Origin of the sequence: Wolbachia endosymbiont (group A) of Scambus nigricans (genome assembly GCF_947251485.1) — a bacterium.
GTDB classification, from domain to species: Bacteria; Pseudomonadota; Alphaproteobacteria; order Rickettsiales; family Anaplasmataceae; genus Wolbachia; species Wolbachia pipientis.
Genome location: NZ_OX366356.1, coordinates 229143 through 285358 on the forward strand (window position 1 = coordinate 229143; position 56216 = coordinate 285358).

At 34.9% G+C, this 56216-nt stretch carries 65 protein-coding genes, 1 tRNA gene and 4 pseudogenes (2 of these 70 cut by a window edge); 45 read left to right on the plus strand and 25 right to left on the minus strand.

What is annotated here, in order from left to right:
- On the plus strand, positions 1–336 hold the final stretch of the coding sequence (locus tag OPR46_RS01300) for a quinone-dependent dihydroorotate dehydrogenase (RefSeq protein WP_265043570.1). 732 nt of this gene lie to the left of the window's left edge; only the last 336 of its 1068 coding nucleotides appear in the window; the start codon falls outside the window, past its left edge; the stop codon is at positions 334–336.
- A 90-nt stretch (positions 337–426) separates the two neighbouring features.
- On the plus strand, positions 427–1125 hold the full coding sequence (gene rnc, locus OPR46_RS01305; RefSeq protein ID WP_006279914.1) for a ribonuclease III: 699 nt from the start codon (positions 427–429) through the stop codon (positions 1123–1125).
- 56 nt (positions 1126–1181) lie between these two features.
- On the opposite strand, the gene OPR46_RS01310 is transcribed toward rnc, so the two are convergent.
- A complete protein-coding gene (locus OPR46_RS01310) occupies positions 1182–1316 on the minus strand; it encodes a hypothetical protein (RefSeq protein WP_265043572.1) in 135 nt (44 codons plus the stop codon).
- On the opposite strand from OPR46_RS01310, the pseudogene OPR46_RS01315 reads away from it, so the two are divergent.
- Positions 1293–1445: pseudogene (locus OPR46_RS01315) on the plus strand (IS66 family transposase); the annotation flags it as partial. The gene OPR46_RS01310 and the pseudogene OPR46_RS01315 sit on opposite strands and share 24 nt — an antisense overlap.
- A gap of 122 nt (positions 1446–1567) precedes the next feature.
- Here the strand turns inward: OPR46_RS01315 and OPR46_RS01320 are convergent.
- The 4 genes from OPR46_RS01320 to OPR46_RS01335 all read right to left on the minus strand — a co-directional run bounded on the left by OPR46_RS01320 (position 1568) and on the right by OPR46_RS01335 (position 3839).
- Positions 1568–2110: a hypothetical protein gene (locus tag OPR46_RS01320; protein WP_265043574.1), complete on the minus strand. Its 543-nt coding sequence runs from the start codon at positions 2108–2110 to the stop codon at positions 1568–1570.
- A 109-nt stretch (positions 2111–2219) separates the two neighbouring features.
- Positions 2220–2687, minus strand: a complete 468-nt coding sequence (locus tag OPR46_RS01325; protein WP_406833329.1) for a phospholipase D family nuclease — start codon at positions 2685–2687, stop codon at positions 2220–2222.
- Positions 2599–2862 (minus strand): hypothetical protein, encoded by a 264-nt coding sequence (locus OPR46_RS01330; protein ID WP_265043576.1) that lies wholly within the window; start codon positions 2860–2862, stop codon positions 2599–2601. The genes OPR46_RS01325 and OPR46_RS01330 overlap by 89 nt, the downstream gene beginning before the upstream one ends.
- Positions 2863–3014: 152 nt before the next feature.
- On the minus strand, positions 3015–3839 hold the full coding sequence (locus tag OPR46_RS01335; protein ID WP_265043577.1) for a hypothetical protein: 825 nt from the start codon (positions 3837–3839) through the stop codon (positions 3015–3017).
- A gap of 159 nt (positions 3840–3998) precedes the next feature.
- On the opposite strand from OPR46_RS01335, the gene OPR46_RS01340 reads away from it, so the two are divergent.
- The 3 genes and pseudogenes from OPR46_RS01340 to OPR46_RS06620 all read left to right on the plus strand — a co-directional run bounded on the left by OPR46_RS01340 (position 3999) and on the right by OPR46_RS06620 (position 4979).
- A complete protein-coding gene (locus tag OPR46_RS01340) occupies positions 3999–4637 on the plus strand; it encodes an HAD family hydrolase (RefSeq protein WP_264339684.1) in 639 nt (212 codons plus the stop codon).
- Positions 4637–4789: pseudogene (locus tag OPR46_RS06530) on the plus strand (RDD family protein); the annotation flags it as partial. The gene OPR46_RS01340 and the pseudogene OPR46_RS06530, both read left to right, overlap by 1 nt.
- Positions 4790–4829: 40 nt before the next feature.
- Positions 4830–4979, plus strand: coding sequence for a hypothetical protein (locus tag OPR46_RS06620; RefSeq protein ID WP_265043578.1), 150 nt, complete (start codon positions 4830–4832; stop codon positions 4977–4979).
- A 155-nt stretch (positions 4980–5134) separates the two neighbouring features.
- Here OPR46_RS06620 and OPR46_RS01350 read toward each other — a convergent pair whose 3' ends face one another.
- The gene (locus OPR46_RS01350) at positions 5135–5362 is read right to left on the minus strand and encodes a hypothetical protein (protein WP_265043579.1); all 228 of its coding nucleotides are present in this window, start codon (positions 5360–5362) and stop codon (positions 5135–5137) included.
- A 36-nt stretch (positions 5363–5398) separates the two neighbouring features.
- Here OPR46_RS01350 and bfr point away from each other — a divergent pair, with 36 nt between their 5' ends.
- Positions 5399–5875, plus strand: coding sequence for a bacterioferritin (gene bfr / locus OPR46_RS01355; RefSeq protein ID WP_077188433.1), 477 nt, complete (start codon positions 5399–5401; stop codon positions 5873–5875).
- A 1-nt stretch (position 5876) separates the two neighbouring features.
- Positions 5877–6494, plus strand: a complete 618-nt coding sequence (locus OPR46_RS01360) for an SURF1 family protein (protein WP_213863315.1) — start codon at positions 5877–5879, stop codon at positions 6492–6494.
- Between the two features lie 30 nt (positions 6495–6524).
- Here OPR46_RS01360 and OPR46_RS01365 read toward each other — a convergent pair whose 3' ends face one another.
- Together OPR46_RS01365 and OPR46_RS01370 are read right to left on the minus strand one after the other, a co-directional pair.
- Positions 6525–8243: a monovalent cation:proton antiporter-2 (CPA2) family protein gene (locus OPR46_RS01365; RefSeq protein WP_265043580.1), complete on the minus strand. Its 1719-nt coding sequence runs from the start codon at positions 8241–8243 to the stop codon at positions 6525–6527.
- 5 nt (positions 8244–8248) lie between these two features.
- Positions 8249–8821, minus strand: a complete 573-nt coding sequence (locus tag OPR46_RS01370) for a thioredoxin family protein (protein WP_265043582.1) — start codon at positions 8819–8821, stop codon at positions 8249–8251.
- A gap of 108 nt (positions 8822–8929) precedes the next feature.
- Here OPR46_RS01370 and tmk point away from each other — a divergent pair, with 108 nt between their 5' ends.
- On the plus strand, positions 8930–9520 hold the full coding sequence (gene tmk / locus OPR46_RS01375; protein ID WP_265043584.1) for a dTMP kinase: 591 nt from the start codon (positions 8930–8932) through the stop codon (positions 9518–9520).
- A gap of 105 nt (positions 9521–9625) precedes the next feature.
- Here tmk and OPR46_RS01380 read toward each other — a convergent pair whose 3' ends face one another.
- A complete protein-coding gene (locus tag OPR46_RS01380; protein WP_265043585.1) occupies positions 9626–9871 on the minus strand; it encodes a hypothetical protein in 246 nt (81 codons plus the stop codon).
- Positions 9872–9886: 15 nt separating this feature from the next.
- Between OPR46_RS01380 and OPR46_RS01385 the strand changes: the two genes are divergently transcribed.
- A complete protein-coding gene (locus tag OPR46_RS01385) occupies positions 9887–10039 on the plus strand; it encodes a hypothetical protein (protein WP_265043586.1) in 153 nt (50 codons plus the stop codon).
- Here the strand turns inward: OPR46_RS01385 and OPR46_RS01390 are convergent.
- The 4 genes from OPR46_RS01390 to OPR46_RS01405 form a co-directional block, all read right to left on the minus strand.
- Positions 9991–10239 carry a hypothetical protein gene (locus OPR46_RS01390; protein ID WP_265043587.1) on the minus strand — a complete coding sequence of 83 codons (249 nt, stop codon included), beginning with the start codon at positions 10237–10239 and terminating at the stop codon, positions 9991–9993. The two genes, OPR46_RS01385 and OPR46_RS01390, sit on opposite strands and share 49 nt — an antisense overlap.
- Before the next feature lie 154 nt (positions 10240–10393).
- Positions 10394–12232: an ATP-dependent zinc metalloprotease FtsH gene (ftsH, locus tag OPR46_RS01395; protein WP_265043588.1), complete on the minus strand. Its 1839-nt coding sequence runs from the start codon at positions 12230–12232 to the stop codon at positions 10394–10396.
- Positions 12233–12244: 12 nt separating this feature from the next.
- On the minus strand, positions 12245–13540 hold the full coding sequence (tilS, locus tag OPR46_RS01400) for a tRNA lysidine(34) synthetase TilS (RefSeq protein WP_265043590.1): 1296 nt from the start codon (positions 13538–13540) through the stop codon (positions 12245–12247).
- 184 nt (positions 13541–13724) lie between these two features.
- The gene (locus tag OPR46_RS01405; protein WP_265043592.1) at positions 13725–14204 is read right to left on the minus strand and encodes an OmpA family protein; all 480 of its coding nucleotides are present in this window, start codon (positions 14202–14204) and stop codon (positions 13725–13727) included.
- Between the two features lie 275 nt (positions 14205–14479).
- Here OPR46_RS01405 and OPR46_RS01410 point away from each other — a divergent pair, with 275 nt between their 5' ends.
- From OPR46_RS01410 to OPR46_RS01465, 12 genes are all read left to right on the plus strand, one after another.
- Positions 14480–15898 carry a gluzincin family metallopeptidase gene (locus OPR46_RS01410; RefSeq protein WP_265043594.1) on the plus strand — a complete coding sequence of 473 codons (1419 nt, stop codon included), beginning with the start codon at positions 14480–14482 and terminating at the stop codon, positions 15896–15898.
- 23 nt (positions 15899–15921) lie between these two features.
- Positions 15922–16998: a rod shape-determining protein gene (locus OPR46_RS01415; RefSeq protein ID WP_265043596.1), complete on the plus strand. Its 1077-nt coding sequence runs from the start codon at positions 15922–15924 to the stop codon at positions 16996–16998.
- 316 nt (positions 16999–17314) lie between these two features.
- Positions 17315–18427, plus strand: coding sequence for a tRNA 2-thiouridine(34) synthase MnmA (mnmA, locus tag OPR46_RS01420; protein ID WP_265043597.1), 1113 nt, complete (start codon positions 17315–17317; stop codon positions 18425–18427).
- 522 nt (positions 18428–18949) lie between these two features.
- Positions 18950–19117, plus strand: a complete 168-nt coding sequence (locus tag OPR46_RS01425) for a hypothetical protein (protein ID WP_265043598.1) — start codon at positions 18950–18952, stop codon at positions 19115–19117.
- Between the two features lie 520 nt (positions 19118–19637).
- Entirely contained in the window at positions 19638–20204 is a 567-nt protein-coding gene (locus OPR46_RS01430) for a hypothetical protein (RefSeq protein WP_265043599.1), read from the plus strand.
- A gap of 65 nt (positions 20205–20269) precedes the next feature.
- Positions 20270–20677, plus strand: coding sequence for a hypothetical protein (locus OPR46_RS01435; protein WP_265043600.1), 408 nt, complete (start codon positions 20270–20272; stop codon positions 20675–20677).
- Between the two features lie 59 nt (positions 20678–20736).
- The gene (gene ppa, locus OPR46_RS01440) at positions 20737–21243 is read left to right on the plus strand and encodes an inorganic diphosphatase (protein ID WP_265043601.1); all 507 of its coding nucleotides are present in this window, start codon (positions 20737–20739) and stop codon (positions 21241–21243) included.
- 44 nt (positions 21244–21287) lie between these two features.
- Positions 21288–21449 (plus strand): hypothetical protein, encoded by a 162-nt coding sequence (locus OPR46_RS01445; protein ID WP_265043602.1) that lies wholly within the window; start codon positions 21288–21290, stop codon positions 21447–21449.
- A gap of 196 nt (positions 21450–21645) precedes the next feature.
- Positions 21646–21736 (plus strand) — tRNA-Ser (locus OPR46_RS01450).
- A 184-nt stretch (positions 21737–21920) separates the two neighbouring features.
- Entirely contained in the window at positions 21921–23066 is a 1146-nt protein-coding gene (locus OPR46_RS01455) for a SurA N-terminal domain-containing protein (protein WP_265043603.1), read from the plus strand.
- 103 nt (positions 23067–23169) lie between these two features.
- On the plus strand, positions 23170–23790 hold the full coding sequence (locus OPR46_RS01460) for a ferredoxin reductase domain-containing protein (RefSeq protein WP_155968434.1): 621 nt from the start codon (positions 23170–23172) through the stop codon (positions 23788–23790).
- Positions 23774–24325, plus strand: a complete 552-nt coding sequence (locus tag OPR46_RS01465) for a 5-formyltetrahydrofolate cyclo-ligase (protein WP_265043604.1) — start codon at positions 23774–23776, stop codon at positions 24323–24325. The genes OPR46_RS01460 and OPR46_RS01465 overlap by 17 nt, the downstream gene beginning before the upstream one ends.
- A gap of 107 nt (positions 24326–24432) precedes the next feature.
- On the opposite strand, the gene OPR46_RS01470 is transcribed toward OPR46_RS01465, so the two are convergent.
- Together OPR46_RS01470 and OPR46_RS01475 are read right to left on the minus strand one after the other, a co-directional pair.
- Positions 24433–24627, minus strand: a complete 195-nt coding sequence (locus OPR46_RS01470; protein ID WP_265043605.1) for a hypothetical protein — start codon at positions 24625–24627, stop codon at positions 24433–24435.
- Positions 24628–24673: 46 nt separating this feature from the next.
- On the minus strand, positions 24674–25618 hold the full coding sequence (locus tag OPR46_RS01475; protein WP_265043606.1) for a hypothetical protein: 945 nt from the start codon (positions 25616–25618) through the stop codon (positions 24674–24676).
- A 136-nt stretch (positions 25619–25754) separates the two neighbouring features.
- Between OPR46_RS01475 and elbB the strand changes: the two genes are divergently transcribed.
- Both elbB and OPR46_RS01485 read left to right on the plus strand, forming a co-directional pair.
- The gene (elbB, locus tag OPR46_RS01480; protein WP_265043607.1) at positions 25755–26462 is read left to right on the plus strand and encodes an isoprenoid biosynthesis glyoxalase ElbB; all 708 of its coding nucleotides are present in this window, start codon (positions 25755–25757) and stop codon (positions 26460–26462) included.
- Positions 26463–26712: 250 nt separating this feature from the next.
- Entirely contained in the window at positions 26713–27021 is a 309-nt protein-coding gene (locus tag OPR46_RS01485) for a hypothetical protein (protein ID WP_265043608.1), read from the plus strand.
- 2 nt (positions 27022–27023) lie between these two features.
- On the opposite strand, the gene OPR46_RS01490 is transcribed toward OPR46_RS01485, so the two are convergent.
- On the minus strand, positions 27024–28571 hold the full coding sequence (locus OPR46_RS01490) for a peptidoglycan D,D-transpeptidase FtsI family protein (RefSeq protein WP_265043609.1): 1548 nt from the start codon (positions 28569–28571) through the stop codon (positions 27024–27026).
- 20 nt (positions 28572–28591) lie between these two features.
- Here OPR46_RS01490 and ispH point away from each other — a divergent pair, with 20 nt between their 5' ends.
- The 3 genes from ispH (at position 28592) to OPR46_RS06855 (ending at position 30519) form a co-directional block, all read left to right on the plus strand.
- Positions 28592–29521 (plus strand): 4-hydroxy-3-methylbut-2-enyl diphosphate reductase, encoded by a 930-nt coding sequence (ispH, locus tag OPR46_RS01495; protein ID WP_265044047.1) that lies wholly within the window; start codon positions 28592–28594, stop codon positions 29519–29521.
- 620 nt (positions 29522–30141) lie between these two features.
- On the plus strand, positions 30142–30267 hold the full coding sequence (locus tag OPR46_RS01500; protein WP_265043610.1) for a hypothetical protein: 126 nt from the start codon (positions 30142–30144) through the stop codon (positions 30265–30267).
- Positions 30268–30336: 69 nt separating this feature from the next.
- Entirely contained in the window at positions 30337–30519 is a 183-nt protein-coding gene (locus OPR46_RS06855) for a hypothetical protein (protein ID WP_265043611.1), read from the plus strand.
- Here the strand turns inward: OPR46_RS06855 and OPR46_RS01510 are convergent.
- Positions 30516–30647 carry a hypothetical protein gene (locus tag OPR46_RS01510; RefSeq protein ID WP_265043612.1) on the minus strand — a complete coding sequence of 44 codons (132 nt, stop codon included), beginning with the start codon at positions 30645–30647 and terminating at the stop codon, positions 30516–30518. The two genes, OPR46_RS06855 and OPR46_RS01510, sit on opposite strands and share 4 nt — an antisense overlap.
- A gap of 574 nt (positions 30648–31221) precedes the next feature.
- On the opposite strand from OPR46_RS01510, the gene htpG reads away from it, so the two are divergent.
- From htpG to hemA, 7 genes are all read left to right on the plus strand, one after another.
- Entirely contained in the window at positions 31222–33117 is a 1896-nt protein-coding gene (gene htpG / locus OPR46_RS01515; protein ID WP_265044049.1) for a molecular chaperone HtpG, read from the plus strand.
- A gap of 108 nt (positions 33118–33225) precedes the next feature.
- Positions 33226–35115: an ankyrin repeat domain-containing protein gene (locus OPR46_RS01520; protein ID WP_265043613.1), complete on the plus strand. Its 1890-nt coding sequence runs from the start codon at positions 33226–33228 to the stop codon at positions 35113–35115.
- Positions 35116–35204: 89 nt separating this feature from the next.
- Positions 35205–36152 (plus strand): hypothetical protein, encoded by a 948-nt coding sequence (locus OPR46_RS01525; protein WP_265043614.1) that lies wholly within the window; start codon positions 35205–35207, stop codon positions 36150–36152.
- A gap of 17 nt (positions 36153–36169) precedes the next feature.
- Positions 36170–36394 (plus strand): hypothetical protein, encoded by a 225-nt coding sequence (locus OPR46_RS01530; RefSeq protein WP_265043615.1) that lies wholly within the window; start codon positions 36170–36172, stop codon positions 36392–36394.
- A gap of 41 nt (positions 36395–36435) precedes the next feature.
- Positions 36436–36720 (plus strand): hypothetical protein, encoded by a 285-nt coding sequence (locus tag OPR46_RS01535; protein WP_265043616.1) that lies wholly within the window; start codon positions 36436–36438, stop codon positions 36718–36720.
- A 32-nt stretch (positions 36721–36752) separates the two neighbouring features.
- Positions 36753–37616 carry a TomO hydrophobic C-terminal domain-containing protein gene (locus OPR46_RS01540; RefSeq protein ID WP_265043617.1) on the plus strand — a complete coding sequence of 288 codons (864 nt, stop codon included), beginning with the start codon at positions 36753–36755 and terminating at the stop codon, positions 37614–37616.
- A 27-nt stretch (positions 37617–37643) separates the two neighbouring features.
- Entirely contained in the window at positions 37644–38852 is a 1209-nt protein-coding gene (hemA, locus tag OPR46_RS01545; RefSeq protein WP_155969391.1) for a 5-aminolevulinate synthase, read from the plus strand.
- Positions 38853–38970: 118 nt separating this feature from the next.
- On the opposite strand, the gene OPR46_RS01550 is transcribed toward hemA, so the two are convergent.
- The 4 genes from OPR46_RS01550 to OPR46_RS01565 form a co-directional block, all read right to left on the minus strand.
- A complete protein-coding gene (locus OPR46_RS01550; RefSeq protein ID WP_265043618.1) occupies positions 38971–39666 on the minus strand; it encodes an inositol monophosphatase family protein in 696 nt (231 codons plus the stop codon).
- A gap of 8 nt (positions 39667–39674) precedes the next feature.
- Entirely contained in the window at positions 39675–40241 is a 567-nt protein-coding gene (efp, locus tag OPR46_RS01555; protein ID WP_265043619.1) for an elongation factor P, read from the minus strand.
- 62 nt (positions 40242–40303) lie between these two features.
- Entirely contained in the window at positions 40304–40810 is a 507-nt protein-coding gene (rimM, locus tag OPR46_RS01560; protein ID WP_038250708.1) for a ribosome maturation factor RimM, read from the minus strand.
- A gap of 14 nt (positions 40811–40824) precedes the next feature.
- On the minus strand, positions 40825–42000 hold the full coding sequence (locus tag OPR46_RS01565; protein ID WP_174515904.1) for an aspartate aminotransferase family protein: 1176 nt from the start codon (positions 41998–42000) through the stop codon (positions 40825–40827).
- A gap of 66 nt (positions 42001–42066) precedes the next feature.
- Between OPR46_RS01565 and OPR46_RS01570 the strand changes: the two genes are divergently transcribed.
- The 3 genes from OPR46_RS01570 (at position 42067) to recF (ending at position 45247) form a co-directional block, all read left to right on the plus strand.
- Complete coding sequence (locus OPR46_RS01570) at positions 42067–43494, plus strand: sensor histidine kinase (protein ID WP_265044050.1); 1428 nt, start codon at positions 42067–42069, stop codon at positions 43492–43494.
- Positions 43495–43683: 189 nt separating this feature from the next.
- Complete coding sequence (gene bcp / locus OPR46_RS01575) at positions 43684–44151, plus strand: thioredoxin-dependent thiol peroxidase (RefSeq protein ID WP_265043621.1); 468 nt, start codon at positions 43684–43686, stop codon at positions 44149–44151.
- 16 nt (positions 44152–44167) lie between these two features.
- Positions 44168–45247, plus strand: a complete 1080-nt coding sequence (gene recF / locus OPR46_RS01580) for a DNA replication/repair protein RecF (RefSeq protein WP_182319834.1) — start codon at positions 44168–44170, stop codon at positions 45245–45247.
- Positions 45248–45651: 404 nt separating this feature from the next.
- Here the strand turns inward: recF and OPR46_RS06860 are convergent, their stop codons facing one another.
- Both OPR46_RS06860 and OPR46_RS01590 read right to left on the minus strand, forming a co-directional pair.
- On the minus strand, positions 45652–45834 hold the full coding sequence (locus OPR46_RS06860; RefSeq protein WP_265043623.1) for a hypothetical protein: 183 nt from the start codon (positions 45832–45834) through the stop codon (positions 45652–45654).
- A 343-nt stretch (positions 45835–46177) separates the two neighbouring features.
- Positions 46178–46501, minus strand: coding sequence for a TrbC/VirB2 family protein (locus OPR46_RS01590; protein WP_265043625.1), 324 nt, complete (start codon positions 46499–46501; stop codon positions 46178–46180).
- A 135-nt stretch (positions 46502–46636) separates the two neighbouring features.
- On the opposite strand from OPR46_RS01590, the pseudogene OPR46_RS01595 reads away from it, so the two are divergent.
- The 8 genes and pseudogenes from OPR46_RS01595 (at position 46637) to OPR46_RS01635 (ending at position 53786) form a co-directional block, all read left to right on the plus strand.
- Positions 46637–47445, plus strand: a pseudogene (locus OPR46_RS01595) (YihY/virulence factor BrkB family protein).
- Complete coding sequence (locus OPR46_RS01600) at positions 47432–48187, plus strand: SDR family oxidoreductase (RefSeq protein ID WP_265043626.1); 756 nt, start codon at positions 47432–47434, stop codon at positions 48185–48187. The pseudogene OPR46_RS01595 and the gene OPR46_RS01600 overlap by 14 nt, the downstream one beginning before the upstream one ends.
- A gap of 47 nt (positions 48188–48234) precedes the next feature.
- A complete protein-coding gene (locus tag OPR46_RS01605; RefSeq protein ID WP_265043627.1) occupies positions 48235–48540 on the plus strand; it encodes a hypothetical protein in 306 nt (101 codons plus the stop codon).
- Between the two features lie 308 nt (positions 48541–48848).
- Positions 48849–49106 (plus strand): hypothetical protein, encoded by a 258-nt coding sequence (locus OPR46_RS01610; protein ID WP_265043629.1) that lies wholly within the window; start codon positions 48849–48851, stop codon positions 49104–49106.
- Positions 49107–49259: 153 nt separating this feature from the next.
- Entirely contained in the window at positions 49260–52487 is a 3228-nt protein-coding gene (gene carB / locus OPR46_RS01615; protein WP_265043632.1) for a carbamoyl-phosphate synthase large subunit, read from the plus strand.
- A gap of 164 nt (positions 52488–52651) precedes the next feature.
- Positions 52652–52867 (plus strand): hypothetical protein, encoded by a 216-nt coding sequence (locus OPR46_RS01620; RefSeq protein WP_006279709.1) that lies wholly within the window; start codon positions 52652–52654, stop codon positions 52865–52867.
- Positions 52864–53490 (plus strand): annotated as a pseudogene (locus tag OPR46_RS06950) (IS110 family transposase); the annotation flags it as partial. The gene OPR46_RS01620 and the pseudogene OPR46_RS06950, both read left to right, overlap by 4 nt.
- Before the next feature lie 128 nt (positions 53491–53618).
- The gene (locus OPR46_RS01635; RefSeq protein ID WP_265043634.1) at positions 53619–53786 is read left to right on the plus strand and encodes a hypothetical protein; all 168 of its coding nucleotides are present in this window, start codon (positions 53619–53621) and stop codon (positions 53784–53786) included.
- A gap of 88 nt (positions 53787–53874) precedes the next feature.
- Here OPR46_RS01635 and OPR46_RS01640 read toward each other — a convergent pair whose 3' ends face one another.
- Complete coding sequence (locus OPR46_RS01640; protein WP_265043635.1) at positions 53875–54855, minus strand: SGNH/GDSL hydrolase family protein; 981 nt, start codon at positions 54853–54855, stop codon at positions 53875–53877.
- Positions 54856–54995: 140 nt separating this feature from the next.
- Positions 54996–56216 carry the 3' portion of an RNA polymerase sigma factor RpoD gene (gene rpoD / locus OPR46_RS01645; protein ID WP_265043636.1) on the minus strand. It continues 729 nt past the right edge of the window, so only the last 1221 of its 1950 coding nucleotides appear in the window; the start codon falls outside the window, past its right edge — the gene reads right to left on this strand; the stop codon is at positions 54996–54998.

The window sequence follows — 56216 nt, forward strand, 5'->3', positions numbered from 1 at the left end:
GTAAGCAACACTACGGTAAGTAGAGATAATCTGCATTCTCACCATAATGAGAGTGGTGGGTTGAGTGGCAAACCGCTGTTTAAACTTTCAACCGAGTTATTGGGCGATATGTACAAATTTACTAAGGGCAAAATATTATTGATAGGGTGCGGAGGAATCTCAAGTGGTGCTGATGCATATAAAAAAATAAAGGCAGGAGCTTCTTTGGTGCAGTTGTACACTGCTCTCATATACCACGGACCTCAAGTTGTAAACAAAATTAATCTAGAACTTGCAGAACTAATAAGGAGAGATGGATTTAGTAACATTAGTGAGGTGGTGGGTTGTATACATTAATTTTGGAAGTTGGTGGTATTATTTTAATAAAATAAAACTAATTCTCTGGTATAAAGGTGGTAGAAAGTGCTTTTCTTTTAAATAATTGGTATGAAGAGTTTGAATGATGCAATATCTAAGATCATTGATTATAAATTTACAAATTATGCAATATTAGAAGAGGCACTAACTCACCCAAGCGTAAATAAAAGGAATAGCAAAAATCAGATTGTAAGCTACGAAAGACTAGAGTTTTTGGGCGATAGTGTTTTGAATATGGTTGTATCTGCCACACTGTTTAAACTATTTCCTGAAGAAAAAGAAGGAGCATTGGCAAAAAGAAAGACGGATTTAGTTTGTGGCAACACCATTGCTAATGTTGCTAAAGAAATAAAATTAGGCAGCTTTATCATCATGAATAATAGTGAACGCTGCAATGGAGGGAGATGTAACTTAAAAAATTTAGAAAACTCGCTTGAAGCACTAATAGGTGCAATTTATATTGATGGCGGGCTTGAAAATGTTGAAAAATTTATTATCCAATATTGGGAAAAGCTAGCTAAAGGCATGCTTGACCCCCCTCAAGATCCTAAAACCTCACTGCAAGAGTGGACTCAGAAAAACAAATTGCCTTTACCAGAGTATGAGCTTGTAAAACAAACTGGACCAGCGCACAATCCTGAATTTACTATATCAGTTTGCATAGAAGATTATGGTAAAGTTTCTGCATGCGCTTCTAGTAAAAAGATTGCTGAACAAAAAGCTGCTGAGTTGATGCTAGAAAAAATTGGAAAAGACGCTTCAGTTTAGGCAAAATAGGCATTAATGTAAATTTTAAGGAAGCTAATAGCGTTTAGGGTAAATGGTCAATTTAAGGAGAAGCATAGTATGGCCTTTCTTATAATAGTCCGAATGCGATAAGATATGTGTTTATGGCTATAGCAGGCCAGTAGCATATTACGGTCTGTTCGGATTATTGTAAAAAGAGCTATATTATTCATAAAAAAGTTGATCTACCAAAAATCAAGCCTTATGTAGTGGAATATCAATGGCTGTTGTCGGAGATGCGGAAAAAAAGAAGTAGCAAGTTACCAAAAGGTGTTATGCCAGATACATTTGGTCCAAGAGTTGTTTTGTGAAGTTGACAGAGTCAAGGAGAATGAAAGTTTTAAAAAATAGCATATTTTTTAATTATAAAAATTTGATATTAACTGTTGTTGGTTGATTGAGTAAAAACCAGTGAATGGTCACGTTAAAACATATTTTTAAATTTCTGCCAAAATCCTGGTTTATTATCATTAACCTTTGTAAATGTTATATTTAAACTGTATTTCGGATCATTTGGCGCGTCGTATTTTATGCTAAATGTTGAAACTTTATCGTTATTGTAAATATGTACATCATCATATGATAGCTTTGTTGTGTAACACTTTACATACTTTTGCTTATCATGCACTAAATCACCTGACTCCCTTTCTAGTTCCACAAATTTCGTTTTTTTCTGACATTCCTTCATTTTTATTAAATCCTTATCTAGTGATATTGAAACTGGCAACGTATTTCCAGCATATTCTTTAGCTAAAAGTTCACTTTGAGGATACATTTTTATTTCCCTGCCAAAATGTGAGTCTATGAAATTATTACTCCAAAATTTATCGCCAGAATGCACGTACTCATCAGTAGCATACGGCACCCCACCATAATTGCATTGAACTTTGTAATCTCCAACACCGTTGTTTTGAAAAAAATCATGAATAGCAGTGTAGCTACCGGCAGCATCATTTATATAATCCATTACTTTATTCCTTAAATTTTTAGTTCATTATATCATAATCATTATGCCAATCAATCAAAAAAGCTCTCCCTTGCTGTTTTTAAAACTGATTTTGAGCAAGCGCTCTCGATTAGTTGGGAGCGTATTTGTAAGATTGTGACATTCGTGCCTCCCAGTTTTTCACATACTGCTGAATCAATTCAGGATAATCTGTAATAATTAATAAATTTTCAGCATTTCCTTTTTTAGCTGTCTTAATAAGGTTAAACGACCCTGTGATAACTTTTTGATTATCAACAATCATTATCTTGTTATGAGCAATTTTTGGCTTATCATCGATCCAAACTGGTACTCCACCTGAAAATAATTCATTTATAACACTATATTTTGAGTAGAGTTGCGATTTATCTAAGATGACTTTAACATCAACGCCACGTTCTTTAGCATTGATCAAAGATTTTGCAATTGTTCCAAGAGTAAATGTATATTCTTGAACTAAGATAGATTTTTTAGACTGATCTATTACGCTGATTATCGGCATAGCACAATCTTCTCCAGGTGAAAAGCAAACCGTAGCTTTTGGGCAGGGCGAAAATATAAAACCCGCATAGTATAGCCTTTCTTATAATAGTCCGAATGCGATAAGATATGTGTTTATGGCTATAGCAGGCCAGTAGCATATTACGGTCTGTTCGGATTATTGTAAAAAGAGCTATAACTCCAATTGTGTTTTGGCATAAAACGCGACGCGTATTAGACTTATTTGCAAGCAAAGCTTGCTAGATCCAAGTAGTCAGGGCACTGGGATGACATCATAGGGACACTGGGATGACACCCTGACAATCGTCATCCCGCTACTTGTTAGCGGATGAGATACCGAGGCGGTATGACGGTTCGTGGCGGTATAATGAAGCTTGAAAGCGGATCACCTTTCACGACCCGTGTTTACTTCATTCACTTTAGGAGTATTAACAGGCGTTATTGCCGGGTTCTCAAGCTTTGTTGCCTGCTTCAAACCCTCGCTTACACTTTTGTCCTTTAAAATTTCATCAAGCTGCTTACTCTTTTGTTGCTCTTCGTTATTTGACGTATCTCTTTGAGCATCTTCTTTCATGCCACGAGCATTCTCTACATCCTTTTCACCTTCACCTAAAAATTTTTCTAATATTTTCTTAACAAAGCGCTTCAGAAGACTCAAAAACCCTTCTTCTTTTTGATTTTCTTGTGGTTGAGGCGTGTTATCTTTTTTGTCCGGCTCAGTGTTGAGCTTCTCTTTTACAGAACTCTTGCTCACTGAGGGATTAACGGTTTGTGAATCGTGCTCTGATGCTGTTTGCACAGAAGCTTCAGTAGTCTTTTTTTGTGTATTATGTTCAAGGTCTTTAACTGCTGTTGTAGTTTTTCTCTGAGTGTCTTGGAGTTTTTTGTCACTTTTTGGCTCTGCAACTTTTTCACTTGTGAAGATGCCCTTCCCTTTATATTGTTGGTCAAGCTCAGCAATTCTTTCAAAATCTTGACGTACTTTTTCATCTGCACGTCCTTTTTGACTTTCAAATTTCTGACTCAATTCTGCAACGTTTTTCATTTTGTTCTCAAGTTCCTTACTTTTCACAGCTTTTAGAGCCTCTGTTCCTTTTGCGATATAATTAACCTTCTTTTCTAATGAGGTACCTTCTGGAAAAGCACCTGGAGAACGTTCAAAAACATCTTTAAACTTTTTTTCAACACTTTCTTTAGATGTCTGGGCCATACCTGTTACCTATTAAAACATATCATATAACCAGTATGTTAGCTAATTATATAAAAAACAGTTAACATAACTTGTGGTAAAGAGTAAGAGCGTCCTATTTATATTTTTTTTATTAAAATGTTATTTACTTATTAATTTAAAATATATAACAATATAGAAATGAAAAACAGCCCATTAGCAGTAGTATTCGATTGGGATAATACCTTAGTTGACACTCAAGATAACATTTTTAATGCTATTAAGCATACCATAAACTCAATGGGGTATAGTAATAAAGCTGCTGATAGAAATTCCCACGAGTCAAGAAAGAGCTATATGGTCAATTTATTTGGCGATCAGTGGAAAAAAGCGAACCAGATATATCAACAATACTTAGATAATGCGCTATTACAAAACATTGCTCTGAATCAAGGAGTAGAGAAAATGTTGCAGACACTGAAAAGCCACAATATTTACCTAGCAATAGTAAGTAATAAGAAAAATACTAATTTACGTAAAGAAGTTGCCTATTTTAAACTAGATTCCTACTTTGAAAGAGTGGTTGGGTCATGCGATACTGCAGAAGATAAACCATCTGTAACCCCACTGCTATTTGCATTAGAAGAGAGTACGTTGCCTATAAATAGAGAAAATGTGTTTTTCGTTGGTGATAGCATCACAGATGTTCTGTGTGCACAAAATGCCAATTGTTTACCTATTATATACGGTCAATCAATAAGCGGTTATGAAGATTTGTTATGTTTTCAACATTTTGATAAACTTACAGATTTTGTAATAAAGTATTTAGAAGATAGGTAATGACCGCTGTTACAGAGATTGCCAGTATAACAAGACGCTTTTGCGCGTATTTAATAGATGTAGCAATTTTATTAATTCCAACTTTATTAATTATACTGCTATTAGAGGATTCTCCGTTGATCTTACATCTATCATACATGTGTGTAAATTGTAGTTATAGCTCTTTTTACAATAATCCGAACAGACCGTAATATGCTACTGGCCTGCTATAGCCATAAACACATATCTTATCGCATTCGGACTATTATAAGAAAGGCTATACTTCACATATTTTATATCTTCAAAGGCCCAAGCAACTCCCGGTCAACAGTTAATGAATATGTATACTATCAGTTTAGATAATTCTAAAATAGACTTGAATTTAGCGTTTGACAGAAGCTCTTCCCAGTTTTTTCTTCCTTTGTTAAACAGTGTAGTAGTTGTCCTTACTGAATTTTTGCGAGATCAGGAAGTATTAGTGAATGTCTTGAGTGCATTGAAAGTAATTATAGTGCTACTCACTCTCTGCTGGTATCTATAGCCTTTCTTATAATAGTCCGAATGCGATAAGATATGTGTTTATGGCTATAGCAGGCCAGTAGCATATTACGGTCTGTTCGGATTATTGTAAAAAGAGCTATAGTTGCTTGCTTCTCTAAGAAAAAACAGACATACCACGACATGCTATTTAATACGGTTGTTATCAAAGGAACTATTAAATGAGTTGCTATAACTATCGTTATCATATAAATTATGCTGATGAATTGAACTAAGGGAAGATTATGAATGAAGAGATAGTAAAACATTTGAACAAATTATTGACCAATGAGCTGACTTCTGTACGCCAGTATCTTTTGCATTTTGCGATTCTCAAAAACAATGGAATTAATAGACTTGCAGAAAAGGTAAAAAATGAGCTTAACGAAGAACTTGAACATGCAAACAAGTTGGCAGAAAGAATTTTGTTATTTAAAGGAGTCCCAAATTTTCAGGATACAAACGAAATATCAAAGTATGATGGAAAGTTTACAAAAGACACAATACGGAAAATCTTAGAAGCTAATTTGAAATTAGAGGGAAAAGGTATTAAGGATATAAAAGAAACGATTTCTATCGCTGAGAAAGAAAAGGATTTTGTTAGTGTAATGTTATTAGAAGAGATGTTAAAAAATGAAGAAGAGCACTTTCATTGGATTGAGAAACAGATCGATCTTATTGAACTAATGGGTGTTGAAAACTATTTAAGAACACAAATATAGAGTGTTAAAAAAGATAGTATTTATTTTAATTATACCTTGCTCACTTCTTTTTTTATTAGGGTTATGGCAAATATTCAGATTGAACTGGAAGAATAATATTATTAAAAGTATGAGTCTTCCAGTGGTTCATCTATTGCCCAATAACGACCTTGAAAAATTTAACTATAGGCATGTCAAGATTGATGGGATTCTAAGTGACATAGAACTATATGTTTTTGCAGGGCAACACGGCTATCACGTGCTGTCTCCTATGTTGCTCACCACTGGACGTTACATGTTGGTGAATAAAGGAATAGTCGGAGAAAAAAAGGAGAAAAAAGTAAAAATTGAAAAAGTAGTTGCAGATGGAATTTTATATTGCGATAGCAATAAAAGTAAAAATTGGTTTATCAAGAACGATACTGCTTCGAATACATGGTTTACCCTGAGTACAGAAGAAATTTCCAATGAGTTAGGTATTAAGCTAGAGAAGTGTGTATTGTGGCCGAACAATTTTGGCAGCAAAGTAGCTATACAGCCAATGAAGCATTTGGAATATGCAATCACTTGGTTTGCACTTTCCTTAATTTGGTTGATTATGTGCGTAATTTACTATAGGCAAAACCTCAATAAAGCTTGAAGCTTTCTGTACATAAAATTAGAGAAGTAGTTATTCACCTTTATCACTACCAAGGTCTTTTAACATACTGTAATTGCCTTTTCTGAATCTACTTTTTAAAGACGTAACTCCACTTTCGCTAATACCACTAAGGCTCAGTGCAGCTCCACCTAGCTGCAATCCTATCTCAGATGTTTCAGGAATAATTTTACTAGCTCCTAGATCTCTATAAACCTCCACATTACTCAGATCTGGTAAGCGTATTACAATATTTACATGCGGAAAATTTGCTGCAACTAAAGAAACAACTTTTTTTATAGTAACTTCATTCTTTATTGAAATAACGAGAGCTTGAGCTCTTTCTATTCCTACCGATTTTAAAATTTCACATCTTGTAACATCTCCAAGATATATAGGAAAACTATCACTTTTTCCTTCTTTGACTATTTTCGATTGAATATCTACAACAACATAACTTAAATGCTCTGCCGTAAGCATTTTTGTTACCATATATCCCACTCTACCAAATCCAGCAACTATCACATGGTTATAAAGATCTTGTGTATCTGTTTCAACAGCTTCATCATCTAATATTGTTTTCTCAGTGCTAAATGAGTTTGCTATCCAATCTCCAAGCCCTGATAAAAGAGGAGTGAAAGCCATGGTTACTGTAGTTACCATCATAAGTACTTGAGCGATTTCACTTGGTAGCACATTTAGCTCATCTGCTAAGCGAAACAAAATAAACGCAAATTCACCGCCTTGTGAAAGCAGTAACCCAGCTTGTATAGCAGGTGCACTCTTAAACCCAAAAAATCTACACAATATATATATAATAGATGTTTTTAAAACGATAAGGATAATCGATAATAAAGTAATTAGTGGTAACTTATTGAGTAAAAGTTCGGTATTGATGGACATACCAACAGTCATGAAAAATAAGCCAAGAAACAAATCTTTAAATGGCAATACTGCGTGTTCTACTGAGTGTCTATATTCTGTTTCTGCAACTAACAATCCAGCAACAAATGCACCTAATGCTAACGATAAATGGAATTGCTCAGTAATAAATGCTGCTCCTAATACTATTAAAAGCGTTGTTGATATAAAGATCTCATTACTTTCCATTTTAGCAATAACCGAAAATAAAGGTCTAAGCAATAATCTACCAGTTATAAATATCAGCACTAATGCAATAGCTGCTTGCACCAATGAACCTGCCAATGAGCTTATCAGGCTGTGCTCAGAATTGCCAGTAAGTAAAGGTACCAATACTATTAATGGTACCACTGCAAAATCTTGCATTAATAGCACTGCTATCGACAATCTACCAACCTGACTTGCTTGAGAACCTTTTTCTTGCAGAACCTGCAACACTATTGCTGTTGAGGATAGCGCAAGCCCACCACCAATAACTGTTGCTATATTCGTATTCACTCCGAAAGCAAGAGCGATGCACCATATTGCTACCATGGTAACTATAACTTGAAGAGAACCGAACCCAAATACATGAATACGCATAGCGATCAGGCGTTCAAATGTCAATTCAAGGCCTATAATGAATAATAGAAAAACTACACCAAATTCTGCAAGATTATCCATTGCTTCAGCTGAGTGTATCAGATTAAATCCGTGAGAACCAATAACTGCACCTGCAACGAAGTAACCAAGCACTGGACTAATATTCATTTTCCAAAATGCTATGACTATAAACACAGCAGCAGAAAGCAAAATTATAATATCAAACAAATGCTGAGAGCCACTGTGCATGATATTCAACCTGTAGAATTAGACCATTTAATTGAGCAGCCAATACTTGATTTTTGGTCAATTGGAGAATTACCAGTTTCTGCAATAAATTTCATAGCTTGAAATAAGTGACTACTTCCTACTTCATAGCTTTGAACCTTTTCTTTTTTTGCGTCGTTAAAACGTCCACGATAGCAAAGGTTTAAATTGGAATTAAAGCCGAAAAAGTCAGGAGTGCAAACAGCCCCGTATTCTTTAGCTATTTTCTGTGTACTATCAATTAAATATGGAAATGTAAACTTATTTTCCTTGGCAAAATTAATCATATTTTCAAAGGAATCCTCTGGATATTCATTTACATCATTTGGCATTATTGCAATGGTGTCTACCTGATAATCTTTTTTCAATTGATCAACATCGCTTACCAGATTGCTAATAATTGACTGAACGTAAGGACAGTGATTGCATATAAACATTACAATAAGACCATTTTTTCCACAACAGTCACTTAATGTATAGTATTTATTGTCTACTCCCAAAAGATTAAAATCTTTTGCAGTAAAACTAAAATCGACTTTAGGAGTATTCAGAGCAACCATAGACTATCATTATACCATATGTAATTTACGGTCTTATTATTTAAATGTCAAACGGTTTCTATATATACTGTTTGCATATTCTTTTTTAGTATTATAATTATAATACTTATGTTCATAACTTTCGAAGGAATAGACGGCTCTGGTAAAACAACACAATCTGAGCTGCTTGCAAATCATTTTAAGCAAATTCGCGGTGAAAATAGCGTAGTATTGACTCGGGAACCAGGCGGCACTGATTTTGCAGAAAAGATAAGAGGAGTGTTGTTAACAAATAATATTGATCCTATTTCTGAACTCTTGCTACTTATCTCGATGAGGCGCGAACATATGAAAAAATTAATATTACCGGCTCTTGCAGAAGGAAAAATAGTGATTTGTGATCGGTTTATTGATTCAACTATTGCATACCAAGGATATGGGTTTGGAGTTGATTTAAAACTAATAGAAGATTTGCACAGGTTGGTTGAAGTTAGATATCCAGATATTACATTTATTCTAGATATTGACGTTGAAGTTGGGTTAAATAGAGCAAAAGACAAGAATAAATATGAAGAAATGGATGTTAATTTTTACAATAAGGTCAGAAAAGGGTTTCAGGAAATATCCATAAAAGAGCCCGTTAGGTGCAGTGTTATCACTGAAATTGAAACAAAAAATGATAATCACGTACACAATGAAATTATTGATAAAATCACCTAACTTGTGATAGAAAATTATCAATTTCAGGTAACATTATTTCATATGAATGACTTTTTGTTTGAGTAGCTAAAAAATCCTGTATTTTGTCTGGATCTTCTTCACTTATCATCTTATAGCCTTTCTTATAATAGTCCGAATGCGATAAGATATGTGTTTATGGCTATAGCAGGCCAGTAGCATATTACGGTCTGTTCGGATTATTGTAAAAAGAGCTATATATGCCCTTGCGAGGTTCATTAATTCACTTCTATTTTTTTTATTGCTTACTTCAGTAATAGTAAAAAATTGATCAAAATGGTCTAAGAGGTCTTTATTTTTTATTGAAGACACAATATCGTCAATTTCTTTCACATATAATGCAAGTTTGTGTGCTTTACTAGGATCTTCAAAACAAAGATTATAGATCTTTTTACAATAATCCGAACAGACCGTAATATGCTACTGGCCTGCTATAGCCATAAACACATATCTTATCGCATTCGGATTATTGTAAAAAGAGCTATAAATATGAACATGTAATAACCCATCGATAAAGTGAAGGGCAAGAACATAGCCGGAAGTAAAAACGGAGCTAATACATTTTGTGACGCAGGGAAAATAAACCAGGTAACAGTTGCTATTGACACAGCTACAAATAATCCTGATAAACATAATTGTGCTTTTCTTCTATAATTCTGATCAATAACTGTACTTACACCAATAGAAGCTATATCAATCATTACTCACACCTCATTAAACATTAATACTAACTGAATGATAGCATTATTGTGATGAAAATGTAATATTATGAATATTTTAATACAATTTATATTGACAGTTACAATTCTGAATGTTTTATTGCAGCGTTAGCTGATTAGCATTTTTAAGATGAGGTCAACTCTCATAGAGAGAGGATTTTTTTATTTTCTCATTCTTCTCATTTTCCTCTCTAACAATTTTTTTTCCATTTAATATGTCCTTTATTTCATCTCCTGTTAAAGTTTCAAACTCCAGTAGATTTTCGGCAATGAGATCTAAGCCTTTCTTATGCTTGGTCAAAATGTCTTTTGCTTTTTCATAGCAAGAAAATACAACTTTCTTCACTTCTTCATCTATAAGTTTTAACGTATCTTCAGAAATTATCTCAGAACCATGTATGGTTTGTTCGCGATTGTGATAGATCGGGCCTATTTTGTCACTCATTCCCCATTTTGTTACCATAGCGCGTGATAAATCAGATGCTTGTTTTATATCCGAAGATGCACCGCTTGTGACTTTATCGTAGCCAAAAATTAGCTCTTCTGCCACTCTTCCACCCATTGCAACAGTTATATCTGCTAGCATCTTTTCTCTTGTGAGGGACACTCTATCTGTTTCTGGTAGTCTCATAACTAAACCGAGTGCCCTACCGCGTGGAATAATTGTCGCCTTGTGTATAGGATCAGAAGCAGGCATATTAACAGCAATCATCGCATGACCAGCTTCATGGTATGCAGTCAGTCTCTTTTCCTCTTCTGTCATAATGAGAGATCGCCTTTCTACGCCCATCATCACTTTATCACGTGCATACTCGAAATCATCCATGGTAACAATCTTCTTGTTTCTTCTTGCAGCGATAAGTGCAGATTCATTCACCAAATTTGCTAGATCAGCCCCTGAAAAACCTGGTGTTCCTCTTGCAACTGTTTTCACGTTTACATCTGGTGCTATTGATATTCTCTTTATATGAGTATTTAATATCTTTTCACGCCCATTTATATCGGGTAAAGAAATAGTAATCTGTCGGTCAAAACGACCAGGTCTAAGCAGTGCTGGATCTAAGACATCCGGACGGTTAGTCGCAGCAATTATTATTACACCTTCATTAGACTCAAAGCCATCCATCTCAACTAATAACTGATTTAATGTTTGTTCTCTTTCATCATTGCCGCCACCAAGACCAATGCCACGATTTCTACCCACCGCATCTATTTCATCTATAAAAATTATACAAGGAGCATTTTTCTTGCCTTGATCAAACATATCACGAACACGACTTGCACCAACACCCACAAACATTTCAACAAAATCAGATCCAGAAATACTAAAGAATGGCACATTAGCTTCTCCTGCAATTGCACGAGCAAGTAAAGTTTTACCAGTTCCAGGAGAGCCAATCAAAAGGCACCCTTTTGGTATTTTTCCACCTAATATTTGAAATTTTTGCCTTTGTTTAAGAAAATCAACGATCTCTACTAGCTCTTCTTTTGCTTCATCAATTCCGGCAACATCATCAAATGTTACTTTTTTTCCACTAGTCATGAGTCTAGCCCTTGATTTGCCAAAGCTTATAGTTCTGTTGCCCCCCGCTTGTGTTTGTTTAAGAAAGAATAGCAAGAAGCCAATAAAGATAAATGTTGGGACCCATGAGATAAGTAATCCACCAATTACGTTCATGGCAGAATCTCCAGTTGAAAAGGAGAATCTCACTTTTCTATCATGTAAATTTTTTATTAGGTCGCTATATATGACACCGCTTGAATTGAAACTTGAACCGTCCCTGAACTTGCCTTCAATGCTCTGGTTTTTTATGACAATATTTTCTACATCATTGTCTTCTAGTCTAGTTAAAAATTCCGAAAAAGGTATAATTGTTTTACTTTTACCTACATTTCCGCTGAACTGAATATAAGCAACTGAAATAAGAACAATAATTACTAACCAGATCAATAAGCCTTCTAAAAATTTTTTCATTTCTATTTCTAACTAAATACTAATCAAGCTTACCAAATTTTGTTTTATCGTGCTATTAATAATGCATTGAACCTTATCGTCATTGGTATTTTTTCCGTTATAATTTACATCAGGATAAGCAAGCACCTTTCCATCTTTTAGCACTACAGGCAAAGAATAGAAAACTTCAGGGCAGCAGTTGTAATCCTTCAGAAATTCAGGAACTTTTTGTGTTTTTTTTAATGGAGCGATGATAACTGAACATTCTTGATTTCCGAGTATTGTGCAGCTAAATCTGTTATCCCATTGAGTAGGTTCATTTAAAGGTAGGTTTAAGGTAATTTCTTGTATCTTTGACGATTCTCTAATTATCAAGATATTTTCTCCATGTTTTCTTATTTTACACCCAGAAAGTGTACAGTTAACATTACTATCCTTTTGCAATATTTTATTAAATATTACGATAAGGCTGTTGTACCTTGGTTTATAATGTTTACTGGCAATTGCCATTATGGAGTAAAGAAGAAGCCTCAAGGCTATTTCCTCTGGCAATTGATAAAACTCACTTAGTTTAATTTCAATATAACCAAGATCATGCACATTAACGCAGTCATTAAACGCAAGGCGTGTGTAGTGCATCAACGCTTTTGCAGCTGTTTTCATATGAAGGGCTGTGAGGCATATTCGCTCTGTTAAAATCTCTTGATTATCACTTGCTTTAAGTAAGTTACGGTATAAAGTTCGCCTGTATTTTAAGTCATAGTTGCTTCTATCTTCGATCCATTTTAACCGATGAAGCTTAGCGTACTTTTCTATTTCACTACGACTAAAATTTAACAATGGCCTAAATATATAAATACCATTTAGGAAAGACTTGTAGTCCATTGATGATAATCCATCTACGCCACTACCTCGCTCTAATCTTAACAAGAACGTTTCTGCTTGATCATCTTTGTGATGAGCAACAAGTAAATATTTAACATTATTATTTTTACACCACTCTGCTAGTAACTTATACCGTGCTTTTCGTGCCTGTAACTGAATATTGCCTTTAATATTTTGCTTCTCCCAATTTAATATGAACGATTCCTTTGCTTCAAGTTCCTTTGCATAACTTACAACAAAATCAGCTTCTTTTTGAGACTCTGGACGTAACCCATGATTTACTGTTAATGCTGTAGGAAGTGAAAGCTTGTTTTTTTTTGCCCAGTTAGTCATTAAGTGCAGTAAGACTATACTATCTACACCACCTGATACTGCAACTGCAACTTGATTGTTATAGAAAGCAAAACTATTAACCACATTTTGAAATAATAACTCTAATTCCATTATGTCTCTTGATGGCCAGACAGGTCAGATCTCTTACGTCATACCGCGACTTATTTGTGGTATATATAGATCCCGCTAACAAGCAACGAAATATGACAAGTTTGTCCTTTTTTGTCTACCCCAGTGCCCTTCCTTTACGTAATCCCAGTGTTTGACACTGGGATCCAGGTTTTAATGCAAGAAACTATTTCTTTATTCCAGAAAATGAAAATTCCACTCTACGATTTTTAGCATGCTCTTTTTCATATTTAGAATTTCTAGAATCATCTTTTACATTAACCAAAGGCTCAGTTTCACCTTTAGAAGCAGTTTTTATTCTGTTTTCTATGTAGGGTGTACAACTAACCATAAATTTTTTAGCTGCATCTGCCCTTCTAGCGCCTAGCGCAAGATTATATTCATGAGAACCACGGTTGTCAGTGTGACCAGTTAAAGTAACCTTCGCGTTAGGGTTATCTTGTAACACCTCCATTACGTCAAGTAATGCATCTGCACTTACTTCAGTAATACTAGATTCATCATAACCAAAGAAAACTCTTTTATCACCTATCTGCTTAACAACAGAATTTATTTTATTTGTTGTATTTGCTCCTTTTTTTGGGCAAGAACTTACACCAGTAAGTAATAAACAAAAACAGCACATTATAACCAGTCTACTCCACATTACTAAACCTCCATAAATTTTAAATAGTGCGTAACTTTAATTTTAGTAGCTAATATCTCTCCATATTGTAATATAGTCAAGAGAAATAAAATACTAAATACTTTTTCTACAACCTTACAATTAATTTTCCTATAATATGCTGGACTCTGAGTAGAAAAATCCAATAAAAGAATAAAAAGTACAATTTTTTATTGTACTTTAAGCAAATATACTTTTAACTTTATTATTAATCTATTACGGTATTAAACAGATGTTTTCTAAAATAATGAACAAATATGCAATCTTATAAGTTTTTAGAGGTATTATATAGGGTAAAGAATATCGAAAATACGCTAAAAGTACTAAACCAAAGCCAATTGAATATAGAGGACAAAGTTGAACAAATGAGTCTTCTAGAAGAAATCAGACATGAAATTATCTCTCATGACGCAATAAAGGAATCATTAGCAGATGCTCTTGGTAACAAAAAAAGTGCAAATACTCAGCAGCTAAAGTTAATAGAGAGAATACATAAAAGCAACAGCGCTGTTCCTATTGATTTAGTAAAGTCTTTATCCAAAGCTAAGGTTGAATGCCAAAATTTATGGAAGCTATCTCATTCTGAAACCAGTAACTTAGAAAAACTAAAAGAACGTTTTACTGATTTAATCACACTCATTCGCGAAGTAGCTTCTATAAAATCGCAGCAATTAAAATGCTCAAAATACGACTCACTGCTTGCTGACTATGACTCTGATATCACAGAAAAGAATATAAGTGAAGTATTCCCCAAGGTAGGCAAATTTTTTAGCGAAAATGTAGATAAAATAATTGAAAAGCAGAAAAAGGATAAGGTTACTAATATACAAAAAGTTGCTACTCAGAAACAGATTGAACTTGGCTCATTATGTTTACAGCAAATGGGTATTGCACTAAATGAGATTCGTACTTCTTATTACTACCCTATAGATTATGATGAATCTGATTTTTGTTATGGTTTATTTTCACTTTTACGGCATAGTGGTTATGCAATTTATCAAAAATGTTTAGCGCAAAATTCTATAAGTAGTCCAATTACGAGACATGTTATGTATGAAACTCAAGGGTTATTCATGGAAAGGATGATTGGAACATCCAGAGAATTTATTGAGTTTATTCAACCACACATAAAAGAGAAATTTGCTATAAAAGGCAAAACTAACGAGAAAGTTAGCAGTGTTGAAAATTTGTACTTGATTTTCAATGAAATAAACCTTTCTTCTTTTTTAAAAAATGCAGATGAATTTAGTCTGTTAGCTCATATTATGTTGAGAACTAGGTTAGAACAAGATATAATAAATGGTACATTGGAAGTCAAAGACCTGCATGATGCGTGGCTGGAAGGTATGAAGCACTATAAAATTCCAGTAAAAGCTGAAAATGAGCTAAACACTTATTTTCAAGATGAATATTGGGCAAGCGGTGTTATGGGCTACTTTCCTATAAAAATTATTGCTTTAATTGCTGCTGTGCAGATTTTCTCTTGCGTTAAAAAGAATCATTACGAATCATTAAGTGCTATAATAAAAGGAGATTTTAGTTTACTTATCAGTTGGTTATCTCAAAATATATACAGTGCAAAGTGTGGCCTGGAACTGCTAAAAAAAGTAACAGGTAAGGGTTTAGACGTTGAGTGTGTTACTTACTACTTATCTGAAAAGTATAATTTGTCTTAATAAATGGTTTTCTTGAGTTATGTATGAATTTTGTTCGAAAATTAACCGGAAAGTTTTATAGCCTTTTCACTTTCAAAGGTTTATTCGCTAGCGATATTGCTATAGATCTTGGCACTGCAAACACTTTAGTTTATCAGAAAAATCAGGGAATAGTGCTTGATGAGCCTTCAGTTGTAGCAAGAATAAAAGAAAAAGGAAGCTATGTTCCTTATGCTTTTGGTAAAAAAGCTAAAATGATGCTTGGAAAAACGCCTGGAGAGATAGAGGCGATAAGGCCCTTAAAAGATGGAGTCATTGCTGATTTTAAAAGTGCGGAAGAAATGCTAAAATATTTCATACGCAGTGCAAACACAAAATTCACTGTTAATAAACCTAATATTATCATATGCGTTCCATCTGGATCCACGCCAGTTGAAAGGCGTGCTATACAAGATGCAGCAGAAAGTGCTGGTGCAAATGAAGTATTTTTAATTGAAGAACCAATGGCTGCAGGAATCGGAGCTGGGCTCCCGGTTACCGAACCTGAAGGTTCTATGATTGTTGATATAGGAGGCGGTACAACTGAAGTTGCAATTATTTCTTTAGGTGGAATTGTTTATTCACGTTCTGCCAGAGTAGGTGGCGATATTATGGATGAGGCAATAAAGTCATATATTCGTGAAAATCATAAATTATTAATCGGTGAAACAACCGCTGAGAAAATTAAGAAAAGCATAGGTTCAGCCAGTCTGCCAGGTGAAAATAACAAAGAGGGAATGATAATTAAGGGCAGGGATTTAGTGAGTGGCATGCCAAAAGAAATGCTTTTATCAGAATACCAAGTTGCAGAGAGTTTAATAGAGCCTGTACATCAGATAATTTCTGCTATTAAGACTGCGCTGGAGAGCACTCCACCTGAACTTTCTTCTGATATAGTCGATAGAGGAATAGTTTTATCCGGTGGTGGTGGATTATTACGTAATCTAGGTAAAGTTATCAGTGAAACAACAAAATTACCGGTTCGTGTTGCAGATGACCCACTTTGTTGTGTTGCCTTAGGTAGTGGAAAAGTGCTTGAAAACATGGATTATTTTGGCCATGTTTTATTCAAGCAAGATTAAATTATTTTTGAAGGTAGTTTATCGAATTGTTTTGATGGAATTATGTAATATAAATGAGATCCCAGTGTCATGCACCAAGTAATTTGAAGGCAACTTCTAGCAGAAAAGGGTGTCATCCGAGTAGCTAACACTGGGATCCAGGAAACTTGATTACAAATAAATATGCTGTTTTAATGAATTTGTGTAATAGAAGCTAGATTCCAGTGTCAGCTACTTTCATGACATCATCTACTATGTAAATTGCCCCCAAATCAAAACGTTTGCACAGTTGTATGTTGGAATGACACAAGATTTGCGTTTATAAATTAAGGCGATTATGCTAAAAGAATTTGAAATTGAACCTCTGCTAAAAGATAAAGCTCCGCACCAGACCAAGGCTATTGTTGCAATGTCCGGGGGAGTTGATAGCTCGGTTGCTGCAGCACTGCTACATAACCTTGGGTACCAGGTGATAGGTGTGACTCTTCAACTCTATGGCACTGATGGCAATGCTAACGCAAGAAAGGGTGCATGCTGCGCTGGACAGGATATTTATGACGCTAAGCGTGTAGCTGAAAGTGTTGGCTTTCCTCACTATATTTTAAACTATGAGGAAATATTCAAAAAGGAAGTAATAGAGGATTTTGCGAGTACCTATATGCGTGGGGAAACTCCCATACCATGCGTGAGATGTAACCAAACGGTAAAATTTCGTGATCTATTGCAAGTTACAAAAAATCTTGGTGCGGATGTGCTCGTAACAGGACATTACGTGAGAAGGTTAGAAAAAAATGGTGAGGTAAAGTTGTGTAGAAGCATTGATAAGAGTAAAGATCAAAGCTATTTTCTGTTTGCTACAACAAAGGAGCAGTTAAAGCTTTTGCGATTTCCACTAGGTGGGTTCTATAAAAGTGATATAAGAAAATTAGCAAAGTATTTCAGCTTACAAATTTCTGAAAAGCCGGACAGTCAAGATATATGCTTTGTTTCCGAAAGCTATAGTAAAACAATAGCTAAATTAGCTCCACAATCTGTACAGAAAGGTAAAATAGTGGATGTTAATGGAAAAGTGCTAGGCGAGCACAGTGGCATAGTAAATTTTACAGTGGGGCAAAGAAAGGGCTTGGGTATCGCACACAATGAACCTCTTTATGTGATAAAAATTAATACAGAGAATAATGAGGTTATAGTAGGCCCGATCAACGCATTAATGCAAAAAAAAATATTGATCAAAGAGTTAAATTGGTTAGAACAACCAAAGGAAGGTATGGAAGTAACTGTGAAGCTGAGATCATCACATGCGGGAAGTTTAGCAACAATACATTCAACTGACGAAAAAAATAAAGCCTGTGTCATTTTAAACGACGATTACTTTGGCATCAGTCCAGGTCAAGCCTGTGTAGCGTATAAAGATGAGCAAGTTATCGGCGGTGGATGGATATGCTCTTAACTAAAAGCTTTAATGCAGAGTGTAAACATACAATAGACTTCTTGCATAACCATATAACATTGGGAATAGAAACAAAAAAACTTGCTTGACAAACTCCGCCAGCCCCCTTATCATGAAACCGAAGCTATTTATTTATTTCTCTGTACAGATTAAATGACAAAAAAACTCACGTATCTGGCGTCTCATGTTTAATTTTTTGCACTATGTGCACTCTATGTCTTTATCAAATTTCTGGGTTTTTACCTACACAAGCTGAAATACACTATTTAAAACATTAAAAAACGCCAACTTAAAAAATGGATAGTGAATAACTAGCTACCCTAGGGTTTCTTTTGCCTTTTTTCATTTGGTGAATTTCTTAATGTTTGTAGCTAAACGACAACCGTCATCCCGCTGCTTGTTAGCGGCTAAGAGATACCGCGAATGAATCGCGGTATGACGGTGTAGATAGTATCCCGCTGCGTGTTAGCGGGATCTCTTGTTAGTGCCGCGGCGGTATAGCTATACCTTTTTCTACTTAGTTTGGGTTATGCAAGAAGTCTAATAACATTTGTTGCTATTTTGCCATGTATCCCTTATATAGCTCTTTTTACAATAATCCGAACAGACCGTAATATACTACTGGCCTGCTATAGCCATAAACACATATCTTATCGCATTCGGACTATTATAAGAAAGGCTATACTATAAAGTAGAACATTATAGGTTTCAGCAATGATAAAAGAAATTGAAGAACTAATAAAAATTGTTGGTAAGGGTAATTTATTAGAGACGTTATTTATTTTTTTAGGTAGCTTTCAACACGCTGACTTAGATCGTTTTATAGATCACAGAAATCACATAGGTCTGTCTGCATTCATACAGAAGCAAGATGAACAATTATAGCCTTTCTTATAATAGTCCGAATGCGATAAGATATGTGTTTATGGCTATAGCAGGCCAGTAGCATATTACGGTCTGTTCGGATTATTGTAAAAAGAGCTATAGATTACTATTTTAACTTAAAATTTAGTCTACAAGGGCTGTTTTTAATTTATGCTCTAGCTTATCGAATTCTAAGTGAAAACAATAACCTGAATACTAAAGATGTCATAGATAAAATATATGAAGTTATTAAAGGATCTGAGTTAAATGAATATATAAATGAAGTAGTAGATGGAAGAAAATTAGATTTATAGCTCTTTTTACAATAATCCGAACAGACCGTAATATGCTACTGGCCTGCTATAGCCATAAACACATATCTTATCGCATTCGGACTATTATAAGAAAGGCTATACTTAACATCTTAGCAAATCCAAAGAGAGAACCAATATTTAAAACAGAAGAAGATTTTGAAAATAAAGTACTCATTGGTCTTAGAAAGTTACTAAGTGAAGGAAATACATTAAACAAATATGACAGAGAATTTGCATTAAATAAGTGCGTTATCAGCAGCTATTATTCCATTCATGACATAAAAGAAGATAAAGATATAGCATTGTTCTTTTCTTTGGGTGGTCACTATAAAGAACTTTCGTCATCTAACAAAACAGTAAAAAGAGAAGTATTAGAGATATGTGAGAATCAGTTAATAGAGAGCTATATAATGTTCTTAGCTAGCAAACTACACATGATCGGATTATCAAGTAGAGATAAATATACAATCGACCATGAGAATGTGGATCGGCAAGAGAAAGCATTGAAAATGGATGGATTAATATATCCTATAAATACAAAAAACACCCTAGAGCAACTGTTAAAAAACCAAAATAGTGATGAATTTGAACAATTATAGCCTTTCTTATAATAGTCCGAATGCGATAAGATATGTGTTTATGGCTATAGCAGGCCAGTAGCATATTGCGGTCTGTTCGGATTATTGTAAAAAGAGCTATAATAACGAGCCCTGATAATATATACTACTCAGTGCTGCAAGAAGAGAATGAATGTAGGCCAAATCCTATCACCAGCAAGAAAAAAGAAAAAGACCATAAAAACACAGTCTGTAAACTTATTTTAGGTATGTTTGTATTATCTGTTGGGTTATATGTTGCTGATTATTTCTTTATGGAGCAAAAATTATTTAATCCAATAAAAGGTGTCCTACCACAGGATAATTTTGCTAATCTAGTAATTGCTGCAGTGCTTACTATCGTAATAGTATATGCTTTATTTCAATTATCACAGGAACCACCACTTTCAACAGTCAATAAGATGACGAATGAAAATTTAGGACAGCCCGTGCAAAATAAGTTTAGAATTACATAAATGTAGCAACTTAAAAGCATATATTGTATAATGCTTATTCTTAAGTTAAGAGGTAATTTATGGATTTAAGTAAAATAACAGCAGGACCAAATGCGGTGAATGTGGTAATTGAAATAAGTGCGAATGCTGAGCCTGTAAAGTATGAATTTAATAAAGAGTTTAGGTTGTTACAAGTTGACAGATTTTTATCTACCTCAATGACTTATCCTTGCAATTATGGGTTTGTACCAAATACCTGCGCAGGTGATGGTGATCCTGTGGATGTTTTGGTGCTAACTCAGTTTCCTTTAGCATCTAGTGTTTTAATATCGGTGCGTCCGATAGGCGCATTACTCACTAAAGATGAAAAAGGAGAAGATGAGAAAATATTAGCTGTGCCTGTTTCCAGTGTTGATAGCTATTATGACAATATGAAGGACTATTCTGACTTATCTAAAAGCCTACTAGATAAAATTACTCATTTCTTTTCTCATTATAAAGATCTAGAAAAGGGAAAAACGGTAACAGTTGGAGAATGGGTTGGTGTGGAAGAAGCAAAGAAAATCATTGAAAAAAGCAGAAATTAGTTTTTATTGATTTATAGCTAAAGTGGCTTAGGTTTGCCCACAATTTGAAAAACAACAAATTCGTCATTCCGCTACTCGTTAGCGGAATCTATACCGCGCACAACCGTACGAACATTGCAATATGGCACATAGTAAACGATGTCATCCCAGTGCGTGACACTGGGATGACAAGAAAGGGAGCACTGGAATTTTTGTTTCAGCATTAGCCATGCATCTGAACAGATACAAATATTGCAATTATAGCCTTTCTTATAATAGTCCGAATGCGATAAGATATGTGTTTATGGCTATAGCAGGCCAGTAGCATATTACGGTCTGTTCGGATTATTGTAAAAAGAGCTATAAAAGCATTAGACAGGTGGTAGAGGTCTTGGTATTATATAATCTTTAGGTTCTAAATTTGGAAGGGTGGCCGAGCGGCTGAAGGCGGCGGTTTGCTAAACCGTTATACGACCCAAAAGTCGTATCGAGGGTTCGAATCCCTCTCCTTCCGTATACTGTTTTTAGCACGGTTTAAATTCGCTATATTAGCATGTTTTTAGCCTATTTGCCAGCGTACCTGATTTTGTTGCAATGGTTTTTATTTCCATTGTCACTGAGATCACTATTAAAAAGTTGGCTAGCATTGACTCAGTATTTATTATAGAATTGGTTATTAACTAAACAACTTTACTTGTATGTATAAAATACTAATTTTACTGTTGATAGTGTTGCCACTTAGGTTGCTTGCAACCGAGATTGAAATTGTTGCAGATGTAAATGGTGAACCAATTTCAAATTTAGATATCGAAAAACGCATCAACTTTATAAATTCATTGTTTGGCACTCAAAGTGTTAATCAAAAAGAAGCAAAGCCTCAAATTCTTAGGGAGCTAATAGACGAAATTATCATTATCAATGAAGCACAGAGGCTGAATATAAAATTGAGCAACGAGGAGTTAGATAATGCTATTATGTTATTTTTAACCCAAAGTTTTAAACTTAAGGCTAATGAAGTTGATCAATACATAGAGAAGCATAATATAGATCTTGGTATTTTAAGAAAACAAATAAAATGTCAGTTACTGTGGAGCAAAATTATTGAAGTAAGAATTGTGCCATTTATTAATATAAGCGATAAAGAAGTAGATGATGTAAAAAGGCAAACAGAAAAGCCGGATTATCTTATCACGTTCCAAGAGTTTATAATTCCTGATCAAAAAGACAAGGACGTTTATGGTATAGCTGAAGATTTAGTAAAAAAATTACGCAACAGTAATAACCCAGAATCTCCAATAAAGATGCGTAAAGCAACAGTTAATTTAAGTCAGCTAAAAGGAAAACTCAAGAGCGTTTTAGAAGGATTAGAAACCAGCGACATAGCAGGTCCATTCAGTTTCAGTGAAGGTTACTCCGTTATAAAAGTAATAGATAAAGTACAACTTAATCATGCACTGCTGGAAAGCACTTTAAAATTAAAACAGATTGTGGTTGAAGGTTCAGAAAGTTTATTAGATAATCTCAAGGAGCAAAAAGTTAATTGTTTAAATTTTGATAAATTAGCAGATAATTTTAAGCTGCCAAACGCAAAAGAATTTGAAATAAAAATGCGAGATTTAAATCCTGATTTACAGATTTTATTTAGTAAAACAAGTATGAATGAAATAGTAGAATTGAGAGAAAATGGCACTGCAAAGTTGATGATGTTGTGTGATATCAAGAGTAATGTAGCGGGTATAGAAGCAATCAAACAGAAAATGTACCAACAAAAGATTATGATACAAAGCAACTTGTTATTAGATGATATGCGTAAAAATGCAGCTATCAGTTATCGGTATAGTTGAAGTCAGAGAGTGTCCTTGTCTCTGTCTTTGTGTATAGAACTATATAAATTACTTTGTTCTATAAAATTTCAAAAAATTTGAACAAATGTAGTTAAAGTAGCACATGAAGAATATAATGCTAATTGGTGGTGGAGTTGGAAATGCAGTGTTATTTTCGATAGGGAAGGCATGTCTTGAAAATAATAACAAGGTTTTGTACTTCGCTGGTTATAAGAAGTTAAGTGATGTATTTAAACGAGCACTGATAGAGCGTGCATCAAATGCAGTAGTTTGGGCATGTGAAGAAGGATTGATAGAAACAAGCAGAGATCAAGATAAATCCTTTCATGGTAATATAGTTGATGCAATAGTCTCTTATCAACAAGGAAGATTAGGTATTAATTTGAATGTTATAGATAAAATTATCACTATTGGTTCTGATAAAATGATGAAAGCTGTGAATGAAGCTAGAAAAACAATTTTAAAGCCATATCTGAAGTCAAGTCATATAGCAATATCGTCAGTTAATTCTCCTATGCAGTGTATGATGAAAGAAATCTGCGCTCAGTGTGTGCAGCAGCATATAAATGCGAAAACAGGAGAAAGGAGTTTTGTTTATAGCTGCAGTAATCAAGACCAGGATATGGAATTTATTGACTTTGATTTTTTAAGTGAGCGCTTGAAGCAAAATAGTTTACAAGAAAAACTTACTGCGAAATGGATAGATCATGTTCAAAGATATTAAACAGCACAAAAAGGAAATAAGAGAGCAATATAGAGCTATAAGAAAAGATATTGATGAAAGTTATTCCAATTATGCGGCAAATTCCCTTATTAATCTCTTTAATCAGAACTTAAGCTACGTTAAAGGCAAAACAATAGCAGCTTACATTCCAATGGATGAGGAAATAGATGTTGTGCCTTTGATGCATAGTTTACTCGATTTAGATTATAAAGTAGCAATTCCTAATAAAAATAAGTTACTAAAATTTGAGGAATGGAACGAAACAAATGAAGATGTAATTCCCGACACAATCATTACTCCTGTTGTTGCTTTTGATGATCATTTTAATAGATTAGGTTTTGGCGGTGGTTGGTATGATACAATGATAAAAAAATTACGGCCGCTTGGAAAAATATTTATAGGTGTAGCCTATGAGAAACAATATTGTAAAGATTTACCTGTAGAAAAACATGATCAAAAATTGGATATTATAATCACTGAGATGTGTGTTAGATGTGGAAGTGGATTGCTCAAAAAAGTGGATAAAAAAGAATAGATCTCTACCTTTCCCATTCCCTCCCTCTCCAAGCCATCAGAGGGTTTTGGTTTCTCCTGTACTCGCTTGTTCAGAACTTGGACTATCTAATTGAGGAACTGGTGACTTCATTTGGTTATAGCCTTTCTTATAATAGTCCGAATGCGATAAGATATGTGTTTATGGCTATAGCAGGCCAGTAGCATATTACGGTCTGTTCGGATTATTGTAAAAAGAGCTATAACTTTATCATTAACCATTTTTTCTACCTCCTCTATTTTACCCTCACCAATGGCCATAATTTTAGATTGAAATTTCTCCACAAGTTTCTCAAGTGCTTCCTTATCACTTTCATAAGTATAGCCTTTCTTATATAGCCTTTCTTATAATAGTCCGAATGCGATAAGATATGTGTTTATGGCTATAGCAGGCCAGTAGCATATTACGGTCTGTTCGGATTATTGTAAAAAGAGCTATAATAGTACCTTTTTCTCTAAGCTTTTTCATGTCATCTTCTGAAAAATTTTGAATAGTTCCATTCTTTACTAACTCTTGTATAGCAGATCGCTGCCCTTCATTTTGAAGCATGCCTATGACCTTTGCTTTACTCTGGGCGTTTTTTATTTTTTCACCTTCTTCGGACATATTATAGCCTATAATCTCTTGAGCCAAACTGTTGTATAATTTACTAAAGTTATCTTTTTTTGGCCCAACCTCAGGCAATTTATCCCCTAAATTTTTAGATAAACTTTTCACTGCTTTTCCTGCATCAATCGCACCTTCTTTTATTTTTTCCCCTGCTTTTCCTATACCTATTCCTACATAACGTGCTCCAATAGCCACAAGCGCTATTAATGTAGCAAGCACAATAAGCGGAGAAAATGCTGCTCCTAATACCATTACGGCAGAAGCTATTCCAATTTTTTTATTTGCAGAGGCTGATTTAAAATAATAGACTAGATTATCCAGTGGACCTTTATTATTATTTATAACATTACTTATTGCTTGTTGGTTAACAGATTTTAACGCCTCTTCTATTATTTTTGAGTTAACATTTTCAGAAGTTAAACCTTCAAGCGCTTCTTCAATGAATTTTATAAATAATTCTTTGTTGACCTCCTTTTGCAAGCCTTGGTCATTAATCGCTAAACCTAAATCTTTGAGGTTCATCCCTTTAACTTGTTCTGATAGGGTTGTAAATAACTCTTTTTTCCCCTCTTGTGAGGATTGTGCAATACTTTCTATTATATCTGAAATAGCTTTTCTTAGTTCTGGATAGTCAGTGTCAAAAAACATACTATTGCTAGATTCCATATTCAGATTCGTTGATTATAAATATGCCTAATTATACATACTAATCATTAATTATATTATTATTGATATAACATACCCCTTTCCAAATATAGAATTTGTACTAAAATATCTAGATTATATGAAATCAAGGTGCTTTATGGGTGAAAAAAAATTAAAAGCTGCTGTGGTCTTATCAGGGTGCGGTCACCTTGACGGTGTAGAGGTAAGAGAAGCGGTTTTAAGTTTGCTTGTGCTTGATCAGCAGGAAGTGGATGTTAAATGCTTTGCACCTGATATCAATATCACACAAGTTATGAATCATAGAACAAAAGAGGCAACAAAAGAAAAAAGGAATGTACTTGTGGAAGCAGCAAGAATCGCAAGAAGCGAAATATATGACTTAAAAGAAGCCAAAGCTGAAAATTTTGACATGCTAGTTGTACCTGGTGGATACGGGGTTGCGAAAAATTTATCTGACTTAGCTGAAAGTAAAGACATGGTGACAGTAATGCCTGAATTTGAAAGATTAGTTTCAGAATTTTTTGTTACAAAAAAGCCAATAGGAGCGATATGCATATCTCCAGCCATCATTGTTTCAATTTTAAGTAGCAAGATAGGTAAAGAAGAAAGTAAGGTTAAGGTAACTATAGGAGATGACAGAGAACAGTTGATAGAAAGGCTTGGCGGCGAGCACATAAAATGCGATACAGAGTTATCAATAGAAGACGAAGAACATAATGTATTTTCCTGTTCTGCTTATATGCGTAGGGACGAAAGTACATACTCTGTATATCAAGGGATAAAGCATATGATTGACAGCATGGTAAAAAAGATTAACAAAAAAACTAAAAAGCCATTCCTCTAAGATATAGTAATTTAGACTTCCTTACACAATTATAGCCTTTCTTATAATAGTCCGAATGCGATAAGATATGTGTTTATGGCTATAGCAGGCCAGTAGCATATTACGGTCTGTTCGGATTATTGTAAAAAGAGCTATAACTGTTGAATTTTACATTCTTAGCTGTATTATAGCTAAAGTGCTCTAGGTTTACTGACTATAACGGTATGGCGTAGGGCTTTAGCTCTTTTTTTATAAACGTAAGGTGTTTTATATGTCAGACCTTTTCTATATTGAAACTACGTGTTGTGTGGACGGTCAGTGTGATGTCTATACAGGGGAAGTGAGTTTTAATGATGTCATGTTAGGCAAGTTCAGTCTAAATTCGTGCAGCGGGAAAGAAGCTATGATAAATCTAGACATTATTACATTCGATATTAATATCGCTATTTATGGTCAAAATGGAAAGACAATAAAAAAAGACCTTAAAGGTCTTGAATTTGTAACTAAAGATGATGGTTCTTGGTATATTAATAAGGATTTTGGTGATGATAAATTTGAAGTTGTAGTAAAGCAATCATAATTTTACATCTCAGGTGTAACATTTAGTATAGGCGCTATTCTATTTATAATGTTCTTTACTATAGGCGCAGCAATTATTCCCCCGGTATGGTGCATCCCTTGAGGCTCATCAATAGCAATTAGCACTATGTACCTTGGGTCAAGCATAGTTAGCACTCCTATAAATGATGCTATGTTTGCATCTTTGCTATATTTACCATCTACAACTTTTTCCGCCGATCCAGTTTTTCCTCCTATTGAATATGCCTTTATTTTTGCTTTTCTGCCAGTGCCATCTGTTACTGCTGCACGTAATAATTTTCTCATTTCCCTGGAAGTTCTTCTTGAGATAATTTGCTCTCCTATACTTCTTTTATTCAACATCAAGGTTGCGTTATGAAATATCCCATTGTTGATTAATGCTGCTGCAGTTTGTGCAAGATGTATAGGAGTTACAGCTATGCCATAACCATAAGATGCTGTTATTAAAGTGTTTTCACTCCATTTATCCGGGATTATCGGTGTGGATTTTTCTGGTATTTCTATTTTCAAAGGAGAAAATAGCTTCATAGCTTTAAAGTATTCTACCTGTTTTTCAATACCTAGTTTGACTGCAATTTTTGCTGCACCAATGTTGGATGATTTTACAAATATATCTTGCACAGTAATTTTTGGAATTTTAGATTTATGAAAATCCTGAATTTTATACTTTCCAATGGTGATTGGTGTTGATACGTCATATAAATCGCTAGTTTTTGTAGCGTTCGCATCAAGCGCTGCGGCTATTGTAAAGTATTTTAATACCGACCCCATCTCATATACCCCAAGACTGGCGCGATTAAACTTTTGTACGTCTTCTGCCTTATTCTGTGAGTTGGGATTAAAATCAGGTAGGCTGACCATCGAGATAACTTCACTATTTCTCACATTTAAAACAATTCCTACTCCGCCAAGTGCCTGATATCTGCTTACAGCTTTAGTTAGCTCTTCATGCACTATGCTTTGCACTCGTGTATCTAAGGATAGTATTATGGGCTTTTCTTGCTCATTATTTTTACTTATATATGCCTCAACTCCTGCAATACCGTTGCCATCTATGTCAGTGTAACCAAGCACGTGTGAAAATAAATTACTGTGAGGATATATACGCTTTATGTCGTCATAAAAATTTACTCCTGGTACACCAGCGTTTTTGATCGCTAGTAATTCTTTTGGAGTCAAGTGCCGCTTTATCCAAGCAAATTTCTTTTCTGAAGTAAGTACTCTATATAAGTTCTTGTATTCGAGGTCATGCAAAGTAGAACACAGTTGTGCTGCTATACTTTCCGGATTCTTTACTTTGGTTGCATCTATATATAGTGATGTTGTGGGCACATTTGTTGCTATTACCACTCCATTTCTATCTAAAATATCAGGTTGTTTATGTACTATATTATCTTTTCTAAAATTTTCTGAAGTAGTAGGTTGATCAAATGTTAAAGAGAATATGCGAAAAATAACTATTATATAAAATATAAATAATGGTACTATAAAACACAGTGAGCGGAGCTTGTTTTTAAGTAATGCTTGCATATTTACTTGATTTGACAAAAATGGAAATCATCTTAGCTGAACCACGAGGTTTTTGTGCCGGGGTAAAAAGAGCTGTGGACATATTAGCTATTACTTTAGAAAAATACAAAAACGAGCGCCAAGTTTATGTGCTACACGAAATTGTTCACAATAAATATATAGTAGAGGACTTTAAGAAACAAGGAGTGGTTTTTGTAAGCAGTATCGAGGAAATTGAAGATAATGAAGGAATACTGATCTTCAGCGCGCACGGAGTATCAAAAAATATAGAAGATGAGGCAAAAAGAAAGGGTATTCAAGTGATTGATGCAACATGTCCTTTAGTCAACAAAGTGCATAAAGAAGCAAAAAGGTATGAAAACAGTGGTAAAGAATTAATTCTCATTGGGCATGAAAACCATCCAGAAGTTAAGGGAATTAGGGGAAGAGTAAACAATCCTATCACTTTAGTGCAAACTTTGCAGGATGTATATGATTTAAAGGTTAAAGATCCAGATAATTTGTCTTATGTTACACAAACTACGTTAAGCATCGACGATACCCGTGACATTATTGCTGCCTTGAAATTAAGGTTTCCAGGCATAACAGGTCCAGATTTAAAGGACATATGCTATGCAACGCAAAACAGACAAAATGCTGTTAAAAAGCTAGCTGAAATTGTAGACATGGTATTAGTTGTAGGAAGTAAAAATAGCTCAAATTCAAACCGCTTATTAGATCTGTGCACTGCCAGAGGAAAAAGAGCCTACTTGATTGATAATTACAGCTGTGTGAATAAAAGCTGGTTTCAGGGCGTAGAAAAGATAGGAATCACCGCAGGTGCTTCCGCTCCTTACATATTAGTTGATGAATTAATAGACTACCTAAAAGTAAACCTGAGTGTAAAAATTTCAGTTATGCCAGGCGGTATTATTGAAAGTGTTCAGTTTAAAATACCGAATCTGGTTTAAAACACAACTTATCTACTAAGCTTCTCTTGAAATCACACAAACCAGCATCTATAGCTAAGACGTAACACCGCGATTCATTAGACTTCTTGCATAACCATATAACAAACTTTTATTGGGAATAGAAACGAAAAAACTTCCTTGACAAACTCCGCCAGCCCCTTTATCACGGCAGTGAAGCTATTGTATTTGCTTTCGCCAATCTGCAGATTAAAAGGTAAGGATTACTTAATGTATCGGCGTCTTATGTTTAATTTTTTGCAGTATATAGATACTGTATGTCTTTACAAAACTTCATCTACATCTAGATTTTTATCTAAATAAGCTGAACGCGCTTATAAAGCGTTACAAGACATCAAAAAATGCCAATACTCGACAGAGATAGTAAAAGACTAGCTAACTCGGGGATTCTTTGTCTTTTTTTCTGCTTAGTAAATTTCTTAAACGTTTGCAGCGTAAGTTAGTTGCAATTAAAAGCAGCTGAATTTCGCTTGTCAAGCGTTTAAAACATAAAAAACGCCAATATTTTAAAGCGGATAATAACCCCAGGGCTTCTTTTGCCTTTTTTTTCGTTTGGTAAATTTCTTAAATATTTACGGCTAATATGAAGCTAAGTACGAACTTTGTTAGACACAACAAATGGTGTCATTCCAGTCTGGAATCCAGGAAAAAGAATGGTGTCATCCCAGTGCCCAAACACTGGGATCCAGTTTTCTTTACAAATTCACCAAAAGTGTTTCATTCTATAACATAAAACCCATACTCACCAAATCCAATGCATTATAGCTCTTTTTACAATAATCCGAACAGACCGTAATATGCTACTGGCCTGCTATAGCCATAAACACATATCTTATCGCATTCGGACTATTATAAGAAAGGCTATACTTGCAATTAAGTTTCCTGGATCCCAGTGTCTGGGCACTGGGATAAAAAAGGAGGACGTTATTCCAGTGCCAAGCACTGACCATTTCTGGTCTCTTAAATTGCAACTAATCTAAGTATTAAAAAACTTACCAAGCGAAAAAAAAAGGCAAAAAAAGCCCGATGGTTGGCTAGTTATAGCCTTTCTTATAATAGTCCGAATGCGATAAGATATGTGTTTATGGCTATAGCAGGCCAGTAGCATATTACGGTCTGTTCGGATTATTGTAAAAAGAGCTATACTTTCAAGTATGGCGTTTTTTTATTCTAAACGCTTAATAACCGTGACTCAGCCGCTTTTAAGCCGCAACTAATCTAAATTATAAACGTTAAGAAATTTACTAAACAGAAAAAAAGGCAAAGAAACCCTAGGGTAGCTAATTATTCACTATCCATTTTTTAAGTTGGCGTTTTTTGATGTTTTAAATAGCGTGTTTCAGCTTGTGTAGCTAGAAATTTGATAAAGACATGAGGTGCACATAGTGCAAAAAATTAAGCACGATTTACGCCAAATACATTAAGTTTTTTTGTCATTAATCCACTGCAGAGATTGCGAAGATAAATAAACAGCTTCAGTTTCATGATAAGGGGGCTGGCGAAGGGTGTCAAGGAAGTTTTTCGTTTCATCCAATGCGCTGCCAAAAGTTTGTTATGCAAGAGATCCCATAAATTGGGTGTCATAATAACTACACCCACATTAATTTTGGTGTACGTGACCTTGAAAGATCGTGATTCAATACTTAAATTATTAGGGTAGTAGGCAAATAATGGAGCTCAAAATGCATAATGTACAAGAAACTGAAAATTTAAAATTTGACGCTGAGGTAGGGAAAGTACTGAATATAGTGATTCATTCACTTTACACCAATAAAGACATTTTTCTGCGTGAATTAATATCAAATGCATCAGATGCATGTGATAAGTTGCGCTATGAATCTCAACTAAACCCTAATTTGCTAGATTTGAGTGACGAATTAAAAATCACTATCAGCTCCAATAAAGATAAGAACGAGCTATATATCACTGATAATGGCATTGGAATGAATAGACAGGATTTAATAGACAATCTTGGTACAATTGCAAGCTCTGGTACGCAAAAGTTCTTGGATGCGATTAAGAATAGCAAGGATTCAAGCCAAACTGTGGAGCTGATAGGGAAGTTTGGTGTTGGTTTTTACTCAAGCTTTATGGTTGCATCAGAAGTAATAGTAGAATCGAGAAAAGCTGGAGAAGAGGAGTCTTGGATCTGGCAATCCAAAGGAGATGGGGAATATTCAATCAGCAAGTCAGATAATCAAGTCCCTCGCGGAACCAAAATTACGCTCATTATGCATCCTGAAGAAAACGAGTTTTTAGATAAATTTCGTGTTGAAAATATTGTCACTACTTACTCTGATCACATAAATTTTCCTGTTGAATTTATAGACGAAGAAGGAAAAAGTGAAAAGTTAAACAGTAAGGCTGCAATTTGGACTAAGCCAAAAAATGACGTTACTCAAGAGGAGCACAACGATTTTTTCCGCAGTGTTGCTCACGTTGGCGGGGAGCCCTGGATGATATTGCATAATAAAAATGAAGGTGCAATAGAATATACAAATTTGCTTTATGTTCCTTCTATAAAACCTTTTGATTTATTCCATCCAGATAGACGTTGCTCTGTGAAGTTATATGTAAATAAAGTATTTATCACTGAAGATAACGTACAGATTATACCACAATACTTGCGTTTTCTGAAAGGCGTGGTTGATTCACCGGACTTGCCTCTTAATATCAGCAGAGAAACGCTGCAGAATAATCGTGTTGTTGAGCAGATCAGAAAATCTCTCACTAAGCGTGTGATATCAGAGCTCGGTAAAAAAGCAAAAGAGAATTTAGAGGAATATACAAAATTCTGGACCAATTTTGGTGCAGTTTTAAAGGAAGGTCTTTGCGAAGCTATGCCAACTGATGAGAGAGAAGCACTACTCTCAATTTGCGGATTTCATAGTACTGGTGATGAGAAATTAGTCAGCATTGATGACTATATAAGCAGAATGAAGCCTGAGCAGGAGCATATCTATTATCTCACCGGAAATAGCCTCGATTCAGTGAAAAACAGTCCGCAACTTGAGGGATTCGTCAGTAAAGGACTAGAAGTGCTCCTATTTGTTGATCCAGTTGATGACTTTTGGACTAGTGTAATTCATGAATACAAAGATCAGAAAATCAAGTCTGTAACCCGTGCAGATGTTGATTTGGAAAAATTCTCTTCAGAAGAAGATAAGACAGATGAAGAAAATAAATCGAATGGAGAAAAAACTGAGGAAACTATACTGCAATATTTTACCACAGTGCTTGGAGATTCAGTAAAAAGCGTAAAAATTTCCAAAAAATTGACTGATAGTCCCGTATGCCTAGCGGTTGATGAAGGTGCTATGGATCTTCGCATGGAGCGTTTTTTGCGTGAACAAAAGCAGCTAAATTACCGCACGCCAAAGGTGCTTGAAATTAACACTAAGCATCCTGTAATAAAGAGTATAATGAAATCTTATGCTGAAAGTGGTGAAAACCCAACATTGGAAGACATGATTCATTTATTATTTTACCAAGCTTGCATCGTGGAAGGTGAAGAGATGGATGATGTAAGTCTGTTTGCTAAGAGATTGAATAATTTGCTTGGCAAGATTTCTGTTTAATGCTATACTTAGCTTAGCTATTAATTAGGGGTAAAACATGATTTGGAGTTTACTTGGTGGGCTCATGCCACCAGAGCGACTAGATCAGAATTTAAGCTAACGCAATCTTTGCTCAGTCAAGTAAGGGCAGACAAAAATGATGCTGATGCGAATTCTGGTAAGCAAGCTTATAAAGACTTACATAGAATGAATTTTATAATCAATGGTAAAACCATAAGTAAAGATTTTGTTGGCCAGTTGTGCGATAGGTATAATCAAGAGCTTCAAAGTAATAAACGCCAAGTTGCAAAGCATGTTCTAATAGAAATGTTTAAGCATGCTAAGGCAGAAGTTCCAGATGATCATATACTGAAAGAGTTAATTACTAGTTGCAATCAAGCCGGGTATGACGGCTCTTTGTTCATACAGCTCTTTCCTATATTTTTTGAGCATAACCTACAATTGCCTGACGCTAACGATGGAAAGATAAGTATTATATGTAATAGCCAAGATTCCCTAAATATTCAGTATTGTCCAAGTATGCCTGTTAAGCAACAGGATACAAAGATAGAAATATGCAGGCTTGATGCTATTTTAGAGTTCACGCTTAAATCTCAGAATGGTAAGGTAGAGTATAAAGATGGTAAGGTAACACTTACCATTCCTGAGCAATTAAAGGATTACAAAGCTGGTAGCAAAAGTTTACTAGGTGACATAAGTAGGCATTTTGAAGATGCTGATAATGCAGTTGTTGAGTCTCTTATTGCAAATATTGATGAAGGTCCTAAATCATTTGTTGCAGGTTCGCCAGCAGAGGTGGATTCAGATGTTGATAATTCATTTGATATCATTCCTAAAAGTTTAGCCTTTGATAAATTGGTAGATATTATAAATAAAGCAAAAAATGGTGATTATAATGATTTAAACGAAGTTATAAATAATATAAGAGAAGATAAGGAGAATGATAGGTTTATCACTGACTTGAATCGTGGTGATTTTAATAATTTTTGCTCTCAACAACTTAATTTGACTGAGCATATGTACGAGGTGCTGTCGAATCATAAATATAAGGGTAACTATAATGATACAGTGAAAGAGCTTGTACTGCTGGCCATTGCAGCTAATGATACGCTTGTGGAAAGATGTGTAAAGATGCACGAAGGTATATTGTTCACGCAAGATGAAGATTTGGATAGGCTACTTCTTGGTGCTGGTGGACAGGGGTATATTAAAGCTTTATTAGAATTTTTAGAAGAAAAACAAAGTCGTGTACTCTCTTGGAATAATATATGTGAAAAACTTAAAAGGGCGTCGTCAATTGGCAATCAGGAATGCGTGGAAGCGATACTAAATAGATTTGAAGATACTGAGAGTAGAGATCCTGCTATAAAACTTTTGCACTATGCTGTAGAAAAAGACGATTATGATTTAGTAAACTCACTTATTAAAAATGGCGCTAATGTTAATATTCAAGATAGGAATAACAAAACAGCTTTACATTATGCCGTTTCCTCTTATGGTGACATTCAGAATGTTAATAAAATGGTAATGTTGCTTGTTGAAAGTGGTGCTAAGATTGACACTCAAGATAGCGATGGCAAAACAGCTCTACATTATGCTGCTGCTTCCAATAAGGATGAAATAGTAAGGTTGCTTTTAAAAGAGGTAGCTAATGAGGAAATTAAAGATAAATCTGGTAAGACATTTTTAGGCATGGTAGCTTCAGAAACTAAATCATTCCTTCTTAACGTGTTACACCCAGGAGGGCTTTTGCATCATGCTGCTAAGGAAGGTAATATTGACAGGGCTAAAAGACTTCTTGCGAAGGGTAAGGATGTTAATGCTAAAAATAGTCATCGTGAGAGTCCTTTAAGTGTAGCTATTCAAAATAATCGCTTGAAGATAGTTAAGTTATTTCTTGAAGAGAGAGCAAAAATTGGTAAGGAGGAAGTTAACAAAGCCATTGGAGCAGGTAATCTGGAAGTAATAGAATTGCTTGTGAGTAAGGATGCTTTATAACTAAAAAAGACATACAATACGCACGAAATGTTTATACAAATTGTGAGAAAGATAAAAAGCAAGCTCATTCAAGCGTATTAACGTTTCTTGTGGATATTCATAATGAACAGCTACTTAAAAAGGCCATTGAACAAGGTGATCTGAAAAAAATAGAATCGTATGTAAAGAAAGGTACTGTTATATCTGGAGAAATCATACAATGCGCACGAGATGCTTGTAAAATTTGTAGGGAAGATAAAAAGCAAGCTCATTTAAGCGTATTAACGTTTCTTATGAAGACTAGTAAAGATCAATTTAAAGAAGCCATTAAATTAGGTAATCTAGAAAGAGTAAAATTGTTTGTAGAGAAAGGTGCTGTTATAACTGAAAAAATCATACAATACGTACAAAATGCTTATGAAAAATATAAGGAGGGAAGAGTTTGTATATCGCAGTATCCAGATGGAATGAAGGCTGAGGAGCGGAATCGTACAGAAATACTAAATTTTCTTAAGGATAATGTACGATCAAATAGTAACTTAGTAAATGAAACTGCAACTTCAAGTCAAGTAGTGAATGAAGAAGATAACAATCAATCAGAAAATCCAGGACTTGAAAGTGCTGGCAGTAAGCAGCCACAAGAAAATGTTATGAGTAATGGAAAGGCTTCAATAGAAGAAGCTATAGGTAATAATTATAGGAGAGGTAAAATGTCTAAAAATAAAAAAAGTATAAAGCAGGGATTGTTTATTGATGTTATCTACGATGTTAAGCGGATGAAGAATTTCCTAAAAAGCAATGATGATAAGCTTGTTTTGAAGAAGGCCCTAAACCAAGTAAATACTGAAATTAAAAAGAAGGAGGACACTAACGGTCTAGGTGTTACTAAGAGGAAAAGAAAAAATGATCAGAAAGAAAAACTCTTACAAACTAAAGAATTGCTTGAAGACAAGATCAAAAGCATTGGAAATGATGCTAAGGCTGCTGTATCATCAGTAACTGATGTTAGCGCTACTACAAGTAGTCACGAAGCTCCTGTTATAGCTCTTTTACAATAATCCGAACAGACCGTAATATGCTACTGGCCTGCTATAGCCATAAACACATATCTTATCGCATTCGGACTATTATAAGAAAGGCTATAATATTGATGATGAGAAAAAACAAGCTCATGCTCAACCTGCTGAACATGTACCAGAAGAAAGTGCAAAACTTAAGGCACAGCCTTCTAATACTCAAGAGCAACAAGAAGTTTCTGAGACTCCAGTTCCAGAACAAACGGATGATATTGAAAGTTTAAGTACACAGGACGATCTTGTTCCTCAAAGTAAAAGTGCTACCGTGTTATCAGTTGATAGCGATGAGGAAAAACAAGCTTCTCTAAGTGATGAAGTTTTTTATGATGCAGAAGAATCTATGTTAGGTACAACAAATAGTAAGGATGGTTCTACGCTTGAAGGTGATAGTGATAAACAAGAGCCACAACCAAAATCAGTGCCAACACCTTTAGTAGCTAAAGAAAATTCTGGACAAGTGAATAATGTTCAAAGTAATGGTAGACAGTCTGATAATCAAAACAATAAAGATATACAAGATGTTAGCGCTACTATAAGTGATCAGGTATAGCTCTTTTTACAATAATCCGAACAGACCGTAATATGCTACTGGCCTGCTATAGCCATAAACACATATCTTATCGCATTCGGACTATTATAAGAAAGGCTATAACTCCTGTGAGTAGTGATACTGAAAACAATAAAGTGGAAAAAAGTGGTGTGAGTTTACAAAGCAGCGGCTATGTGGACAATAGCACAGTATTATCCTTTGTGGATAGAGAGCGTGTTATTCATGTTGATGCGCAGGTTTCAGGGGATGTGAGTTGTCTGGTTGAAACTATTAGTGAAGATACTGATGAAGTTGCAAGTAATCAAAATGGTGTACTTTTGCTGGAAGCTCAACCTATGATACAGAGTTATGATTCAAGTGAAAAAGGTAATACTAATTTGCAAAGTGCAGGTGATAGTAGTGTAGGTGTAGTGTCAAAGAATGGTAGTGATCAACTACCTGCCGATAATCTAGAGCAGAATAGCAAAGGGGTGGATGATAGTAGTGTATCTGTGCAGTCTATAGGTATGGTGATAAGTCAATCTAATAGTGCTTCCACTATAACTCTGGATGATCACAAGCCTCTCATGAAAGATATAGAAAATGATAATGATCCAAGTGAAGAAGATAATGATTCTCCACAGAATATCAAAAAAAGCACATTGTCTACTATAGTTGTTTCAACACTAGTCGTGGCTGCAGTAGCTTTGATAGCTATCTCTGTTTACTTAGAAATGTTAGCAGTGGGGATAGCAGTTGGAGCTTGTTGTCTGGTTGCCGCTGCAGTTATATACTGCTTACACCTAAAAGCCAAGTTGAAAACAGCGAGGTTGAAAAACCTTTCAACACGGGGAAAGTACCTACTGCCGTACATGTATAATAAATATAGTAGTCTATCGTTTAATAATTTATTATAATTATGTTAATTATCGGTAAATAAGGACTTGGTAAACTACGAAGAAATATTCTTGAATAAAATAAAAGATATAAAAGATGAGGGGCGCTACCGTGAATTTACGCACTTTGCGTCATTACCAGGTAGGCTCCCCCACATTATGGACTATGAAAGAAATAGGGAAGTAATAGTCTGGTGCAGTAATAACTATTTGGGAATGTCACAAAATGAGAGTGTAATTGCCGCTATCCAAAATTCATCTGTTGGTGCTGGAGGAACAAGAAATATATCTGGTACAACAAAAGAGGTTGTTGAACTTGAAAAATCCTTAGCTTGTTTGCATAAAAAAGAGGCTGCTTTAACTTTTGCTTGTGGCTACCTCGCTAACCAGACAACACTTAGCACTTTATCGTCTGTTATTCCGGGCGTAGTAATTTTTTCAGACGAGAAGAACCATTCTTCGATGATAGAAGGCATAAAATCAGGAAAAAGGCCAAAACATATATTTAAACACAATGATGTTAATCATCTAGAGCAGTTACTCAAGTCTATAGACAAAAAGACACCAAAAATAATAGCACTTGAATCCGTATATTCAATGGATGGCGATATAGCGCCGCTTAAAGCAATATGCGATCTTGCAGATCAACATAATGCAATTACCTATTTGGATGAGGTGCACGCAGTTGGCATGTATGGTTCACATGGTGGCGGAATTGCAGAAAGAGAAGGCCTGATGGATAGAATAACCGTTATTCAAGGTACACTATCAAAGGCTTTTGGAGTGATGGGTGGGTATATAGCGTCTTCAAAGAGCTTGGTAGATGTAATAAGAAGTTCCGCTCCAGGATTTATTTTTACCACTGCTATGTCGCCTGTTTTAGCAGCGGCAGCAAAGGCAAGCGTTGAGCACCTAAAATCGAGCAACATTGAAAGGGAAAAGCAAAAGCAAGTCGTTGAAAAAGTAAAAAACTCACTGAGAAATGCAGGAATTAACTTCATTCCAACAGAAACTCATATAATTCCAATAATAATTGGCAACTCAGAGTTATCCAAAAAAGCATCAAAATTATTATTTGATGAGTATGGAATATATGTTCAACATATAAATTACCCGACAGTTCCAAGAGGAACTGAGCGTTTCCGTATTACCCCTACACCTTATCATACCGATGAAATGATAGAGCATTTAACAGAATCTCTTGTAAAAGTTTTCGAAAAGTTGTCTATCTCTGTAGCCTGTTTATGCTATAGCTAGTACAGCCCTACATCATACCGCGATTTATTCGCGGTATCTCAGCATGGATTCCGCTAACAAGTAGCGGAATGACGAGTTTTACGCTTATCAAATTGTAGGTAAACATAAATTACTTTAGCTATAGTTTTATATCTCCAGCAATGATTAGCCCGTTGTCTTCCGTTAGCCTTCCACCGCTTTCTTGCAGAAAAAGTCTACCGAGCAAGGCTTTATATTTGTTAACTCCAGAGTAAATTATTCCACTGTGCCTTCCTGCCGCAAGGTATACAAAGCCTAAAATTGTTGAACCTATGGAGCGTACATTACTATTGCAAGGCAGCAATTTATTTAACAAATTACCACTTACATCTATTAGACCCCCTTCACGGATTTTCACTCGCATTTTTACATGACGAGATCTAAAATCCTCAAGAAAAGCACCTTTCTTTTCTTCTGCCCAAAAAGTTTCTCTAAGAGCCGGAGCATCAATTACAGCTGCCACAACTTTATTTTTATGAATGAGACAGACTGATACTGCAAAATAAACCATGCAACTAGAAAAGTTCTCCCTGCCCTCTATAGGCATAATAAACCAGGTATAAGTGTTATCTTTTACTTCTTGATCAGTATCATCTTCAAAAATAAAACCATAGTCTCGTTTGTAGTCGTGCAAGCAATCGTATATGGTTTGCTTGGATTTTGAATAAGTTTTATTAATAAAGTCTGCTGATTTAACATTAGAAATTTGCAATTCATTAAAATCGCGCATAAGCTGCTTGGAAGCATTACGCACAGAATCAAGCATCACATTAATTCGTGGTGATGAGAGGGACATTCTTCCTTTTACTCTTTCACTCTTTCATAATAGCTGTCACCTGGAGTATATACTACAATTTTATCCTCTTCTTTTATAAATTGAGGCACGTTAACGCGCATTCCGTTTTCCAAAATTGCAGGCTTATAAGAAGCAGTAGCAGTTTGTCCTTTAATAACAGACTCTGTTTCTTTCACAGCAAGTGTAACATAATCAGGCACATGCGCAGAAATTATTTTGTCTTGATAAGCTACAACTTTAATTTTCATGTTATCCTGTAAATAAATTTTTTTTTCTCCCAATAAGTCCAAATTTATAGTGATTTGCTCGTAATTACTTGGATGCATAAGATTTACAATGTTTCCTTCAGTGAAAAGGTAAACATATTCCTCTTCATCTAAAATTGCCCTTCTGATTGTTGCATCAGAACGCAATCTTTCATAGTGTTTTGCTCCGGTCTTGATATTTTTCATTTCAGCTTGTATGTATGCACCACCTTTACCAGGTTGAGTATGCATAATACCTACAACCAAAAATAATCCGCCGTTATGTTCCAACACCTGACCTGGTCTAATATCGTTAGCTCTTTCTGCCATAATTACATTTTCAGTTTGATCTTACAATTATAAATAGCTTTATATAAATATCAAAGTCTTTATTAGTCAATAAATTCTGGTATATTTAATACTATATACCTCCCCTTTATATTTATATGTGGAAATATCTCTTTAGTGAAAGACAGCATAATACGTTTTTTTGTGCTGATAACTAAAATTTCTAATATATCCCCTGAGCCGAAATTATACACAGATTTTACATAGCCATATAATTCATTACTTTTCAGCCTTACTTCCATATCTACAAGGTCACTTTGGTAAAATTCATCCTCATCATTTAGCTCTGGTAACTTGCTTCTTTCTATATATAGCTTCTTATTCCTTAAAAGCTCTGCTTCATTACGGGAATTTACTCCGCTTATTGTAGCTATTACTAAATTATCACCTATGACGGATACTGAGTCTATTTTATAATTCTCATCACCACTTATTAGCTTACCATATAAGAAGATATTTTCAGGCTTTTCAGTAAAGGTTTTTACTTTAACAGCTCCTTTAATTCCGTGAGGAGAGGTAATAATTCCTAAGCATACCAGATTGTCGTTCATATTAATGCAAGTATCTAATCAGAAGATTTCTCAGATAAATATTGAGTCAAAATCTCGATGCCTTCATCAATCTCTTTTTCAGTGATAATGAGTGGAGGTAAAATTCTCACAACGTTATCTGATGTTACCCCAACAGTAAGCAAGCCGCGATGACTTAACTCTTCTGCAAACTTTTGATTGTCTGCTTTCACTTTTATTCCAAGCATTAACCCTTTCCCTCTTACTTCCTCTATTATTGGAAATTTACTTGCTAAGTCTTCTAGTTTATTTTTTAAGTATTTACCTCTAATTTCAACATTTTTCAAAAAGCCGGGGCTGAGCAATTCTTCGAGCACAGCATTACCTACTGAGGTTGCAAGCGGATTGCCACCAAAAGTGGAACCGTGCATACCGACCGCCATATATTTAGCAGCATTTTCAGTCGCAAGACAAGCCCCTAGCGGAAACCCGCCGCCTATTCCCTTTGCAAGAGCACATATATCAGGTTCCACTCCTATATGTTCGTATGCAAATAATTTTCCTGTCCTGCCAGCACCGCATTGCACGCAATCAAAAAATAACAATATGTCATTTTCATCACACAGCTTTCTTAGTTCTTTCATAAAGACTTCATTCATTACTTTGATACCACCTTGCCCTTGTATTGGTTCTATTAATATAACGCCTATACCACTTGAAATTGCTTTCTTTACGCTCTCAATATTGGGCTCGATGTTATCACACCAATCAATGTAGGGATTTAGTAATTCAGAAAATTTCTGTTTATCGTTTGTAGCACAAGTTAAAAAGGTTCTTCCATGAAATGCACCATGGAATGTTAAAATTCTGTGACGATTTTTATTGCCTTTTCCATTTTGATAGATCCTAGCAATCTTAAGCCCACATTCTACTGCCTCTGATCCAGAATTTGAGAAAAATACAGTGTTAGCGAAACTGTTGTTTATTAATTTTTCTGCAAAATTATTGGCAGCAGGTATATTATAGGTATTTGATATATGCCATAATTTTTCTCCTTGCAATTTAAGAGCACTAATTAATCGTGAATTGGTGTGACCTAAGCTACTAACGGCTATTCCGGAGTGAAAATCTACGTAGCGCTCACCATCAACATCATATAGGTAGATACCTTTGCCATGAGAAAAATTTATATTAACAGGGGAATAAACTGGCAAAATAGGAGAAATTGTCATAAAATATTATATGCTAAATTTTATTATTAATAACATAAAAGCCGTTGTTTCGCAATGAGTAAGGATATGTATAAGATAGGTAAATTAATGTTTTCTGCACTGGGGAAAAACAAATACACAAAAGTTATCGCATTATTCTCATCAATTTTTATGATTTTATTCAGTGTGATATATTGTAATTATTTACTAAGGAGTAATTTCCTTTCTTCTTACCGTGATTCAAGTGTAAACTTAAAAAGCGTACTGGAAAATGGCATAATAAAAAAATACCATTATTTACTAATAGAAAAGCATCACATTAAATACAAAAATTTTGACTACATAAACCAACTAGTAAAACTACGTGCTGAATTATTACAATCAGTGAGCAAAGTAAAGGATTTCAGCTTAATACTGTATGATCAAAACGGCAGAATAATATTCAGTAATTTTAACACTCAAGATTATGATTATGAACAGTTACTTACAAACGATGAAATTGATAAACTATTAAGTAACCAAGAAATATTTTATACTACAGGAAATACATTAACTTCTATTTTCCCTATATTCCATGAAAATAGCGTTAAACCGTCGTTTTTTTTGAAGATTCTTCGAAACTACAATAATTCTTATGTTATAGCATATGGCCTATTTTTAACATTTTTGGGCCTATTATTAATAATCTTAATATTAATAATGTTCTATTTGCACTTTTCTAATACCCAAATGCTAGCCAAGCAACATAAAACTAACATTGAATTACAGCAGATAAAAGAGACATTAGAGCAAGAAAATGCAAACAAGCTAAAGTTTTTTGCAAGCGTTACACATGAATTACGCACACCTCTTAATGCTATTATTGGATTTGCGGAGTTGATCAAAAATAAAACTTTAGGTTCAATGGATAATTCTCAATACAAGGAGTATGCAGACGATATATATAATGCAGGAACACACTTACTTACCTTAATTAATGATGTGCTCGATTTTTCTAAAGCTGAATCAAGTAGTTTAACAGTAGAAAAAGTGAAGTTTAACCTGAACAAAATAATGGATTCATGCGTAAATATGCTATTACCTAAATTAAAAGAAGCCGGGATTAATTTAAAAAAAGAGATGACTAATAAACAATTATTAGTCATTGCAGATCCCAAGAGAATGAAACAAGTTATAATAAATTTATTATCAAACTCAATCAAGTTTACTCCCAAAGATGGTTTAATAAGAATGGTGATAAAAGAAAATATAGAAAAAAACTTATTAACTATTGAGTTTCATGACAATGGAATAGGAATAATGCAGCAGGACATATATAAAGTTATGTCTGTTTTTGGCCAAGCAGATTCGGGGTATAGAAACGAAGGTACGGGCATCGGATTGCCGCTAAGCAAGAAATTAGTAGAGTTAATGGGTGGAACTTTTGACATTAAAAGTGAAGCAAAACTTGGTACTACGATAACATTGAACTTCTTTTATGAAGAACAAACATGTGAAGATTCGATTGATTTTTAATAGGATCTATTTGATATGGCCTTACATCAGACGAAAACCACACTTTATCAAAAGCGGCAAGCCGAGAAGGTAGGCAGAAATTCATCAATAAGCCCCCATCAAGAATCTTATCTGTTAGCTATATATAAAATTTGATACTCTGACTACAATATACTACTATAGATAGAAGTGTTATTAATGGAGCAAGGTATGGAATTAGCAGTAGGAAATAATGCACCCGATTTTAGCTTACCAACAGGTTCTGGTGAAAATTTATCACTGAGTGAATTTTTTGATAAAAAAAATGTAGTTCTTTATTTTTATCCTAAAGACGATACTCCGGGTTGTACAATGGAGGCAAAAGGCTTTAGAGATAAAATAGATGATTTTTCTTTCCTTGACACAGTGATAATTGGTGTATCAAAAGATAGTGTTAGATGTCACACTAACTTCAAAGCAAAATATTCTCTGCCGTTTTCTTTAGTTTCTGATGAGAATGCTGAAATGTTGGGAAAATATGGTGTTTGGGTAGAGAAAAGTATGTTTGGCAAAAAGTATATGGGAATAGAACGCACTACTTTTTTAATAGATAAAAAAGGTAAAATAGTGAAGATCTGGAAAAATGTAAAAGTTAGTGGACATGTTGATGAGGTTCTGGAAGAAGTAAAGAGAATATAAACTAAAGAATAGGTTAATGGCTACCCATTGCTACATAAAAAAGCTGAAATTGCATAATTTTCGTAGCCACTCAAACTTTGAACTGGATTCAGATGATAGCTCAGTTGTAATAACTGGCAAAAACGGTATTGGTAAAACTAATATACTTGAAGCAATCTCGTTGCTTGCTAAAAGCAATGGAATGAAAAAAGCAAAAGCCAGTGAGATACAAAATAGATTCAGTAATGAAGATTGGGTAGTGCACTATGATTTTTTTAATGGAATGGATTTTAATTCAATTGGTATCGCAAAGAGTTTTGATAAGAAACTAATACAAATTGATGGAAAAACGCAATCGAGTTATTCATCTTTGTATAAGATATCCAATGTAATATGGCTGATTCCACAAATGGACTATGTTCTTCTTAATTCTCCAAGTGACAGATTAAAATTTTTAGACCGTATAGTCTCACTGTTTGAGGAAAATTACACTTGCTGCTACATGAAACACAGAAAAGCTAAACGTGAGCGAAGTAAACTGTTGAGAGAGAACACCTTGGACGAAAATTGGCTCTCTAGTCTTGAAAACATAATGGCCGTTAATGCAGTTAGTATTTTACGTATGCGATCGTCTGTTTTAAAGACACTACAAGACACAATTGATAACCATTCCAGTGAGTTTTTTCCGAAGGCAAGTTTGAAATTCAGCAGCCAGCTAACTTTGGACGATACTGCAGAATATTTTCAGAATCGTCTAAAGGAAAACAGAGAAAAAGATTCATTGACTGGTAGAGTAACCTTTGGTGTGCATAACGATAATTTTCGGGTTTTTTGTCAAAAAAGAAACGTACCAATAAATCTGTGCTCCACTGGAGAACAAAAGTTATTACTGCTTTCTATTATTTTATCCAGTGTAAAAGCAAGGTGTATTCATTACAATAAGGCACCACTTCTTCTACTTGATGATATAATGTCTCATCTGGATAAACATTACAGAAAGGCGTTAATGGAGGAAGTATTAAGTATTCAATGTCAAACTTGGATAACTGATGTAAATCAAGATAATTTCAATAGCTATCTTTATTCTTTCAAGTTTTTTGAATTATCAAATGAATAGTATAGCCTTTCTTATAATAGTCCGAATGCGATAAGATATGTGTTTATGGCTATAGCAGGCCAGTAGCATATTACGGTCTGTTCGGATTATTGTAAAAAGAGCTATACTTTACAAACTTCGCCAGTCCCCTTATCATGAAACTGAAGCTATTTATTTATCTTCGCAATCTCTGCAGTGGATTAATGACAAAAAACTTAATGTATTTGGCGTAAATCATGCTTAATTTTTGTACTATGTGCACCTCATGTCTTTATAAAACTTTTAGGTTTCTACCTATATAAGCTGAAACGCGCTTATAAAGCGTTTAAGACAGTAAAAGACGTCAAATAGACAAGGGAGAATTTGAATACTAGCCACCCCAGGGTTTCTTTGCCTTTTTTTTCGCTTGGTAAGTTTTTTAATACTTAGATTAGTTGCAATTTAAGAGACCAGAAATGGTCAGTGCTTGGCACTGGAATAACGTCCTCCTTTGTTATCCCAGTGCCCAGACACTGGGATCCAGGAAACTTAATTGCAAGTATAGCCTTTCTTATAATAGTCCGAATGCGATAAGATATGTGTTTATGGCTATAGCAGGCCAGTAGCATATTACGGTCTGTTCGGATTATTGTAAAAAGAGCTATAATTAGCCAACCACGGGGCTTCTTTTGCCTTTTTTTTTATTTGGTAAATTTCTTAATATTCATAGCTAAACGACAACCGTTATTCCGCTGCTTGTTAGCTGATGAGATACCGCGAATGAATCGCGGTATGACGGTATGCGGCGGCATGACGATAAGCCTTGTCATTCCAGCGCGTGACGCTGGAATCTAAACTTTAACTGATATGATTACAGAAAGAGAATTTATTAGGTATTCATAGACACTGAAAGTGGTCAGCTTGACCACTTTCAAGTAAAGAAAACTACGTTTGTGCCTCCAATAATTTCTATTACTTATCCGCTACTGCACCGTCTTTACAAATCACACCTCCTGGTGTTATTTTTGAAACGACTACAGGAGCGCCAAAAAACACAGCAGTAAATGCACCGAGTGCAAAAAGCGCTGGCCACGGCATTCTGCCGAATATTGCAAGCAACGCTGCACCAATTATCACTATTGTGATCATTGGGCCACCTATGCCGTGAGTATAGCCTATTATCTTGCATATCACCGATGATGTTGTATCATTTGTATCAACAAAAGTAGTAGGAGGAGCACCTGCATCAAATGCAAAGGAGAGAATTAAAGCTACAAGTAGAAGAAAATTTTTCATTATGCCTCCGATAATTTCTATTTAATGCTGGATTATCCTTCACTTTGATTAAATTTAAGTAAATGGTGAGGATTTTTTGCTTAAAAGTATCCTTTATTTCATTTAGAATACTTTTCTTGGTTCGTCTATATTACAGTGCTACAGAAATTTTACAGCATCGTTTATTGCCTTTATCGTGCTTTGATTGGCACAATTCATAATGATGGAGTGGAGCATGCAGGGTATTTATCATTTTTAATTCTGTTATCAATATTTCCTTTTCTCATCGTTTTAATGGCTGTGGCGTCAACATTCGCAAATTTTTTAGACCAGTACAACATTGGCTGGGTATTTATCATTGATAACATGCCACAGGATATTTTATCATCTTTGATGCCGCGTATTAGGGAGATAATATCAGGCCCGCCGCAAAGCTTACTAACTTTAGCAATTGTAGGTGCTGTTTGGACCGCTTCATCGACAATTGAAGGGCTTAGAACAATACTCAATAAGGCCTATAAAGTTCCGGTTTCGCCGCCTTATATGTTAAGAAGAGTACTAAGTATATTACAATTTTTAGTAATCACGCTTATTATAACTCTAACTATAGTGTTTTCTACACTAGTACCAATGCTAATTGATTTTTCCTATCAGGGGCTAAGTTATACTAGGTATTTACTTATTGAATTTGTACTTTTCACAGTAGTCTCTATTTTATGTTACCAAACATAAAACAAAATTTATCAGACGTATTTCCTGGATCTTGTGTAGCTGTTATTCTTTGGACGATTTCTGCTCCAGCTTTTAAGCAATACTTAAAAGCTTCCTTTGACCAACTGGATTTGATATATGGAAGTTTAGGTGGTGTGGTGGTGTCATTACTATTTTTTTATATGCTAAGTTTGATTTTTATATATGGAGCAAAATTCAATTTTCAGCTAAAATATTTCAATGGATCTCGCTAAGGAGAAAGAAATGGGTAAGTTAGAAGGTAAAGTAGCTTTAATCACCGGAGCTTCAGGTGGAGTAGGCTCTGTTGTTGCAAAAAGGTTTATAAGAGAAGGTGCATGTGTGATTCTGATTTCAAGATCTCTTGATAATCTCAAGCCACTATATAATGAAATTGAAGAGCTTGAAGAATTTAAAGAAGGCTCTGTGAAACTAATTCAGCTTGATCTTTTAGACTTTGAGAATGTAAAGATACTGACAAACATGATAGAAAGCCTGAAATTATCAGAATCTGGAGCACTTGATATATTAGTTGCGTGTGCTGGAATTTTAGGCAAACTGAACCCCATTCATGACTGTGAGATTGAAGAGCTACAGAACGTAATGAATACAAATTTTACTGCCAATTGGTACTTACTAAAAAACTTAGATCCAATGCTAAAAAAGTCTAATGCTGGAAGAGCGATATTCATGACCTCAGAAGTGACACTTTCTCCTTCCTCTTATCCATATTGGATGCCGTATGCTGCAAGTAAAGTTGCACTAGAAATAATGGTGCAGATATATGCATCTGAGACAAAACATACAAAATTATGTGTAAATGCTGTATACACGGAAGGACCTGTGGGTAGTGAGCAGGCATTTCCTGGATCTGAATTGGTGTCACCTGATAAACTAACAGATAAATTTGTGGAATTAGCTTCTGAAGACTGCAGCATATCAGGAAAAATCTTACCGCTCAGCAAATCTCCCGAATAAATTACCATAGTATAGCTCTTTTTACAATAATCCGAACAGACCGTAATATGCTACTGGCCTGCTATAGCCATAAACACATATCTTATCGCATTCGGACTATTATAAGAAAGGCTATACCGTTAAGCCCACAACTGTATGAACATTGTGATTTGAGAGTAATCTCCACTAGGAAGGATGTCATCCCAGTGCCTCTATGGTGTCATTCCAGTCTGGAATCTAGTCTTTATTATGCAGCCACTTATTTAAAGTTAAGTTTTCTGGATCCCAGATGGCTTTGTTGCATCGCTAGCTATGATGGATTAAAGATAAAAAAGGTAGAGAATATCAGTAGCTTATTATTCTGGTATTCATAACAAGAACGGTCAGTGAATACCTAAATTTGAGTAAAAGAAATTTCACTACCACTCACTAATCCGGCTAAAATTCAAGAATTTCAATGCTTTAGCTATTTTCAATAGAATTAAATTTATTAATATAAATAACAAGTTACTATTCTTAAATTTGATCAGATTGATTGCAAAAAAAACAAGATTTTCAATAAGTTGCTTATAATCCTAATTATAGTTAGCCTTTCATAAGTAGCGATGCAACAAAGCCATCCCAGACTGGGATGACACCTCTGGGCACTGCCGTCATAAAGGAACCAGTGTCAGCTACTTGAATGACATCATTTGCTGTGCAATTTATAGCTCTTTTTACAATAATCCGAACAGACCGTAATATGCTACTGGCCTGCTATAGCCATAAACACATATCTTATCGCATTCGGACTATTATAAGAAAGGCTATACCTTCAAAAATGAATGTTTGTACAGCTGTGTGTCAAGCACTGGAATCTGCCACGCAAATTGCAATGTTCGTACAGTTATGCGTCAAGCCTAAAAGTATAGCCTTTCTTATAATAGTCCGAATGCGATAAGATATGTGTTTATGGCTATAGCAGGCCAGTAGCATATTACGGTCTGTTCGGATTATTGTAAAAAGAGCTATAATTAGCTAATAGGTTTAATAAAAATTCACATATACAGGAAAGATTGGTAACATTACTTGAATAGAGACCGTTATTGTAATTATGCCGAAACGCACAGATATAGAATCTATATTAGTAATAGGAGCAGGCCCAATAGTTATAGGTCAGGCATGCGAGTTTGATTATTCCGGAACGCAAAGCTGTAAAGTATTAAAAAGTGAAGGTTATAAAGTCATTTTAGTTAACTCCAACCCCGCAACTATAATGACAGATCCTGAGTTTTCTGATGCAACTTATATTGAGCCGGTACTGCCTGAAATCATAGAGAAAATTATAATTAAGGAGATGCCAGATGCAATATTGCCAACAATGGGCGGGCAAACAGCGCTCAATTGTGCAATAAAACTTGCAGATGATGGAGTGTTAGACAAATACAATGTAGAATTAATAGGGGTAAATAGAGAAGCAATAAAAAAAGCAGAGGATAGAGAGTTATTCCGTCAGTCCATGGATATAATAGGACTGAAATACCCCAAAAGTATCATTATAAAAAATCAAGAACAAATAAAAAAGGCTTTGGACTACGTTGGATTACCAGCAATCATCCGTTCATCATTCACTCTTGGTGGCGCAGGTAGTGGTATAGCATATAATAAAGAGGAGTTTTTCAATATCGCAGAAAGTGCTCTCAAAATTTCGCCAATAAATGAAGTTCAGATAGATGAATCAATTATTGGCTGGAAAGAATATGAAATGGAAGTTATCCGCGATTGTAAAGATAACTGCATAATAGTCTGTTCGATAGAAAATGTTGATCCGATGGGAGTGCACACTGGGGATAGCATAACTGTTGCTCCTGCTTTGACTCTGCGTGACGTAGAATACCAACAGATGAGAAATGCATCTATAGCAGTGCTGAGAGAAATTGATGTTAGTGCCGGTGGTGCAAATGTTCAATTTGCAGTGAATCCTAAAGAAGATGGAAGCCTCGTTGTAATTGAAATGAATCCAAGAGTTTCTCGCTCTTCTGCACTTGCTTCGAAAGCAACAGGCTATCCTATTGCAAAAGTTGTAACCAAACTTGCTATCGGCTATTCGCTCGATGAAATACGTAACGACTGCGCTCCAATAATACCAGCAGCATTCGAACCAGTGATTGATTATATCGTCACTAAAATTCCTCGATTTGAGTTTGAGAAATTTAAGGGGACGAATTGTGAATTATCAACCTCCATGAAATCAGTGGGAGAAGTGATGTCTATAGGCCGCACTTTTAATGAGTCACTACAGAAAGCTTTCCGTTCACTTGAAACTGATTTTACAGGACTTGATGGAGTATTTCCTGAGAACATTGATATTGATCACATAAAATCTCAATTAGCAAAATTGCTACCAAACAGATTACTGATTGCTGCTGACGCAATGCGCCACGGAATTAGCATAGAAGAAATAAATTCGATTACAGGATATGACTTATGGTTTCTGCAAAATATACAGCAAATCATCTTGGCTGAACAAAAAATCAAGGAAAATGGCCTTCCTGAAACTGCATATGAAATGTTAGAGCTGAAAAAAATGGGATTTTCAGATGCAAGATTGGCGAAATTAAGCAATAAGAAAGTAGAGCAAATCGAAGAAACAAGAAAAAAATTTGGCATCAAACAAGTTTATAAGCGTGTAGACACCTGTGCGGCTGAATTTGAATCGAGCACTGCTTATATGTATGGCTGCTATGAGGGAGACATTACAAATAGGACAGAATGCGAAGCGGACATTTCTGACCGAGAAAAGGTTGTCATTTTAGGAAGTGGTCCAAATCGCATTGGTCAAGGTATTGAGTTTGATTATGCATGCGTACATGCAGCTTCTGCCGCCAAAGAAATGGGGTATGAAACAATAATGATCAACTGTAATCCAGAAACTGTTTCAACTGACTACGATACCGCTGATCGTTTATATTTCGCCCCACTGATTGCAGAGGATGTGCTTGAAATACTAAGTAAAGAGCAAGAAAATGGCACACTGGTTGGTGTAATAGTTCAAATAGGTGGTCAAACGCCCTTAAAGTTAGCCAAAGTGCTTAACGAGAGAGGTTTCAAAATTCTGGGAACTCCGTTTGATTCTATTGACCTTGCAGAAGATCGCATGAGATTTAAAAACCTTGCTTTGCAACTTAATTTAAAACAACCTGAAAGTTCTATCTGCCATTCAGTAGAAGAAGCGTTAACCAACGCAGAAAAGGTGGGGTTTCCACTGGTAGTCAGGCCATCATATGTCCTCGGCGGTCAGTCTATGTCGATTAGACACGATACTCAGAGCTTTAAAGAGTACGTCTTGGATCAAACTAAAATCTTTGAGCATGGTTCGCTGCTTCTTGATAAATTTTTAGTCAATGCAGTTGAGGTTGACGTTGATGCTGTATGTGATGGGGAAAAAGTTTTCATTGCAGCGGTCATGGAGCACATTGAAGAAGCTGGTATCCACTCTGGGGATTCAACATGCTCAATACCGACAAATACATTGAGCGACGAAGTAATAAAAGAGATCAAGCTCCAAACTGAGAGAATAGCATTAGCATTAAAAGTGAAAGGTCTGATAAACATTCAGTTTGCTGTTCAAGAGAGAGATGTATACATACTTGAAGTAAATTTACGAGCTAGTAGAACCGTTCCTTTTATTTCCAAGGTAATCAATATTCCTATTGCAAAGCTTGCCACTCAGGTTATTTTGGGTAAAAAATTGAATCAGGAAAACAAGCCTTTCAATCATTTTGCAGTTAAAGCTGCTGTTTTTCCATTTACCCGCTTTGCAGGAGTGGATACTTTACTTGGTCCTGAAATGAAATCAACAGGAGAAGTGATGGGAATCGACTCATCTTTCGAAGCTGCACTTGCAAAAGTGCACATGGCTGCAGGATACAAGTTACCAACAGAAGGAGCAGCTCTGGTTTCAGTAAAAGATGATGATAAAGAGTATATATTGCCTGTTGTACGAATGTTGAAAGAACTGAGTTTTGAAATATATGCAACCAAAGGTACGGCTTTGTATCTGAACAATAACGGCATTGCTGCAAAAGCTGTAAATAAAGTGAGAGAAGGCAGACCCCACATAGTTGATATGCTCAAAGATGGAAAAATAAATCTAGTGATCAATACCTCAAAAGGTGTGAAATCAGTCTCAGACAGCAAAGATATTCGCAGAACTGCTATTTTGCAAAATATAGCTTACAGTACCACAGCTTCTGGGAGTAAAGCGTTAGTGCTTGCAATTCAATATGTAAAGAATAGCAAATTGGAAGTGAAATCATTACAGCAGATACAAAACGGTTAAATATCAAAACTAGAATAATTCACTCTCAAAATGCTAAAGAGAACATAATAAAAAGATGGAAATTTTGAAGGAAATAGTATACCTAAAGAATCAACTAGCGTAATTGAACAGCCAAATGCTGCAACGAATACTCCACAATCTTACCTAGAGGACACTTCCCTTATATGTTAAGAACAAGTCTTTATAAATATCAAAGTAGTGATATTAAAGACACACAGAGAAGAGGAACCGTCACGCCCCTTGATTATAAGAATCGTTGTTCAGCAAGGTTCTCTTCTCTGGTTTATTATACTGAAAGTTCCGAACAACTGATTGAGCTTTTAGGCTCGTATATAAGGCTGGAAAATGCAGTATATGTTATTATTACGGAGGAATTATGAATTCATCAAACATTATTGCTGGCATTGATGTTAGCAAAAGTAAATTAGATCTCCACATTCACCCACTTGAGCATTATAAAATATTTGAAAACAATGTACAATCCATTGATGAAATGCTGGACTTTTTACGTTTGCATAATGTAACCAAAATTGGTCTTGAGGCAACTGGTGGATACGAAAAATTATGTGCCTATACTTTACTAAGCAATGGTTTTGAGGTGTACGTCATTCAACCAAGGTGGGAGAGACTATGCTAAAAGCCTTGGTATTACTACAAAAACTGATAAAATAGACTGCAGTATCATCTCACGTTATATTAATAATACAGATATGCGTGTTACTCCTTTAACAGTTAGTAATGGTAATATTGATTGCTTGAAACAAAAATTATCTCGTAGAAACCAACTTGTAGAAATAGCAAAAATACAAAAAACCCAAATCCAACAGGTATAGCCTTTCTTATAATAGTCCGAATGCGATAAGATATGTGTTTATGGCTATAGCAGGCCAGTAGCATATTACGGTCTGTTCGGATTATTGTAAAAAGAGCTATAACTGATACATCTATAATCAAACAAATAGAGGAACTTCTTGCAATTTTACGTAATCAAATTAAAACTTTATAGCCTTTCTTATAATAGTCCGAATGCGATAAGATATGCTACTGGCCTGCTATAGCCATAAACACATATCTTATCGCATTCGGACTATTATAAGAAAGGCTATAGTAGCGGGATGACGGTTTTTCAAATTGTCGGTAAATCTAAGTCAGTTTAGCTATAGGCAGCAATTTTCTGTATTTATTTTAATAGCTCTTTTTACAATAATCCGAACAGACCGTAATATGCTACTGGCCTGCTATAGCCATAAACACATATCTTATCGCATTCGGACTATTATAAGAAAGGCTATAAATTGAAGAAAGCTCAAATGAAAGATCGTGTTTTGCTAAAAATCACAGAATGCAGTCTGGTTACTATTTAAAAGGATATGTTCAAAAAACTGTGTCAAATCAACTCATACACTTCATTACCAACTTCATGATGAAGTTCCGCAGTTGGATGGAAATAATCAAAAAAGAAATAATCCTTTAGTGTTTCTTTGCTACACCCAGGGTTATAGTGAACGTCAAGTTCCCCTTTAAATATCAACTTTAAGAGTATTTTTATATTTTCTTTAAATCTCCCAACTTGGTCTGCAATGTTCGATGTGCATTCATCTTGACAATTTAAACCTTTGCTCTTGTATTCGCTAAACATACTTCTCATTTTAGAGTTAAGATCAAATGCTTTTATTTCAAGATTTGTACTTTTCTTCATATAATCTAAGCTTTTAGCCAGTTTTGCATTGAAACTCTCCGTGAGCTTTGTAGCTAGTTCCCTTGCTTCTTCATCTCTATTAAAAGCTGGTATTGAGCCAACTTCAGGTGCATTTGCAACAACTACATGCTTAACACCATGTTCATTTAGAACCTTAAGTGCATTACATATTTCACTCACTGCTTGTTCCAACACTTCTTCCGCTTTAGTATCGTCATAAGCAGTGGCAACCATAACATCATTTCCGCCGATTATGATGCAAAATAAATCTTCTTTACCTATATCTGGATGATGTTTAATTACCGCATCTAGCTGGTTAGCTAAACGAAATTTATTGAAGAAATAAGAAAAAATAGGGTCAAAAATTTCAGATGCTGTTGCATATGAAACTGCGTAATTCTGACCTTGCTGTTCGTGGCATCTCCCAAAAAATGAATAACTCCACCCAGGTTTAAATTCATCTAAATCTAAATATTTTGCTATACATTCAACAGCAGTAGGGCCATTGCTAAAAGATCTTCCTTGATAAAAAGGATCATCAAATTTTACGCTTTTTGCAAAGGATAAATTATTTAAAATTCCAATGATTGCGCCATTATCGGATAAGCTATCACCCAGAACATAAAAATTTCTATACTTTGAATTAGAATTGTCATTTTTGTTTGTCATAATATTTACCGTAGATTAGCATGTTGTTTCATTAGATTCATAGAAAAAGAAAAATAGCGGTGAAATTATACAACTTTGGCCTAACTTGCTCTCCACTTTTTCCGGGCAAAATCAGCTTCTTCTTAACTTGACACGTATACTTAAAAGAACCCTCTAAGTTTTCTAGCACGGCTTGGATGTTTCAACTTGCGCAGTGCTTTTGCCTCTATTTGCCTAATTCTCTCACGTGTTACATTAAAAATTTTTCCTACTTCTTCTAAGGTATGTTCCTTCCCATCTTTACCAAGGCCAAAACGCATTCTTAAAATTCTTTCTTCCTTTGGTGTTAAAGTTGCAAGAACATTGGTTGTAATGCCACGCAAGTCAGCAAGTATTGCAGCATCCTCTGGCCTGGAGACTCGCTTGTCTTCTATACAATCACCAAAGGTACTACTATCATCTTTTCCTGTTGGAGCTTCAAGACTTACTGGATCCCTTGCTATTTTCATAACTTTGCGTATTCTTTCCAGTGGCATTGTCAGTTCTACACTCAATTCCTCTAACGTCGGCTCTCTTCCCATCTCATGAGTCATCTTTCTTAATGCTCTGTTGATTTTACTGATAATTTCCACCATATGAACTGGTATTCTAACTACTTTAGACTGCTCAGGTATTGCTCTAGTGATTGATTGTCTTACCCACCAAGTGCCATAAGTTGAAAATTTATATCCACGTTTGTAATCAAACTTATCCACGGCCTTCATAAGGCCAATATTGCCTTCTTGTATCAAATCAAGCAGATCAAGGCCTCTTTTTGAATACTTCTTAGCAATGGAAACTACTAGCCTTAAGTTAGCCTTAATCATTTCTTGCTTTGCTTCAGAGACTTCTCGTTTGTGTTTTTGTATTCTCTTGATTAGCTCCTTAAATTCTTGTACGTTATCTTCCTGTATATGCTGCTTAATACCGTTCAAGGTACTAGCTATATGTTCAGAGTTATCGTCTATAAACCTTAAAAATTTGTTTTTTAATTCACCTGTAAAAGAGGACTGATTTTCATTGATCTTTAAAAGACTTCTCTTTTTCAATTCGTGCTTTAAAAGCACGTCATCATAAACTTTATAGAAACTTTCTCTATCGATATCGTATTTTCTAGCCTCAGCAATAAGATTAGCCTCTTCAAGCGTAATGGATCTATTTATCTTATAAAGTTCTTGTGTAATTCTGGCAACAGCAGCATCACTTAACTTAATTTGTAATGCTATAGACCATATTTGATTATACAAATTTTCTAGCTCATTAGAGAAATTTTTAGAATTTTTTCTTAATATCAACGCTTCATTTGTTAAAGTAATTATCTCATCCAATGCAACTATGACCTT

What these genes read in the sequence shown, in the direction of transcription:
- OPR46_RS01465 (WP_265043604.1), top strand. Translation starts at nt 23,774, where the DNA reads ATGTTCAAAGATATTAAACAGCACAAAAAGGAAATAAGAGAGCAATAT.
- OPR46_RS01460 (WP_155968434.1), top strand. Translation starts at nt 23,170, where the DNA reads ATGAAGAATATAATGCTAATTGGTGGTGGAGTTGGAAATGCAGTGTTA.
- ftsH (WP_265043588.1), bottom strand. Translation starts at nt 12,232, where the DNA reads ATGAAAAAATTTTTAGAAGGCTTATTGATCTGGTTAGTAATTATTGTT.
- bfr (WP_077188433.1), top strand. Translation starts at nt 5,399, where the DNA reads ATGAATGAAGAGATAGTAAAACATTTGAACAAATTATTGACCAATGAG.
- carB (WP_265043632.1), top strand. Translation starts at nt 49,260, where the DNA reads ATGCCGAAACGCACAGATATAGAATCTATATTAGTAATAGGAGCAGGC.
- OPR46_RS01540 (WP_265043617.1), top strand. Translation starts at nt 36,753, where the DNA reads ATGCTACTGGCCTGCTATAGCCATAAACACATATCTTATCGCATTCGG.
- OPR46_RS01455 (WP_265043603.1), top strand. Translation starts at nt 21,921, where the DNA reads ATGTATAAAATACTAATTTTACTGTTGATAGTGTTGCCACTTAGGTTG.
- OPR46_RS01335 (WP_265043577.1), bottom strand. Translation starts at nt 3,839, where the DNA reads ATGGCCCAGACATCTAAAGAAAGTGTTGAAAAAAAGTTTAAAGATGTT.
- OPR46_RS01370 (WP_265043582.1), bottom strand. Translation starts at nt 8,821, where the DNA reads ATGGTTGCTCTGAATACTCCTAAAGTCGATTTTAGTTTTACTGCAAAA.
- OPR46_RS06620 (WP_265043578.1), top strand. Translation starts at nt 4,830, where the DNA reads ATGCTACTGGCCTGCTATAGCCATAAACACATATCTTATCGCATTCGG.
- OPR46_RS01530 (WP_265043615.1), top strand. Translation starts at nt 36,170, where the DNA reads ATGCTACTGGCCTGCTATAGCCATAAACACATATCTTATCGCATTCGG.
- OPR46_RS01490 (WP_265043609.1), bottom strand. Translation starts at nt 28,571, where the DNA reads ATGCAAGCATTACTTAAAAACAAGCTCCGCTCACTGTGTTTTATAGTA.
- OPR46_RS01485 (WP_265043608.1), top strand. Translation starts at nt 26,713, where the DNA reads ATGTCAGACCTTTTCTATATTGAAACTACGTGTTGTGTGGACGGTCAG.
- OPR46_RS01405 (WP_265043592.1), bottom strand. Translation starts at nt 14,204, where the DNA reads ATGTGGAGTAGACTGGTTATAATGTGCTGTTTTTGTTTATTACTTACT.
- rnc (WP_006279914.1), top strand. Translation starts at nt 427, where the DNA reads ATGAAGAGTTTGAATGATGCAATATCTAAGATCATTGATTATAAATTT.
- OPR46_RS01590 (WP_265043625.1), bottom strand. Translation starts at nt 46,501, where the DNA reads ATGAAAAATTTTCTTCTACTTGTAGCTTTAATTCTCTCCTTTGCATTT.
- tmk (WP_265043584.1), top strand. Translation starts at nt 8,930, where the DNA reads ATGTTCATAACTTTCGAAGGAATAGACGGCTCTGGTAAAACAACACAA.
- OPR46_RS01340 (WP_264339684.1), top strand. Translation starts at nt 3,999, where the DNA reads ATGAAAAACAGCCCATTAGCAGTAGTATTCGATTGGGATAATACCTTA.
- OPR46_RS01605 (WP_265043627.1), top strand. Translation starts at nt 48,235, where the DNA reads ATGCTACTGGCCTGCTATAGCCATAAACACATATCTTATCGCATTCGG.
- OPR46_RS01570 (WP_265044050.1), top strand. Translation starts at nt 42,067, where the DNA reads ATGTATAAGATAGGTAAATTAATGTTTTCTGCACTGGGGAAAAACAAA.
- OPR46_RS01640 (WP_265043635.1), bottom strand. Translation starts at nt 54,855, where the DNA reads ATGACAAACAAAAATGACAATTCTAATTCAAAGTATAGAAATTTTTAT.
- bcp (WP_265043621.1), top strand. Translation starts at nt 43,684, where the DNA reads ATGGAATTAGCAGTAGGAAATAATGCACCCGATTTTAGCTTACCAACA.
- OPR46_RS01430 (WP_265043599.1), top strand. Translation starts at nt 19,638, where the DNA reads ATGCTACTGGCCTGCTATAGCCATAAACACATATCTTATCGCATTCGG.
- OPR46_RS01415 (WP_265043596.1), top strand. Translation starts at nt 15,922, where the DNA reads ATGAATTTTGTTCGAAAATTAACCGGAAAGTTTTATAGCCTTTTCACT.
- recF (WP_182319834.1), top strand. Translation starts at nt 44,168, where the DNA reads ATGGCTACCCATTGCTACATAAAAAAGCTGAAATTGCATAATTTTCGT.
- OPR46_RS01390 (WP_265043587.1), bottom strand. Translation starts at nt 10,239, where the DNA reads ATGATTGATATAGCTTCTATTGGTGTAAGTACAGTTATTGATCAGAAT.
- tilS (WP_265043590.1), bottom strand. Translation starts at nt 13,540, where the DNA reads ATGGAATTAGAGTTATTATTTCAAAATGTGGTTAATAGTTTTGCTTTC.
- OPR46_RS01475 (WP_265043606.1), bottom strand. Translation starts at nt 25,618, where the DNA reads ATGGAATCTAGCAATAGTATGTTTTTTGACACTGACTATCCAGAACTA.
- OPR46_RS01320 (WP_265043574.1), bottom strand. Translation starts at nt 2,110, where the DNA reads ATGGATTATATAAATGATGCTGCCGGTAGCTACACTGCTATTCATGAT.
- OPR46_RS01620 (WP_006279709.1), top strand. Translation starts at nt 52,652, where the DNA reads ATGTTAAGAACAAGTCTTTATAAATATCAAAGTAGTGATATTAAAGAC.
- OPR46_RS01510 (WP_265043612.1), bottom strand. Translation starts at nt 30,647, where the DNA reads ATGCTACTGGCCTGCTATAGCCATAAACACATATCTTATCGCATTCGG.
- OPR46_RS06860 (WP_265043623.1), bottom strand. Translation starts at nt 45,834, where the DNA reads ATGCTACTGGCCTGCTATAGCCATAAACACATATCTTATCGCATTCGG.
- ispH (WP_265044047.1), top strand. Translation starts at nt 28,592, where the DNA reads ATGGAAATCATCTTAGCTGAACCACGAGGTTTTTGTGCCGGGGTAAAA.
- OPR46_RS01610 (WP_265043629.1), top strand. Translation starts at nt 48,849, where the DNA reads ATGACATCATTTGCTGTGCAATTTATAGCTCTTTTTACAATAATCCGA.
- htpG (WP_265044049.1), top strand. Translation starts at nt 31,222, where the DNA reads ATGCATAATGTACAAGAAACTGAAAATTTAAAATTTGACGCTGAGGTA.
- OPR46_RS06855 (WP_265043611.1), top strand. Translation starts at nt 30,337, where the DNA reads ATGCTACTGGCCTGCTATAGCCATAAACACATATCTTATCGCATTCGG.
- rimM (WP_038250708.1), bottom strand. Translation starts at nt 40,810, where the DNA reads ATGAACGACAATCTGGTATGCTTAGGAATTATTACCTCTCCTCACGGA.
- ppa (WP_265043601.1), top strand. Translation starts at nt 20,737, where the DNA reads ATGGATTTAAGTAAAATAACAGCAGGACCAAATGCGGTGAATGTGGTA.
- OPR46_RS01310 (WP_265043572.1), bottom strand. Translation starts at nt 1,316, where the DNA reads ATGAATAATATAGCTCTTTTTACAATAATCCGAACAGACCGTAATATG.
- OPR46_RS01410 (WP_265043594.1), top strand. Translation starts at nt 14,480, where the DNA reads ATGCAATCTTATAAGTTTTTAGAGGTATTATATAGGGTAAAGAATATC.
- efp (WP_265043619.1), bottom strand. Translation starts at nt 40,241, where the DNA reads ATGGCAGAAAGAGCTAACGATATTAGACCAGGTCAGGTGTTGGAACAT.
- mnmA (WP_265043597.1), top strand. Translation starts at nt 17,315, where the DNA reads ATGCTAAAAGAATTTGAAATTGAACCTCTGCTAAAAGATAAAGCTCCG.
- OPR46_RS01350 (WP_265043579.1), bottom strand. Translation starts at nt 5,362, where the DNA reads ATGATAACGATAGTTATAGCAACTCATTTAATAGTTCCTTTGATAACA.
- OPR46_RS01365 (WP_265043580.1), bottom strand. Translation starts at nt 8,243, where the DNA reads ATGCACAGTGGCTCTCAGCATTTGTTTGATATTATAATTTTGCTTTCT.
- OPR46_RS01550 (WP_265043618.1), bottom strand. Translation starts at nt 39,666, where the DNA reads ATGTCCCTCTCATCACCACGAATTAATGTGATGCTTGATTCTGTGCGT.
- OPR46_RS01565 (WP_174515904.1), bottom strand. Translation starts at nt 42,000, where the DNA reads ATGACAATTTCTCCTATTTTGCCAGTTTATTCCCCTGTTAATATAAAT.
- elbB (WP_265043607.1), top strand. Translation starts at nt 25,755, where the DNA reads ATGGGTGAAAAAAAATTAAAAGCTGCTGTGGTCTTATCAGGGTGCGGT.
- OPR46_RS01600 (WP_265043626.1), top strand. Translation starts at nt 47,432, where the DNA reads ATGGATCTCGCTAAGGAGAAAGAAATGGGTAAGTTAGAAGGTAAAGTA.